The organism is Variovorax sp. 10N420 (assembly GCF_056394705.1).
Window position 1 is genome coordinate 167238 of record NZ_JBFTIJ010000008.1, and the last position, 56649, is coordinate 223886.

The 56649-nt window shown below is 62.7% G+C and carries 54 protein-coding genes (2 of these 54 running past the window's edge); 43 read left to right on the forward strand and 11 right to left on the reverse strand.

The window, feature by feature from the left end:
- The 4 genes in view from kynB to AC1DEK_RS21180 are tightly spaced (at most 22 nt apart) and all read left to right on the forward strand, a layout consistent with a single transcriptional unit that may run on beyond the window.
- Positions 1 to 542, forward strand: the 3' portion of a protein-coding gene (gene kynB, locus AC1DEK_RS21165) for an arylformamidase (RefSeq protein ID WP_478127246.1). It extends 100 nt beyond the left edge of the window; the window shows 542 of its 642 coding nt (coding positions 101-642); its start codon lies beyond the left edge, outside the window; it ends in the stop codon at positions 540 to 542.
- Positions 539 to 1846 (forward strand): kynureninase, encoded by a 1308-nt coding sequence (gene kynU / locus AC1DEK_RS21170; protein WP_478127247.1) that lies wholly within the window; start codon positions 539 to 541, stop codon positions 1844 to 1846. Before kynB ends, kynU begins: the two co-directional genes overlap by 4 nt.
- A 10-nt stretch (positions 1847 to 1856) precedes the next feature.
- Positions 1857 to 2693, forward strand: coding sequence for a tryptophan 2,3-dioxygenase (kynA, locus tag AC1DEK_RS21175; protein WP_478127248.1), 837 nt, complete (start codon positions 1857 to 1859; stop codon positions 2691 to 2693).
- Between the two features lie 22 nt (positions 2694 to 2715).
- Positions 2716 to 3954 (forward strand): SMI1/KNR4 family protein, encoded by a 1239-nt coding sequence (locus AC1DEK_RS21180; protein WP_478127249.1) that lies wholly within the window; start codon positions 2716 to 2718, stop codon positions 3952 to 3954.
- Position 3955: 1 nt separating this feature from the next.
- On the opposite strand, the gene AC1DEK_RS21185 is transcribed toward AC1DEK_RS21180, so the two are convergent.
- The 4 genes from AC1DEK_RS21185 to AC1DEK_RS21200 are packed head-to-tail and all read right to left on the reverse strand — an operon-like array spanning position 3956 to position 7590.
- Positions 3956 to 5134: an FAD-dependent monooxygenase gene (locus tag AC1DEK_RS21185; protein ID WP_478127250.1), complete on the reverse strand. Its 1179-nt coding sequence runs from the start codon at positions 5132 to 5134 to the stop codon at positions 3956 to 3958.
- Between the two features lie 6 nt (positions 5135 to 5140).
- On the reverse strand, positions 5141 to 5416 hold the full coding sequence (locus tag AC1DEK_RS21190; protein WP_478127251.1) for a DUF6587 family protein: 276 nt from the start codon (positions 5414 to 5416) through the stop codon (positions 5141 to 5143).
- A gap of 1 nt (position 5417) precedes the next feature.
- Positions 5418 to 7316, reverse strand: coding sequence for a ferrous iron transport protein B (gene feoB / locus AC1DEK_RS21195; protein ID WP_478127252.1), 1899 nt, complete (start codon positions 7314 to 7316; stop codon positions 5418 to 5420).
- Positions 7309 to 7590 carry a FeoA family protein gene (locus tag AC1DEK_RS21200; RefSeq protein ID WP_478127367.1) on the reverse strand — a complete coding sequence of 94 codons (282 nt, stop codon included), beginning with the start codon at positions 7588 to 7590 and terminating at the stop codon, positions 7309 to 7311. Before AC1DEK_RS21200 ends, feoB begins: the two co-directional genes overlap by 8 nt.
- A 353-nt stretch (positions 7591 to 7943) precedes the next feature.
- On the opposite strand from AC1DEK_RS21200, the gene AC1DEK_RS21205 reads away from it, so the two are divergent.
- From AC1DEK_RS21205 to AC1DEK_RS21285, 17 genes are all read left to right on the forward strand, one after another.
- Positions 7944 to 8435, forward strand: a complete 492-nt coding sequence (locus AC1DEK_RS21205; protein ID WP_478127253.1) for a hypothetical protein — start codon at positions 7944 to 7946, stop codon at positions 8433 to 8435.
- The gene (locus AC1DEK_RS21210; protein WP_478127254.1) at positions 8435 to 9292 is read left to right on the forward strand and encodes a VirB8 family type IV secretion system protein; all 858 of its coding nucleotides are present in this window, start codon (positions 8435 to 8437) and stop codon (positions 9290 to 9292) included. The genes AC1DEK_RS21205 and AC1DEK_RS21210 overlap by 1 nt, the downstream gene beginning before the upstream one ends.
- Positions 9289 to 10056 carry a TrbG/VirB9 family P-type conjugative transfer protein gene (locus AC1DEK_RS21215; protein WP_478127255.1) on the forward strand — a complete coding sequence of 256 codons (768 nt, stop codon included), beginning with the start codon at positions 9289 to 9291 and terminating at the stop codon, positions 10054 to 10056. The genes AC1DEK_RS21210 and AC1DEK_RS21215 overlap by 4 nt, the downstream gene beginning before the upstream one ends.
- Entirely contained in the window at positions 10053 to 11255 is a 1203-nt protein-coding gene (locus tag AC1DEK_RS21220; protein ID WP_478127256.1) for a TrbI/VirB10 family protein, read from the forward strand. Before AC1DEK_RS21215 ends, AC1DEK_RS21220 begins: the two co-directional genes overlap by 4 nt.
- Positions 11256 to 11264: 9 nt before the next feature.
- Positions 11265 to 12323, forward strand: a complete 1059-nt coding sequence (virB11, locus tag AC1DEK_RS21225; RefSeq protein WP_478127257.1) for a P-type DNA transfer ATPase VirB11 — start codon at positions 11265 to 11267, stop codon at positions 12321 to 12323.
- Positions 12324 to 12380: 57 nt separating this feature from the next.
- Complete coding sequence (locus AC1DEK_RS21230) at positions 12381 to 13085, forward strand: lytic transglycosylase domain-containing protein (protein ID WP_478127258.1); 705 nt, start codon at positions 12381 to 12383, stop codon at positions 13083 to 13085.
- 75 nt (positions 13086 to 13160) lie between these two features.
- A complete protein-coding gene (locus tag AC1DEK_RS21235) occupies positions 13161 to 13601 on the forward strand; it encodes a TrbC/VirB2 family protein (protein ID WP_478127259.1) in 441 nt (146 codons plus the stop codon).
- A gap of 7 nt (positions 13602 to 13608) precedes the next feature.
- Positions 13609 to 13902 carry a VirB3 family type IV secretion system protein gene (locus AC1DEK_RS21240; protein WP_478127368.1) on the forward strand — a complete coding sequence of 98 codons (294 nt, stop codon included), beginning with the start codon at positions 13609 to 13611 and terminating at the stop codon, positions 13900 to 13902.
- 2 nt (positions 13903 to 13904) lie between these two features.
- Positions 13905 to 16367 (forward strand): VirB4 family type IV secretion/conjugal transfer ATPase, encoded by a 2463-nt coding sequence (locus AC1DEK_RS21245; protein ID WP_478127260.1) that lies wholly within the window; start codon positions 13905 to 13907, stop codon positions 16365 to 16367.
- 18 nt (positions 16368 to 16385) lie between these two features.
- The gene (locus AC1DEK_RS21250) at positions 16386 to 17213 is read left to right on the forward strand and encodes a hypothetical protein (RefSeq protein ID WP_478127261.1); all 828 of its coding nucleotides are present in this window, start codon (positions 16386 to 16388) and stop codon (positions 17211 to 17213) included.
- 39 nt (positions 17214 to 17252) lie between these two features.
- Positions 17253 to 18380: a TrbL/VirB6 family protein gene (locus AC1DEK_RS21255; RefSeq protein WP_478127262.1), complete on the forward strand. Its 1128-nt coding sequence runs from the start codon at positions 17253 to 17255 to the stop codon at positions 18378 to 18380.
- Positions 18381 to 18475: 95 nt separating this feature from the next.
- On the forward strand, positions 18476 to 18880 hold the full coding sequence (locus tag AC1DEK_RS21260; RefSeq protein WP_478127369.1) for a DUF4189 domain-containing protein: 405 nt from the start codon (positions 18476 to 18478) through the stop codon (positions 18878 to 18880).
- A gap of 11 nt (positions 18881 to 18891) precedes the next feature.
- A complete protein-coding gene (locus tag AC1DEK_RS21265; RefSeq protein WP_478127263.1) occupies positions 18892 to 19476 on the forward strand; it encodes a hypothetical protein in 585 nt (194 codons plus the stop codon).
- On the forward strand, positions 19473 to 20894 hold the full coding sequence (locus AC1DEK_RS21270) for an XVIPCD domain-containing protein (protein ID WP_478127264.1): 1422 nt from the start codon (positions 19473 to 19475) through the stop codon (positions 20892 to 20894). The genes AC1DEK_RS21265 and AC1DEK_RS21270 overlap by 4 nt, the downstream gene beginning before the upstream one ends.
- Positions 20895 to 21338: 444 nt before the next feature.
- Positions 21339 to 21998 (forward strand): hypothetical protein, encoded by a 660-nt coding sequence (locus AC1DEK_RS21275; RefSeq protein WP_478127265.1) that lies wholly within the window; start codon positions 21339 to 21341, stop codon positions 21996 to 21998.
- A 67-nt stretch (positions 21999 to 22065) separates the two neighbouring features.
- Positions 22066 to 23361, forward strand: coding sequence for an XVIPCD domain-containing protein (locus AC1DEK_RS21280; RefSeq protein ID WP_478127266.1), 1296 nt, complete (start codon positions 22066 to 22068; stop codon positions 23359 to 23361).
- 3 nt (positions 23362 to 23364) lie between these two features.
- Entirely contained in the window at positions 23365 to 25038 is a 1674-nt protein-coding gene (locus tag AC1DEK_RS21285; protein WP_478127267.1) for a type IV secretory system conjugative DNA transfer family protein, read from the forward strand.
- Here the strand turns inward: AC1DEK_RS21285 and AC1DEK_RS21290 are convergent.
- Complete coding sequence (locus tag AC1DEK_RS21290) at positions 25035 to 27899, reverse strand: aconitate hydratase (protein ID WP_478127268.1); 2865 nt, start codon at positions 27897 to 27899, stop codon at positions 25035 to 25037. The two genes, AC1DEK_RS21285 and AC1DEK_RS21290, sit on opposite strands and share 4 nt — an antisense overlap.
- A gap of 146 nt (positions 27900 to 28045) precedes the next feature.
- Here AC1DEK_RS21290 and AC1DEK_RS21295 point away from each other — a divergent pair, with 146 nt between their 5' ends.
- Entirely contained in the window at positions 28046 to 28873 is an 828-nt protein-coding gene (locus tag AC1DEK_RS21295) for a helix-turn-helix domain-containing protein (RefSeq protein WP_478127269.1), read from the forward strand.
- A 22-nt stretch (positions 28874 to 28895) separates the two neighbouring features.
- Here the strand turns inward: AC1DEK_RS21295 and AC1DEK_RS21300 are convergent, their stop codons facing one another.
- The 5 genes from AC1DEK_RS21300 to AC1DEK_RS21320 form a co-directional block, all read right to left on the reverse strand.
- A complete protein-coding gene (locus AC1DEK_RS21300; RefSeq protein ID WP_478127270.1) occupies positions 28896 to 31481 on the reverse strand; it encodes a bifunctional aconitate hydratase 2/2-methylisocitrate dehydratase in 2586 nt (861 codons plus the stop codon).
- A 72-nt stretch (positions 31482 to 31553) separates the two neighbouring features.
- Positions 31554 to 32099, reverse strand: coding sequence for a hypothetical protein (locus AC1DEK_RS21305; RefSeq protein WP_478127271.1), 546 nt, complete (start codon positions 32097 to 32099; stop codon positions 31554 to 31556).
- 26 nt (positions 32100 to 32125) lie between these two features.
- Entirely contained in the window at positions 32126 to 33133 is a 1008-nt protein-coding gene (locus AC1DEK_RS21310; protein WP_478127272.1) for an HpcH/HpaI aldolase/citrate lyase family protein, read from the reverse strand.
- Positions 33134 to 33143: 10 nt separating this feature from the next.
- Positions 33144 to 33920, reverse strand: a complete 777-nt coding sequence (gene tam, locus AC1DEK_RS21315; protein WP_478127273.1) for a trans-aconitate 2-methyltransferase — start codon at positions 33918 to 33920, stop codon at positions 33144 to 33146.
- A gap of 15 nt (positions 33921 to 33935) precedes the next feature.
- On the reverse strand, positions 33936 to 34922 hold the full coding sequence (locus AC1DEK_RS21320) for a malate dehydrogenase (RefSeq protein WP_478127274.1): 987 nt from the start codon (positions 34920 to 34922) through the stop codon (positions 33936 to 33938).
- 189 nt (positions 34923 to 35111) lie between these two features.
- Between AC1DEK_RS21320 and AC1DEK_RS21325 the strand changes: the two genes are divergently transcribed.
- The 19 genes from AC1DEK_RS21325 to accD all read left to right on the forward strand — a co-directional run bounded on the left by AC1DEK_RS21325 (position 35112) and on the right by accD (position 54504).
- Positions 35112 to 35873 (forward strand): GntR family transcriptional regulator, encoded by a 762-nt coding sequence (locus tag AC1DEK_RS21325; RefSeq protein WP_478127275.1) that lies wholly within the window; start codon positions 35112 to 35114, stop codon positions 35871 to 35873.
- Positions 35874 to 35994: 121 nt separating this feature from the next.
- Positions 35995 to 36438, forward strand: coding sequence for a succinate dehydrogenase, cytochrome b556 subunit (gene sdhC, locus AC1DEK_RS21330; protein ID WP_478127276.1), 444 nt, complete (start codon positions 35995 to 35997; stop codon positions 36436 to 36438).
- Between the two features lie 13 nt (positions 36439 to 36451).
- Positions 36452 to 36817 (forward strand): succinate dehydrogenase, hydrophobic membrane anchor protein, encoded by a 366-nt coding sequence (gene sdhD, locus AC1DEK_RS21335; RefSeq protein ID WP_478127277.1) that lies wholly within the window; start codon positions 36452 to 36454, stop codon positions 36815 to 36817.
- An 87-nt stretch (positions 36818 to 36904) separates the two neighbouring features.
- Positions 36905 to 38713: a succinate dehydrogenase flavoprotein subunit gene (gene sdhA / locus AC1DEK_RS21340; protein WP_478127278.1), complete on the forward strand. Its 1809-nt coding sequence runs from the start codon at positions 36905 to 36907 to the stop codon at positions 38711 to 38713.
- Positions 38714 to 38759: 46 nt separating this feature from the next.
- Positions 38760 to 39461, forward strand: a complete 702-nt coding sequence (locus tag AC1DEK_RS21345) for a succinate dehydrogenase iron-sulfur subunit (RefSeq protein WP_478127279.1) — start codon at positions 38760 to 38762, stop codon at positions 39459 to 39461.
- Positions 39462 to 39477: 16 nt separating this feature from the next.
- Positions 39478 to 39780 carry an FAD assembly factor SdhE gene (locus AC1DEK_RS21350; protein WP_478127280.1) on the forward strand — a complete coding sequence of 101 codons (303 nt, stop codon included), beginning with the start codon at positions 39478 to 39480 and terminating at the stop codon, positions 39778 to 39780.
- A gap of 23 nt (positions 39781 to 39803) precedes the next feature.
- Complete coding sequence (gltA, locus tag AC1DEK_RS21355) at positions 39804 to 41114, forward strand: citrate synthase (RefSeq protein ID WP_478127281.1); 1311 nt, start codon at positions 39804 to 39806, stop codon at positions 41112 to 41114.
- Between the two features lie 143 nt (positions 41115 to 41257).
- Positions 41258 to 41398, forward strand: a complete 141-nt coding sequence (locus AC1DEK_RS21360) for an entericidin A/B family lipoprotein (RefSeq protein WP_478127282.1) — start codon at positions 41258 to 41260, stop codon at positions 41396 to 41398.
- A 147-nt stretch (positions 41399 to 41545) separates the two neighbouring features.
- Entirely contained in the window at positions 41546 to 42490 is a 945-nt protein-coding gene (locus AC1DEK_RS21365) for a LysR substrate-binding domain-containing protein (protein ID WP_478127283.1), read from the forward strand.
- 43 nt (positions 42491 to 42533) lie between these two features.
- Entirely contained in the window at positions 42534 to 43955 is a 1422-nt protein-coding gene (leuC, locus tag AC1DEK_RS21370; RefSeq protein WP_478127284.1) for a 3-isopropylmalate dehydratase large subunit, read from the forward strand.
- A gap of 16 nt (positions 43956 to 43971) precedes the next feature.
- A complete protein-coding gene (gene leuD / locus AC1DEK_RS21375) occupies positions 43972 to 44622 on the forward strand; it encodes a 3-isopropylmalate dehydratase small subunit (protein ID WP_478127285.1) in 651 nt (216 codons plus the stop codon).
- Between the two features lie 43 nt (positions 44623 to 44665).
- On the forward strand, positions 44666 to 45754 hold the full coding sequence (gene leuB / locus AC1DEK_RS21380) for a 3-isopropylmalate dehydrogenase (RefSeq protein ID WP_478127286.1): 1089 nt from the start codon (positions 44666 to 44668) through the stop codon (positions 45752 to 45754).
- A 90-nt stretch (positions 45755 to 45844) separates the two neighbouring features.
- Positions 45845 to 46987, forward strand: a complete 1143-nt coding sequence (gene asd / locus AC1DEK_RS21385; protein WP_478127287.1) for an aspartate-semialdehyde dehydrogenase — start codon at positions 45845 to 45847, stop codon at positions 46985 to 46987.
- Positions 46988 to 47151: 164 nt separating this feature from the next.
- Complete coding sequence (locus AC1DEK_RS21390; RefSeq protein ID WP_478127288.1) at positions 47152 to 49911, forward strand: motility hub landmark protein FimV; 2760 nt, start codon at positions 47152 to 47154, stop codon at positions 49909 to 49911.
- Positions 49912 to 49937: 26 nt separating this feature from the next.
- The gene (gene truA, locus AC1DEK_RS21395) at positions 49938 to 50750 is read left to right on the forward strand and encodes a tRNA pseudouridine(38-40) synthase TruA (protein WP_478127289.1); all 813 of its coding nucleotides are present in this window, start codon (positions 49938 to 49940) and stop codon (positions 50748 to 50750) included.
- Positions 50747 to 51433 (forward strand): phosphoribosylanthranilate isomerase, encoded by a 687-nt coding sequence (locus AC1DEK_RS21400; protein WP_478127290.1) that lies wholly within the window; start codon positions 50747 to 50749, stop codon positions 51431 to 51433. The genes truA and AC1DEK_RS21400 overlap by 4 nt, the downstream gene beginning before the upstream one ends.
- A 54-nt stretch (positions 51434 to 51487) precedes the next feature.
- On the forward strand, positions 51488 to 52765 hold the full coding sequence (gene trpB, locus AC1DEK_RS21405) for a tryptophan synthase subunit beta (protein WP_478127291.1): 1278 nt from the start codon (positions 51488 to 51490) through the stop codon (positions 52763 to 52765).
- Entirely contained in the window at positions 52762 to 53607 is an 846-nt protein-coding gene (gene trpA, locus AC1DEK_RS21410) for a tryptophan synthase subunit alpha (RefSeq protein ID WP_478127292.1), read from the forward strand. The genes trpB and trpA overlap by 4 nt, the downstream gene beginning before the upstream one ends.
- 24 nt (positions 53608 to 53631) lie before the next feature.
- Positions 53632 to 54504 (forward strand): acetyl-CoA carboxylase, carboxyltransferase subunit beta, encoded by an 873-nt coding sequence (accD, locus tag AC1DEK_RS21415; protein WP_478127293.1) that lies wholly within the window; start codon positions 53632 to 53634, stop codon positions 54502 to 54504.
- A gap of 21 nt (positions 54505 to 54525) precedes the next feature.
- Here the strand turns inward: accD and AC1DEK_RS21420 are convergent, their stop codons facing one another.
- Positions 54526 to 55086 (reverse strand): YggT family protein, encoded by a 561-nt coding sequence (locus tag AC1DEK_RS21420; protein WP_478127294.1) that lies wholly within the window; start codon positions 55084 to 55086, stop codon positions 54526 to 54528.
- A gap of 50 nt (positions 55087 to 55136) precedes the next feature.
- Here AC1DEK_RS21420 and AC1DEK_RS21425 point away from each other — a divergent pair, with 50 nt between their 5' ends.
- Together AC1DEK_RS21425 and lysS are read left to right on the forward strand one after the other, a co-directional pair.
- A complete protein-coding gene (locus AC1DEK_RS21425; RefSeq protein ID WP_478127295.1) occupies positions 55137 to 55784 on the forward strand; it encodes an LON peptidase substrate-binding domain-containing protein in 648 nt (215 codons plus the stop codon).
- Between the two features lie 125 nt (positions 55785 to 55909).
- Positions 55910 to 56649: the 5' portion of a lysine--tRNA ligase gene (gene lysS, locus AC1DEK_RS21430; protein ID WP_478127296.1), read on the forward strand. Its footprint extends 817 nt past the window's final position; 740 of the gene's 1557 nt are visible here — the first part of the coding sequence; the start codon lies at positions 55910 to 55912; the stop codon falls past the right edge of the window.

Below are 56649 nucleotides of genomic sequence, written 5' to 3' on the forward strand. Positions count from 1 at the left end.
CGCCGGGCTGCCCGGTCAACGTCAGCGAGATCACGCTGTCTCCGCACGTGGGTGCGCATGCCGACGCGCCGCTTCACTACGACCCTGCCGGGGAGACCATCGGCAACGTGGACCTCTCCACGTACCTGGGTCCCTGCCGCGTCATTCATGCAATCAACTGCGGGCCACTGATCGAATGGCGGCACCTCGTTCATTCGGTCGAAGGACTGCCCCCGCGCGTGCTGGTGCGCACCTACGAACGTTCACCCGCCGAGTGGGACGAGGGTCTTGCAGCGTACGACCCCGCCGCGATCGAACGCCTGGCCGCCATGGGCGTGAAACTGATCGGGATCGACACGGCCAGCATCGATCCTGCAGCCAGCAAGACACTTGAAAGCCATCAGGTCATCCGCCGGCTCGGCCTTCGCGTGCTCGAGAACCTGGTGCTCGACCATGTCCCCGAAGGGGACTATGAACTCATCGCCCTGCCGCTCAAGCTCGTGAGCGCAGATGCTTCTCCCGTTCGCGCCGTGTTGCGCGAACTTCAACGAAAACAACCATGACACTCGACGACTGCCGCCGACTCGATGCGCAGGACACGCTCGCGCCTTTGCGCAACCAGTTCATCCTCCCCGAAGGCGTGATCTACCTGGACGGCAATTCACTGGGCGTGCTGCCCAAGGCCGTGCCTGAGCGCATTGCGGCCGTGATCGCCCAGGAATGGGGCGAGGGGCTCATCCGGTCATGGAACAGCGCCGGCTGGTTCGATCTGCCGCAGCGGCTCGGCGACAAGGTGGCACGGCTGATTGGCGCCTCGCCAGGCGAAGTCGTCTGCACCGACAGCACATCGATCAACCTCTACAAAGTGCTTTTCGCCGCGCTCAGCCAAGTGCTTCAGGCTCGCGAGGCGGCAACTGGCGGGAACGACAAGCGACGCGTGGTGCTCAGCGAACGCAGCAATTTCCCGACCGATCTGTACATCGCCGAGTCGCTTTGCCGCGAGCGCGGCTTCTCGCTTCGGCTGGTCGATGTGAGCGAACTGTCCACGGCACTCACCGACGAGGTCGCGGTGCTGATGCTCACCCACGTCAACTACCGCACCGGCGCCATGCATGACATGGAGGCTGTCACGACCGCGGCTCATGCGGTCGGGGCACTCACCGTCTGGGACCTCGCGCACAGCGCCGGGGCAGTGCCAGTGGCATTGAACGACAGCAATGCGGACTACGCGATCGGCTGCGGCTACAAGTACCTGAACGGGGGCCCTGGCGCGCCCGCGTTCGTATGGGTTCATGCCCGGCATGCCAGCCAGTTTCAGCAGCCGCTGTCGGGCTGGTGGGGACACGCTGCGCCATTCGAGTTCACGCCGCACTACCGGCCCGCTGCAGGGGTGGCGCGCTATCTTTGCGGCACGCAGCCGATCATTGCGCTGGTGGCTCTGGAATGCGGCCTCGACACGGTCCTCGCCGCAGACTCTTTCTCGGGCGGTTTGGGAAGCATGGCCGTGCTGCGCCGAAAATCGCTGGCTCTCACCGACGCCTTCATTGCGCTGGTCGAAGCACGCTGCCCAGGCCGCTTCTCACTCATCACGCCGCGCGATCACCTGTTGCGCGGCTCGCAGGTGTGCCTCGCGCTCAGCGACGGCGGTCCCGGCGCCTACGCGATCGTCCAGGCGCTGATTGCGCGCGGCGTCATCGGTGACTTCCGGGCAGGAGATTCGCAGATGCCGGACATCCTCCGCTTTGGGTTCACGCCGCTTTACCTGGGCTTTGAAGACGTGTGGAATGCGGTGGAACACATCGTTCAGGTGGTCGAGCGCGAGGAATGGAAACGACCCGAGTTCAACCAGAAGCTCGCAGTGACCTGAGGACCTGCCAATGAGCACCGAAAAAATCGTCCATGATGAAAAGGCGCAGCTCGACTTCAGTGCGTCGATGAGCTACACCGACTATCTGAGCCTTGACGCGATTCTGACTGCGCAGCATCCGCGATCGCCGGCTCACGACGAGCTGCTTTTCATCGTGCAGCATCAGACCAGCGAGCTATGGATGAAGCTCATGCTGCACGAATTGCGCGCCGCCATTCGCCGGATCGCGGAGGACGATCTGTCGAGTGCCTTCAAGATGCTGGCGCGCGTGTCACGCATCATGGAGCAACTGGTGCATGCCTGGGACGTGCTGGCGACGATGACGCCGCCCGAGTACAGCGCGATGCGCCCTTACCTCGGGAACTCCAGCGGCTTCCAGAGCTGGCAGTATCGATGTATTGAATTTGCGCTCGGCAACAAGAATGCCGCCATGCTCAAGCCGCACGAGCATCGCGCGGACCTCCTGGCGGAAGTGGAGCACGCCTGGCGTTCGCCGTCTCTCTACGATGAGGCGCTGCGCCTATTGGCCCGCCGCGGCATCGAGGTACCGGCTGATCATCTCGAACGTGACTGGTCGCGTCCCTACGAAACCAGCGACGGTGTCGAACAGGCCTGGCTCACCATCTACCGCGATCCGAAGGATCACTGGGATCTCTACCAGCTCGGAGAAGAACTCACGGACCTCGAAGACGCCTTCCGGCTTTGGCGCTTCAGGCATGTGACCACGGTCGAGCGCGTGATCGGATTCAAACGTGGCACGGGCGGCACCGGCGGCGTAAGCTATCTGCGCAAGATGCTCGACGTGGTGCTCTTCCCCGAAATCTGGAAGCTGCGAACGGACCTGTGACACAAGAAAATGGAGGCTGCCCATGTTCAATGACGACGAACTCGCCCAGTTGCGATCGCATGGAATTGTTCTCTTCGCGAAGCGCGTGATCTTCGACGCGCAGCCGCCGATGTCGGCCGAGCAGATCGCTGCGGTGCAGGCGGTCTGCGCCGGCCCGCTTCCTCCAGAACTTCTTTCGCTCTGGCGAGCAACGGCCGGCGGGCGCCTCGACTACGACTTGCACCTGCGCATGAACGGCAACGAGGAGTCCTTCAACTGGAGCGAACTCTTCTGGAATGGCAGCGACACCTACCATGACCTGCAGGGGTGGATCGACCACGAACTCGAGGGCGCAAAGCAAGCCGCCGCTGAAAGCGACGACACGTGGGACGGAAAGCTGACCCTGCTGCCTTTCGGCGGCTTCGAATACTGTGACCGGGTCTATGCGGTCGTGGAGTCCGGACCGGACTATGGCCACGTCCTTGCCTGGAAGCAAGGGCTGCCTTCAGCCTGGGCGCACGAGATGCATGAAGACGGAATGACCACCGTCGCCCATGATCTGTCCGCGGCCTTCGAAGCATTGCATCTCGACGAAGATCCGCTCAAACCCGCAGGCGAATATTTCACCGGGCAGACACTCATCGAATACCTCGACGAAAGGCACGAGGACCACGCCCTGTCGATCGAATTGATGGACAAGCTGATTGATTTCTATCGGCAGGCGATGGTCGACTGGCAAGGCGCGCTCGCAGACGGTTCGCTGGCCCGGAATGGCGCCCTCTCCCGCATCGCGTTGCGCCATGCAGTTGCCACCGATGACGCATCTCTCGTCGAGAAACTGGTCGCCAACGGTGTGGCGCTCGACGGACCACTGGCGGGCAGCGCGATCGCCACGGACCTGGCGCTCAGTCACGGCGCCCACGCAGCGGCCGCGGCCCTGGTGCGCGCAGGCGCACCGGTGGCACACGATGCACTGGACTACATCGACAGCGCCGTCTCCCCTGAGCTCGTCGAACTGCTACTGTCACATGGCGCCGAGCCCACCCCCACGGCCATCGCCGAATGCGTGGCCTGCGGAGCACCTGCGGCCGCGCGTCTGATCGCCGAGGCGTACGGACGCCAGCATGACGATCTTCCTGCCGCGTACGCCACGGTCCGGGACGGCATGCTGGCCGAACTCGAATCCTCTCTGGTCGAGGTACAAGCAGGCAGATTGACTCACTATCTTGGTCCGATCGGTCTCGCCAAACGAGTCGACCATCTGCAGAGCTTCAGCCTCTGAATCAAGCGTCGTAGAGCCAGGGCACATCGAGCAGCTTTGCGCCGAGCAGACGCAATGCCGCATCCCGTCCGACGCGCATGAGGCCCGTCGCATGAAAGATCTCTCCATTGCGCCGAGCCCGTGCCTGGACGTTGGCGTTGCGTTCCCAACGCGCGCTGGCGTAGCGTGCGAAGGCCGCGGGCACTTCAGCAGCGGTGCCGCCGTCGAGGGCATCAGCGAGCGCGACCGCATCTTCGATCGCCATGCCAGCGCCCTGCGCCAGATAGGGCAGCATCGGGTGCGCGGCATCTCCGGCCAAGGCGATACGCTCAGCGGCCATCTGCTGAGGACTGGTGAGCGGAGGCCGATCGTTGAGCGTCCATGCCCGCCATGAAGGTACAGCTTCGAGCAAGGCCTGCAGCTCACTGCAGGTCCGTCCGGTCGCATGTTGCAGGGCAGAAAGGCTCGTGGCTTGATCCCAATCGCGTGCATCACCGACCGGGGCCGCTTCGGCGAGCACGACCACGTTGAGCGCCTCGCCCCGTCTGACCGGGTAAGCCACCGCGTGCAGACGAGGTCCGAGCCACACACTGACGTGCGTGCTGCGCAGCGCCGCGGGCAATGCCGACTGCGTGACCATTGCGCGCCAAGCGGTGTGACCGGTCGCACGCGGTGGCATGGCGTCCTCGAAGAGACAAGGGCGCACGGTGCTCCAGAGGCCATCGGCGCCGATCACCCCATCGCCTTCCCAAACCCGAGCGTCAGCGCTCACCATACAAACGGTATCGCCGCGCGCGATCACTTCCGTGACCCGTGCGCCGGTCGTCAGCGTAACGGCGCCACTTCCACGCACCGCGGCCAGCAGCACCGCGTGGAGATCGGCCCGGTGGGCACAGAGATAGGGCGCCGCATAGTTGTGCAGCATGGCATTGCCGAGTGGCAGTCGGGCGATCTCCTTGCCCGCGACGGCGCTCCGGACGACGAGAGCGTCGGGCCGCGCTGCGATACGCATCAGACCCTCGGACACGCCGAGCGCCTGAAGGCGGCGCGTCACGTTGGGACTGAGTTGGATCCCGGCACCGATTTCGCCGAACGCCACGGCTTGCTCGAGCAAATCGATCCGATGGCGCCGCCTCCCGAGCGCAAGCGCGCTCGCGAGTCCCGCGATGCCTCCTCCCGCGATGAGGATGTGAGCGGACATGCGCTCTCAGCGGGAGCGGGCCAGGTGCGATTCGCTTCCTTCGGGCGGCTTGGCGCCCGCTGCCGAACAACTGCCGCAGGTCTCGCAGGAGCCGCAGCCGGAAGTCTTGCCAAGCGAAGCCGCCAATTGCTGCGCACGATCGGCATCGACGAGCCCCGCCCGGTGTGAACCGGCAGCCACTTTGGCGGCGGCTGCCCGACGCCAGTTGGCGGGCATCCAGCGCCATACGGCGTAGACCGCGGCGAGCGCGACGATCAGCGCGACGATGATTTGCTGTGTCATCTCATCCTCCTGTGAGCGCCAAAGCGACCCGATAGGTGATCCAGCACGCGATGTAGGCGAGCCCGAAAAGGTAGCCGGCCATGATCCATACGTACCGCCAGGAACCCGTCTCCCGCTTGACCGCCGCCAGCGTCGAAATGCATTGGGGCGCAAAGACATACCAGACCAGCAGCGACAGTGCCGTCGCAAGCGACCAAGTCCCCGCGATCAGCGGAGCCAGTTGGCCCGCCACATCGTCGCCGGTCGCTGAAAGCGCATAGACCGTGCCCAGCGCACCCACGGCCACTTCGCGCGCTGCCATGCCCGGCACGAGCGCAATCGAGATCTGCCAGTTGAAGCCGATCGGCGCGAAGATGTGCTCGAGCGCGCGGCCGATCATCCCTGCCAGGCTGTACTGAATGGCCGGGCCCGTTGCGCCATCTGGCGGTGACGGAAAGGTCGACAGGAACCACAGCAGGATCGTGAGCGTCAGGATAATCGTCCCGACGCGCTGGACGAAGATCCAAGCGCGTTCGTAAAGCCCAAGCGCCAGATTCCGCAGATTGGGCCAGCGGTAGGCCGGAAGCTCCATCATGAGCGGCGAATGCTGCTTGTTCTCCCGAAAACGCTTCATGACCCAGGCCACGGCCATCGCCGAAACGATGCCGAAGAGGTACAGCGCAAACAGCACGACGCCCTGGAGGTTGAATACGCCTCCGACCGTGCGCGCCGGAATGAAAGCAGCAATCAGCAACGCATAGACCGGCAAACGCGCTGAACAGGTCATCAGCGGCGCGATCATGATCGTGGTGATTCGATCGCGCCAGTTGGTGATGGTGCGCGTGGCCATCACACCGGGGATGGCGCAGGCAAAGCTCGACAGCAGCGGGATGAAAGAGCGACCGGACAAGCCGACGGTGCCCATCACCCGGTCGAGCAGGAACGCAGCACGCGGCAAATAGCCGGAATCTTCCAGCGCGAGGATGAAGAGGAACAGGATCAGGATCTGCGGCAGGAACACGATCACGCCGCCAACGCCGGCGATGATGCCGTCGACCAGCAAACTCTGGAGCATCCCTTCAGGCACGTAGTGCTTGATGAATTCGCCCAATGCGGTGGTGCCATCCTTGATGGCGTCCATCGGCACCTCTGCCCAGCTGAACACGGCCTGGAACATCAGGAACATCGTGACGGCCAGCACCAGCATGCCCCACAGGGGATGCATCACGATGCGATCGATGCGGTCGCTGGTCGCCAAGCTGCCGACGGGTTCGCGCACGGCGACGGAGAGGATGCGCCTCACTTCGCGCTGCGTCGCGAGCACGTCGTCCAGTCCCGGAGCCTGCCAGGGCCGCGGCGCCGCAAAGGCCACCGGCCGGTCGAGCGCTTCAATGAGGTACTGCGCGCCTTTGCTATGCACGCCCACCGTCTCGACCACCGGCACACCGAGTTCGCGAGCGAGAGCGGCGCTGTCGATCACGATGCCCTGCTTCCTGGCCATGTCGGTCATGTTGAGCGCCACGACCATCGGCAGCCCCAGCCGTTTGGCCTCGAGCACGAGGCGCAGGTTGAGGCGCAGGTTCGTTGCGTCCGTCACGCACACCAGCAACTCGGGAGGCGCCTCTTTGCTTTTGCCGGTGACGACGTCCCGAGTGACCGCTTCGTCCGCTGACAGCGCGTTCAGGCTGTAGGCCCCCGGCAAATCAAGCACGAAAACGCGTCGGCCCGCCGCCGTCCGCAGAGTTCCTTCCTTGCGCTCGACGGTCACGCCGGCGTAATTGGCAACTTTCTGGCGGCTTCCCGTGAGCAGGTTGAACAACGCCGTCTTGCCGCAGTTCGGATTGCCCAGAAGCGCGATGCGCTCCGGCGGGCTGGTCGAAACGGCAGCACCGGGCTGGAATGTCAGAGTCGCCTCAACCATGGCCGATGGCTCCAGGTGTCACACGGATAAGCGAAGCCTCATGGCGGCGCAAGGCGAAGGTGGTGTGCCCGAGTCGCACCGCCAGCGGTTCGCGCCCAGGCACGCCGTTGGCAACGATGCACACCGCCTCGCCGGGAACGAACCCGATCTCGGTGAGCCGCAAAACCAGTTCGCGGTCTTCAGGCGAGTCAGGACGAAGCACGTCGAGCACCGTGGCCCATTGGCGGCTGGGAAGCTGATGGAGGCTGATTGCGGCCGAAGCCGCGCCGGTCATTGTGGTCACCCGCTAGTTCCGAATTCACAAAATGAGAATTATTCTCGAAAACGAAGCCGAGCGGGCAGAGAGCCCTACCAATGCCACATCCTTTGAAGAGGCAGACCCGCGAAGCGGAGGTCAAAGACCCTATACGACTTCCCTGTGCTGTTACCCCGCGATACACCCGTGGCTAGAATGCGCGCATAAAAATCGGTTCAGGGAGTTTCAGTGATTCATAGCAACGCTATCGGCCAGCGGCCTTTGGCGCGCCTGTCTATTGACGGGACGTCGCCGGCGAACTTCGTACTTCGCGGCCCACAGCGGCCTCGTTCTCTCCGCTTTTCACCACTCCAGCCGTGAGCGCGGCTGCGATGAAGCGTGCCCTGCGAGGCGGCGCAGCCCTGTCCGCCGTCTTTGCCATTGCTGCTTGTGCGACACCTCCGGCAACGGACTTCGGTGGCGATTGGAGACCGGTAAATCGGTTCCGCGAGACGCCAGCCGAGATTCCACTGTCTCCAACCTACACGTACTACGCAACGCCGATCGACGCCACCCTCAAAGCCATGCTCGAGCGGTGGGCAAGCGACACCGGGCTCAAGCTGTCCTACCGGCTCGGCTCGGATTTCACGCTCTTCACGCCTGTCGCTGGGATCCGAACGACCGAGATCCAGACGGCAGCAGCCGAACTGAGCGCGGTCTACGCATCGCAAGGCGTCTCCGTCACGGCCGACAGCAAGCAGATCGTCGTCCAGTCTGCTAGCGATACCCGAAGCGATCCGCAGCCGGAGGCAAGCACTTCGGCGCGCCCGGCGGTTCATCCAACCAACGACCGAGGCGCTGCGTGCCAGGGAGGAGCCTGCTGATGCCCAACAGGAAAATCGTTTCGCCGAAGATCGAGAAGGCTCTTTCAAAGGCCGTGGATTTCGAACTCACCATTGCCGATATCGCCCGGCGCAGCGAGCGGCGTGCATGGGGCGTCGCAATCGGCGCGATGGTGATGGCCCTGCTTCTCGCCGGCGGCTACTTCTACATGTTGCCGCTCAAGGAAAAGGTGCCGTTCCTCGTCATGGCCGACGCGTACACCGGCACCAGCACCGTCGCCCGGCTGACCGACGACATCGTCAACCAGCGCATCACGGCGAGCGAAGCCATCAATCGCAGCAATGTTGCGCACTTCGTTCTGGGGCGGGAGTCCTACGATCTGGCGCTGACGAACCTGCGCGACTGGACCACGGTCCTGACGATGTCGTCGCCTGGCGTCGCTGCCGCGTATACCAGCTTGCATTCGTCCCTCAATCCGGACAGCCCGTACAAGACCCACGGCAAGGATCGTGCGATACGCGTGAAGATCTTGAGCATCGTGCTGCTCAAGGCGGGCGCCGATGCCGTGCCCAAGGGCGCCACAGTGCGCTTCCAGCGCAGCCTTTTCGACAAGCAGACCGGCGCCAGCCGCCCCTTCGACAGCAAGGTCGCGACGATGGAGTTCATCTACAAGCCCAACTTGAAGATGGACGACCAGCACCGCATCGAGAACCCGCTTGGGTTCCAGGTCACCAGCTACCGGGTCGACAACGACTACGCGTCTGCACCGCCAATAGAAGCGCGAGTTTCGTCGCCCGTGACATTCGGTGCCGATGAAATCAGTCCTCCATCGGAACTGGTGGTTCCGCCCCCACCCGCTGGCTACGGCACGCCTGATGACGGAGTGCAGCGCCAATGAAACGCTCGAAGTCACCCGCCTTGCCGGTTCTTGCCTGCGTCATCGTCGCCTTTGCCACGCACCACGCCTGCGCGCAGCCCGTGCAGCTTTACCAATACGAGGCCGACCGCATCTATCCGGTGCGTGCGGGTCTGGGCATCACCACTCAGATCGAGCTCAGTCCCAGCGAGAAGGTCCTCGACTACAGCACTGGATTCAGCAGCGGCTGGGAATTGATGAGGCGCGACAACGTCTTCTATCTGAAGCCCAAGAACGTCGATGTCGACACCAACATGATGATCCGTACGGAGACCCACTCCTACATCTTCGAGTTGAAGGTCGTCGCCACCGATTGGACGACTCTGGAATCCGCGCGCGCCGCGGGTGTCCAGTACAAGATCAAGTTCGGCTATCCGTCGGATGCGAGCTTTTCGAACGAGGTCGTCAAAGCCGAAAAGGCGCCGGAGCTCAATACCTCGCTGGTGAAGAACCGCACCTACAACTTCGACTACGACTACGCGACCCGCAACAGCGCCGCGCCCTGGCTAATCCCCGCCAGCGTCCATGACGATGGTCGATTCACCTACGTGAAGATGAGCGACATGACCGAGTTCCCCACCGGGAACTTCCCTGCGATCTACATGCGGGAGGTCGAGCACGGAGACGACTCCGTCGTGAACACCACGGTCGAAGGCAACACCATCGTCGTCCACGGCACCTATCCGTTCCTGATCGTTCGCCACGAGCAGAACGTCGTCGGCCTCAGAAGGAACACCGCCAAGTGAACCACGACGAGACTCCGACGAGCGACAACGCCGCCCCCGCCAATCCCTATTTCCACCGCTTTGAGCAGCCCGTCCATCCCGACCTCGATGCTGCCGCGCCTGAACTGAAGAGCAGCGAGCTGCGTCGCATGAACCGGCGTGCGCTGGGGTTTTTGGCCGGCATCGTCGTGCTTCTTGCGACCGTGGCGCTGTGGATGTTCAACAGCGTGCTCCAGCGCAAGGACAGCCCGCAAAAACCGCGCGAAGAAACCGTCACCGTCCCTGCGGCTCCGCAACCAGCACTGCCACCGGTTTCCGTGGCGAGACGCCAGGCGGAAGCCATAGCACTGGCACCGCCACTTCCGGCGCTGCCTCCGCCATCACCGATGACCACGCCGGCGCAAGGAATGCATCCGCATCAACTCACGCTGATGGAGCGGCGCATCAAGTCGGCCGAGACCTCGAGCGCGGTGGACATCGGCGGCGATCATGCGCGGCCGCGTTCGTCGCCTGCGGCCCAGGCGATCGCCGGCCAGTTCGGTGGAACAGGCTCCGATCAAGGCGCGCCGACCAACAGCGCCTACCCGGCGAAGGCATTGGCACAGGCATCCACCGCCGAGCCGCTCGTCCGTCCCGACACGCTGATGCTGCGCGGAACCTACATCCGTTGCGTGCTCGAGACTCATGTCGTGACCGACATTCCTGGCTTCACTTCATGTGTCGTTACCGAACCCGTCTATTCCTTCAGCGGCAAACGGATGTTGCTGCCGAAGGGCTCCAAGGTGCTCGGCAAGTACGACACCGAGCCGAACGGTCCTCGCGTAGCCGTCATCTGGGACCGCATCGTGACCCCCACCGGCATTGACGTGAACATGGCGAGCCCGGGTGTCGACAGCCTCGGCGGCGCCGGCCATTCAGGCCACCTGGATGAGCATTGGGGAGCGCGCATCGGCTCCGCAATGCTGATCAGCCTCTTCAGCGACGCATTCAAGTACGCCGCCGCCCAATACGGTCCCACGACCACGACAGTGGCGAGCGGCGGCGTCGCAGTGCAGTCGCCCTTCGAAAGCAACACCGCGCAGACACTGCAAAGCATTGCGACGCAAGCCGTCCGGCGTGCGGCCAATCGCCCCGCAACAGTGACCATTCACCAGGGCACTGTCGTCAATGTCTATGTCGCCAAGAACGTGGACTTCAGCGGCGTGGTCGCTCGCTACTGAGACGCCGCCATGACCGGATCACAAGCCATGAGCGACGAACGCGTAGCCGCCGTTTCGAACGAATTCCTGAGCTATCAGTACGAGGTCCTTGGCATTCAGGACTACATGGCCTCGTCGGACGTCACTGAAATCTGCATCAACCGTCCAGGCGAGCTCTATCTCGAAAGCCGCGGAGGCTGGCATCGCAAGGAGGTGCCCGGCCTGACCCTGGCCCGCGCATTGCAGTTCTGCACTGCTGTCGTCAACGAGAGCAATACCGGCCAGCGAATCACCGACGCCAATCCGGTGGTGTCGCTGACATTTCCGACCGGCCAGCGTGCGCAATTCGTCATCCCGCCGGCATGCGAAGCGGGCACCATTTCGATCACCATCCGGCTGCCTTCCAGGCAAATGAAGACCTTGGCCCAGTACGAGGAAGACGGATTTTTCGATCAAATCCTCGAAGACCCGGACGGCATCCCGGACCAGGACCGCGACCTGCTCGAACTGCGAACGGCGCGCCGCTACGCCGACTTCTTCCGCCAGGCTGTTCTCGGCAAGAAGAACATCGTGGTCTCCGGTGCGACCGGGAGCGGCAAGACCACGTTCATGAAATCGCTGGTCCACCATATCCCGGCAGAAGAACGACTGGTGACCATCGAAGACGCCCGCGAGCTTTTCATCGACCAGCCCAACGCCGTGCACCTGCTCTACGCCAAGGGCGGGCAGAGCACCAGCAATGTGACGGCCAAGAGTTGCATGGAGGCCTGCCTGCGCATGAAGCCCGACCGCATCATCCTGGCGGAACTGCGCGGCGACGAATCCTTCTACTTCATCCGCAATTGCGCTTCCGGGCACCCCGGCTCCATCACCAGTTGCCATGCGGGCAGTACCGACCAGACTTGGGACCAGCTCGCCCTGATGGTCAAGGCCTCGGCCGAAGGCTCCGGCCTGGAGTTCGCCACCATCAAGCGCCTTCTCATGATGACCATCGACATCGTCGTGCACATCAAGGCACACGCCGGGCGGCGGTACATCACCGGGATCGATTTCAGCCCGGATCGAATGTCACCACCCCACACAGCTTAGCCACCGCGTTGCAACGAACAAAAAAAGGGAGAACGCGCTGTGCTGACCGGAATTGAAATGATGAGTTGCCAGGACCTTGCGGTTCCGGCAAGCGTGATGCGCCACGTCGTCGAGGTCGAATCGGGCGCCAACCCTTTCGCGATCGGCGTCGTCGGCGGACGGCTCGCACGGCAACCGAAGAACCTTGACGAAGCGGTGGCCACGGCGCGCATGCTGGAGGCCAAGGGGTACAACTTCTCCGTCGGCATCGCGCAAGTCAATCGCGCGAACCTCGACAAGCAAGGACTCGATACGCACGAGAAGGCCTTCGATCCGTGCTCCAACCTTGCGGCCGGCGCTCGCATCCTCGCCGACTGCCACGCAAGCGCTGGTGGCGATTGGGGCAAGGCATTCAGTTGCTACTACTCCGGCAATTTCGTGACGGGATTCGAGCACGGCTACGTGCGCAAGGTCTATGACTCGATCAGTCGCGGCAGTACGGTCCGCGACAACGAAACGTCGCCGGCAGCGATTCCGGTGCGACCGACCGCTCGTCCCGCAGCGCCCTCTTCTTCCAGCGGCAAAACAGACATGGCGCTTCGCGCTTCAGTCGCGTCCGACCGAATCGCGATCCGCAGCCTAGCCCCTGACAGCCCTGCGAGCGCCTCGGACATCTTCGTGCCGAACGTGCGCGGACTGGGCGATGGGCCCGCGAATTCGGCGCCTCGCCACGAACGATCCGACCCAGGCACCGGCGCCAAGGATGGCGCATTTGTCTTTTGATCGGCTCGCCGACAGCAGCCACAACCCGCAAGCGGCGCAGACCGCCTTTTGATTCAACCAGAGAGGAAACCTGAAATGCAAGTTCAACACATCACCGGCCGCACTGCCCTTTCATCCTACAGGGCCAAGCTGCGTACGCTCATCGATACGACGCTGGTCGCAGCGTTGCTTGTCCCTGGGCTCGCGGCAGCACAGGTCGGCGGCACCGACGCACTCAGCACGACCTGCGGCTTCCTCGGGAGCATTCTGAGTTTGCTGAACGCAGCGTCAGTCGTCGTCGTCACGATTGCGGTCATCTTCTCGGGCTACCAGATCGCCTTCGCGCACAAGCGCATTTCGGATGTCGCCCCGGTGATGATCGGCGCGATCCTGATCGGCGCGGCGAGCCAGATCGCGAAGATGTTCCTTTCGACCAGCTCTGGGAGCAACGCCTGTTCCACCGGCACATCCAGCATCTGGACGCCTGCGTTGGACCACTTGGCCTCAGCCGTGCAATTGCTGGCCCGGCATGCTTGAGAACCCGATGTTTCGCGGCTGCACGAGGCCGCCCATGTTCCTGGGTGTGCCCTACGTGCCCTTCTTCTTGGGCGCAGGTGGGTGCATGTTGCTGGCCATGTACTTCAATCTCTTCTATCTGCTGTTGATCCCGCCGGTGATCCTCGTCATGCGCCAGATGGCGAGGCGCGACGAAATGATCTTCCGGCTGCTGGGACTCCGGCTGCAGTTTCGGCTCCGGGCGCGGAACATCCAGCATCACGGCGGCATGTGGGTCTTCACGCCCAACAGCTATCGCGGCCAGTCAAGGGACGACAGCTGACCATGTCGAAGCCCCCCTTCAGCCCAGACACTGCCATCGGCGAGTTCATTTCGCTGTCCACCCATGTCTCGCCAACAGTCGTCAAGACCACCGGCGGCGATTTCCTCCTGACCTGGCGCCTTGAAGGGCTGCCATTCGTCGGGCGCGAAGAGTGGGAACTCGAACACCGTCACAACACATTCAACCGAATGCTGCAGACGCTGCGCGCGCCCGACTTCGTCAACGTCGCTTTCTGGGTTCACGACTTGCGCCGACGCCGGGCCATCACGGATGCGAGCCGCTTCGAGCACACGTTCAACCAGTCGCTGTCCGATGCGTACTACGGCGCGCTCTCGGCGCAGAAGCTCATGCAGAACGAGCTCTACCTCACGATGATCTACCGCCCGATAGTGGGTGGAAAGCGCCTCGCGGAGAAGTCGAGCGACCTGCCGCGGCTGGAGTCCGAACAGCAGCAGGCCATCGGCAAGGTGCACGAGCTGGCCGGCAATGTCGAAGCGGTCCTCAAGGACTACGCACCCATGCGCCTTGGCATGTACGAAGCCACGAACGGCGGGGTGTTCTCCGAAACGCTGGAGTTCTTCGGGTACTTGCTCAACCACATCGATGAATCTGTGCCCGTGCTTCAGGCGCCGGTCTATCGCTATCTGGCCGTCAGCCGACAACGTTTCTCCGCCAAGACCGGCGATTTCGTTCTCACCACACCGGACAGCGCCAATCACTTCGGGGCCATTCTCAACATCAAGGAGTACCCGAACGGCACCTACCCGGGCATCCTCAACGGGCTGAAGTATCTCGATTTCGAGTACGTCATCACGCACTCTTTCAGTCCCATGGGGCGGCACGACGCGCTCAAGTCGCTCGAGCGAACCAAGGGAATGATGATTTCCTCCGGTGACAAAGCTGTCAGCCAGATTGTGGAGATGGACCAGGCGATGGACCAACTCTCATCCGGCAACTTCGTGCTTGGCGAGTACCACTTCACCATTGCGATCTTCGCGCGGGACCAATCCGCGCTGACCCAGCACATCGCCACCGCGCGGGCTGAACTCTCCAATGCGGGCTTCGTTTCGGTGAAGGAAGACCTCGCCGTCACGGCCGCGTTCTATGCGCAGTTTCCGGGCAACTGGAAGTTCCGTACCCGCCTTGCGAACGTCAGCTCGTTGAACTTTCTCGGGCTCTCGCCGCTGCACAACTTCTCGTCCGGCAAAAAGAGCCGAAACCCGTGGGACGACTGCGTCACCACATTGCAGACGACGAACGGACAGCCCTACTACTTCAACTTTCATGCCACGCACCCCGGCGAGAACTCGCTGGGCGAGAAGGCCATCGCCAACACGATGGTGATCGGCAAATCAGGTACCGGCAAGACGGCGCTGATCAACTTCCTGCTGAGCCAGGTGCAGAAGCTCAAACCGTCGCCGACCATCTTCTTCTTCGACAAGGACCGGGGCGCGGAGATCTTCGTTCGCGCATGCGGGGGCAACTACCTCGCGCTCGAAAACGGAATGCCGACTGGCTTCAACCCCTTCCATTGCGAACCCACCGAGGCCAACCTTCATTTCCTGTCGGACCTCATCAAGGTGCTGGCTGGCAAATCGGTCTACAGCTCACGCGAAGAAGAAGACATCTTTCGTGCGGTCGAGAACATGCTCGACACGCCCCTGCACCTGCGCAACATGAGCAACTTCCAGAAGAGCCTTCCCAACATGGGCGACGACGGCATCTTCATGCGCCTGCGCAAGTGGACCGCAGGCAATTCGCTGGGCTGGGTTTTCGACAACCCGGTGGACAGCGTCGACCTGGATCGGGCCAACATCATCGGCTTTGACTACACCGATGTCATCGACAACCCTGAAGTCCGGGTTCCCGTCATCAACTATCTGCTGCATCGGCTCGAAGCGCTGATCGACGGTCGTCGGCTGATTTATGTGATGGACGAGTTCTGGAAGATCCTCGCTGGCGAGGGCGGTCTGAAGGAGTTCGCGAAGAACAAGCAGAAGACCATCCGCAAGCAGAACGGTCTCGGCATCTTTGCGACGCAAAGCCCTGAAGACGCGCTGGCGAGCGACATCGCGGCTTCGCTGATCGAGCAGACGGCCACCATGATCCTGCTCCCGAACCCCAATGCAAGCCGCAAAGACTACATCGATGGGTTGAAGCTCACTGAGGCCGAATACCAGGTCGTCGTGAGCCTTGACGAGCGCTCGCGCCGGTTCCTGGTCAAGCAGGGGCACACGTCTTCCGTGTGCCAACTCGATCTGCGCGGGATGGACGATGCGCTGGCAGTCATCTCGGCGTCTACGGACAACATCGAAATCATGCACAGCGTGCTGCGCGAGCGTGCCGCTGCCGAAGGCGTGGCCGTGAACGACTTGAGGCCGGAGCAGTGGCTGCAGACATTCAACCGCAGGCGCAAGGGCAGCGGCGTGGCCCAGCCCGACTTGCATCGGGAGGATGGTCGCTGACCATCAAGGAACGCTGACATGTTCTCTCGAATCTTTAACCGCGTGCTGGCGCGATGCCCTGGCTTTCATGCGCTGCTGATCCTCTCCTTCGCCTGGTTCGTACCCAGTGCTAATGCGCAGTGGTCCGTCGTCGACAGGGAGGCCAACGGCACGCTCGGAGAAGCAAAGAAGAAGCTTGACGACATCGACCGCAACCTCGAGAGCACCAACGAGCAACTGGGCAGCCGGGCCGAAGGCGGCGGCGCGAGCATCAACAAGAACCTCGACAGTCTCAACAAGCGTCTTGAACTCGGCGCACCCAATGCAGCGGCTTCGCCGGGCCTGCGCGTAGAGGATCCGAAGCAACCCTGGGTGATGTTGTCACTGGATCTGGGCGCGGAGCAATGCGACCAGATCGCGGCTTCCCAGCAGGCCTTCTGCACCGAGCTGGTCAGGACGAGGAACGCCCATTACATGTACATGAAGGTCATGTTCGACAACAGCGCGACTCGAAATCAGCGCTTGAAGGATCTGGTCGACGCACGCCTTTCCTTTCAAGCCACCGACTTCGGCAGGCTGCAGGACAACACCAACCAGATGATTGCTCTGCAGACACTCATTGCGCTGGACCAGCAGCAGATGGAGTCCGTGAATCACGCCTATCGGTCGCGCATCGATTACCTCAATCGACAGATCACCAACGAGGCACATGCCGCCACGAGCGGTAAATCCGTCAACAGCGGCCTCGACGGAATGATCGGCTCGATCGTCAGCGGGATTGCCGGCGGCGCCGCGCTCAAGGCGGCCTTGAATCTCTCCCGGCATGCCAGCGAGCCTGGGCAGCGAACTCTGAGCATCGAGCGGTAGCACGCAAGCACGCAATTCCCAGGCACAGCACGAAACCCCATGCCCACTCCAGATATCAGCAATTTCGTCTTCTTCCAACTGATCAACGACTACCTCCGTGACGAGATCAATACCTTTCAGTGGAATCTGCTGACGAGCACGGCGCGGCTCGTGGGCGGGATGGGGTTGGTGCTGCTCACGGTGTGGATCATGCTCCAGGGCTTTCGCATCGTCACGGGGCGAACGCGGCAGCCGATGATGGCGTTGGTGGGGGATGCGCTCAAGGCCACGCTCGTGATCGGCATTGCCACAAGCGCGGCGAGTCTCTCGTCTTCGCTGTACTGGACGCTCACCGACGGCACTTCCAGCGCCATCACCTTGCTGGTCTCGAACGACTCAAAGAGTCCTTACCAGAGCATCGACAAGAACCTCGCTTACATGCAGGGGATGCTTTCCACGATCGACGCACTCGCCAGCGGCGGCGACCCCTCCGTGGACAGCGCCAAGGACCGCGCGAAGTGGTTCTCCGGAATCGGCATTGCCGGACCTGCCCTCGTTGGCGGCTCGATCCTGCTGCTCAACAAGATCGCGATCGCGCTGTTCGTGGGCTTCGGGCCGCTGTTCATCGTGTGCTTGCTGTTCGAGCAGACGAAGTCGCTGTTCAGCAAGTGGCTGTTCTATGGCATCGGCACCGTGTTCTCACTGGCTGTGCTCAGCTTCATGGTGGGGCTGGCGAACAACGTGGTCCAGTCCGTCGCGCTGGCGTTCCTCACGAAGCAGGCGGCAATGCTGGCGGACATCGGCGGCTTCGGAGGGGCGTCGGCCGCGAGCGAGGGGATCACCTCGATGGCACTGCAGCAAGGGGGACTGGGCTTGATTCTCACCACCTTGATCGTGAGTGCCCCTCCGATGGCAGCGGCGTTTTTTCAGGGGACGCTGGGGAGCTTCATGTCGTATTCGGCCTTCGGCAGCGTGGGTGCTGGCGGGGCTGCTCGCGGCGCGCAGGCCATGGCGCAAGGGCGACTTCCGCAGGGCGGTGCGCTGCCTGCTCAAAGCGTAACAGACGACGGCGATCGTTCGCCCCCTTCCAAGGTGTCGCCAACACGACCGATGGCCCCAGTCTCCCCTCAACCCGATGCCATCAAGCAAGGGGCCAGCCGGCTTGGAAACGCAAGAGAACTCATATGAAAAAACTACTAAGGAATTTCACCCTGCTAGCCCTCTTGGGCGCAACTTGCATCCCCATGGCCTGGGCGGAGGGCCCGTGCCCCCCAGGCCAGCGGATGGTGGGGCAACAGAGCGTCCCTGGCGCCGTCTTCCCCATTTGCCAAGCCATTCCCGGCTACGGCGATTCCCAACCGCAGCCGCGTGTCGCGTGGGCGTCCCGCTACGGCGCGATCGCCACAGACGCAGTGACGAGATCGGGAGCCGCTTCCGTTGATGAGGAGTCCGAATCCAAAGCGGAGCAAATGGCGTTAATGGAATGCGCGAGGGATGGTTCCCAGGACTGCAAGATCGTCATGTCCTACCGCGATCAATGCGTTGCCGCCGCAACGAGCACAGAGCGAGCTGGCTATGCACGCGCGCCGGCCTTGCAAACAGCAGAAGCCAACGCCATTGCCAAATGCGGAGAAGCCTCCTGCAAAGTCCTCTACAGCGCTTGCAGCCTCGCAGTGCGCCTGCAATAGATCCAAGAAAAATGAAATCACGTCTTGCTGGAGCCTTCGTACTCCTCGCGCTCTTCACCTCGGCCTGCAATTCATCCATGAAGAAACCCGATATCAAGCACAACCCGAATCCGAAGATGGGTTACGAGATCACGCTGATCATTGACGACGCGCCCGGGCCGTTCGAATCCGTGACAGGGCTCATGCAGTACGAAGTTGCAAATGAGCGGTGCGCACCGGAGCACCCCATCTCCGGCTCCAGGCACCCACCCTTGGCTCCTGTCCCGTTCTCTCTATCCCGCGTTGGCGACAACACTTACACAGGCACGCTGTATCTGGATCTGCTGCTGAGCGAAGACTACTTCGGGCTTGGAATGTGTCACTGGACGATGAAGTACGCGAGCATCGGAATGAGAGCCGGCGGAGTGACATTCAGCGCTGGCATTTCCGGGGAAAAGATATCTGCGCAAGCATCGGAGCTCACATATTTTCCCAAAGACATTTATGGGAGAGATGGAGATATCCCCATGGGCGGCACACCGCGGTCTCGCTGGATCACCGATGACGCAAGCAAGTTCTTCACCGCCATGTTGAGTGCAAAGGAGATCCTTGAATGACCACCGGCACTCATGAGCATGCAGCGCTGGCGAATGACGCCTACCAAGATCGTTCCGCCCTCCTAAGTGAAACAGTTTCGATAGATGATGTCTCCTACGAGATCATCGCTGCCGCTGATCGCCCCTCCGGCTACCAAGGCACGGCTTATCAGCGCGTGGACACTGGCGTCGTGGTGATCGCGCATCGTGGCTCCGAATCGATCAAGGATGGGGTTACCGACGCTGGCATGGCCGTTCTGGGGCACAACAATCAGCTTGACGATGCAATGGCGTTTACCCAGCATGCGATCGACACCGCCAAGAGGACGCAAGCCGCCAGTCTTGACCATTTCGCAATTACCGTCACGGGTCACTCGCTAGGCGGCACCTTGGCCCAGATCACCGCCGCCAAGCACGGCCTGCGAGCCGAGACGTTCAATGCTTATGGTCCCGCGAGCCTAACGAATCTCCACGACCACGGCGTTGACGTGAACGGCCAGTATCCCGGCATCGTGAACCACGTGCGCGCCACCGACGTCGTCGGGGCGGGCAGTCCACATTTCGGCGAGGTCCGCATCTATGCCACGCCGCAAGACGTCGAGAGCCTGAAACGGGGGCGCTACCTTGAAACCGGGTTGCATCTGCCGACCAATCCATTCCTCGCCACTGATTTGTCAGCGCACAAGATGAGCAACTTTCTGCCCGGGAACGACGTCACGGGCAGTTCCATCATCAATCCAGTGAACGAAGCGCGGGCCCGTGCCCATCAAGGTGCGATCGGGCACTTTCACAAGGACGTGGGGCAGAGCCGCGTCGACGTGGCCATGGTGTCCAATCGGGCCCACTCCCCGTTACACGCGCTGAATCCCTTCGACCCTGCGGTCAAGCTCAGGGCGCAGGCCATCGATGCCGGACTGGCAGTGACAGGGCAGCTCGTGGTTGACGGGCTGACACAGCATGTGCGTGTCGCCCAACGAGTAGGGCAGCAAACCGTACAGCTGGTGAGCGATGGCGCTTCCGGCTTGTATGACGCGATGACCGGAGCACCGAGCGCTCGACTGGATCAGCAAGCTCACCCCGATCATTCGTTGTTCAAGCAAGCACAAGCCGGAGTGCATCAGATGGACGCAAAAGTCGGCCGAACGCCAGACGGGCGCAGCGACAATCTGGCTGCCTCGCTCGCGGCGGCCGCGCGCAACGATGGCTTGAAGCGAATCGATCACGTGGTGCTGAGCACCGACGGCTCGAAAGTGTTCGCTGTGCAGGGCGCATTGGATTCGCCGCTCAAGAAGATCTCGAATGTGCCGACGATCGAAGCACTCGACATGCCCATTGCACAGAGCACCGCGTCACTGGGAAGCGCCCTGCGCCAGCAAGACCGTCTCATCGAAGCGCGCTCGCAAGACCAGCAACGTTCCGGCGCTGCGCTCGCGATGTAGGGCATTGCATGAGGAGAGAAACGAACGACACCTCTCGAGGACTCATCGGCGGCATGAGGCCGAAGCGAAGGACGAAACATCAAATCGGCTTGCTGGCGCTGAGCCTGACCTTTTCCGCCTTCCCCGCCTTTCCCGCCTTCGGCGAGTTCTATGAGCCACTTCAATTTCGCGCGAATGATCCGTTTGTGTTTTGTCAGCACGGGTACGAACCGATCATTGCGAACGCGTGCTGGATACCCCTTTCCCCAGCGACGGGTACCTCGCTTCCAACTGGGATGTGCGACCCGCCGAACACATACGGACGCCCCTGGACGGCACGGGACTACCAGGCCCTTCAGCAATACATCCGTGTATGCCCGCAAGCGATCTCCAGCGGCGAGTGGCAGGGCAGCGGCGATTCTCAATCCACTCCTTTCCAACATTGATCAGTCAACAAATTTCAGCATGAAGAAAATCACTCACGTCACGACGCTTGCATTCTGTATGGCGCTCGCGGGCTGCAGCGGCAGCAGCTCCAACGCCGCTACACCTCACCCTGGCACATCCGACGCCGAAAAGGCGATCTCTTCGGCCATTGCGCCGGCCAAGCAGTCCACAAAGGACGAGTTGCAGGTCTTCGAAGTGGACGGGATGCGCATTCTGGATTCGCAGGTGGGCGACCTGAACGGCGATGGTCGGCTCGACGCCCTGATCGTCCTTGATCCACCAAGTACCGACGAAATGGCTGGGCAAGGGCCGTCAAGAACGGTGCTGCTGGCGATCCGCAATGCCCAAGGCCACCTGCAAGTTGCAGCTCGCAACGACAAGATTGTTCTTTGCCACCGATGCGGCGGCCTTGCGGGCGATCCCTTCGGCTATGCGCGCATCGACAAGGGCGGATTTACGTTGGTCACGGAAGGCGGATCGCGCGGCCACTGGTGGAACAGATACACATTCAAGTACACCGCAGCGCAAGGCAATTGGTTGATCGAGGAAGTCCAACGCGGCGTCAAGGACTCGATCGATGGCAGCGCCATTGAACTCACTCTGACAGACGAGAAATTGGGGATCGTGCGCTTCGCCGACTTCGATTCGTCGACTCTGCCGCAGGTGACGCTGCCATGAATTGCCCTCCTCGGTTTCGAGGAGGCGCGCGCATAGCTCGATAGAAGTAGAAGAAAAGAGGGAGTGAATGACGACTAATCGAGAAACCCAGTTGATGCTCGATGCCGTAGCTGCCGGCATCAAGGTGCCCAAGGAATTGGCCAACTTCATGGCTCAGGTGACCTTCGAATCCAGCGACCTCAAGCGCCTTGAGGAAGGCTTTCGCTACACGAAGAACATTGCGCAAATAACCGTTCTCTCCGCGTTGCGAAAGGGACCAGAAGCACTGGAAACCGCCCGCCAGGAGGCTTTGCAAGGCAGTCCCGAAAAACTGGCGGAGCTCATGTACAGCGGTCGCATGGGCAACAACGATCCCGGGGATGGATTCAAGTACAGGGGCCGCGGGTACATACAGCTGACCGGCAAGGACAATTACCGTGAAGCGGGTCAGGCGCTGAATCTCGACCTTGTCGAGAAGCCCCAACTGGCTGCCGAGCCGGAAAACGCTTCGAAGATCGCCGTCTGGTATTGGAATCGGTACGTGCACCGCGTCGCACCAGAAGACGTCACCAACGCCACGCATGTGATCAACAACGGCGAAACCGGACTGGCGGAACGCAAGGCGCGCTTTGCGGAGTGGCAAAACAAGCTCACTCCCGAGTTGATGGCAAGCCTCACCGGCGGTGAAGTGCTCATTTCTGCCTCAACCGTCGCGCATTCACAAGCCACCGTACAACTCGGCGCTCGCGGAGAAGCCGTCCACGAACTCCAGTGCCGACTCAGTTCGCTCGGCTACACCGACGCGCACGGAAATGCACTCAAGCCCGACGGCCACTTTGGCGCAAACACTCGCCACGCGGTCAAGGCCTTTCAGCACGATCATGGACTGAGGGCAGACGGCGTTGTCGGCCCTCAAACGTTCGCCGAGCTGGATGCATCGCTCCAGGACAAAAGGCAAGCGCACGTGGCCCCCTCTCCTGCCGTCGCTCAACTCGACAGCGCCACGCATTCCGATCACGGACTGTTCAAGCAGGCGCTCAGCGGCGTCCACAAGCTCGACGCCAGTGTCGGCCGCGCGCCCGATTCGCGCAGCGACAACCTGGCGGCTGCCTTGGTGGTCACCGCACGCGAGCACGGAATGAGCCGTATCGACCACGTGGTGCTCAGCACTGACACCTCTAAGGTGTTCGTGGTGCAGGGCGCTTTGGATTCGGCACTCAAACGCGTCGCCAGCGTGCCGACGGTCGAGGCACTCAACACATCAGTCGCTCAAAGCACGCAAGCGTTGGATCGGACGACAGAGCATCAGCAACTCGCAGCGATCACGCAGTCCCAAGTGGCGCAACAGCCCGCTCGCGAGCATTGCGCTTCGCGCGCGCTCTAAGCCGTGAGCAAAACCAAATGGTGCTGGGCCATCGGCCTGACCTTGGCAGTTGCCGTGGCCGCCAGCTACTTGTCCGGCTTCATCGTGCTGATGTTGCTCCAACTCGGCACCGACGCGCTCCAGTGGAACACCTACCTCAGCTACGTCCGCGCGCTCGACCTTCCGGAGATGCGACCCTATGTCGACCGCGTCAGATGGGCCGGCTACGCGGGCTTCGGAATTCCGCTTGTTGCGTGGCTTGGCGCTTTGCTTCTGCTCGCCAGGAAAAAGCCGCCGTCCATTCACGGCGATGCGCGTTTCGCGGAAGCGGGCGACCTGAACAAAGCCGGCATGTTCAAACCGTCGAGCAACGGCATTCTTGTCGGCAAGTTCAAGGAAAGGCTGATCCGGCTCGGCGGGCAGCAGTTCGTGATCCTGGCCGCGCCGACGCGGTCGGGCAAGGGCGTCGGGGTCGTGATTCCGAATCTTCTTGACTACCAGGAGTCGGTGGTGGTCCTGGACATCAAGCAGGAAAACTTCGAGCTCACAAGCGGCTGGCGAGCCAGTCAGGGCCAGGAAGTTTTTCTGTTCAACCCGTTTGCGGAAGATCGGCGCACACATCGGTGGAACCCGCTGAGCTACGTTTCGAATGACCCAGCCTTCCGTGTGTCGGACCTGATGAGCATCGCAGCGATGCTCTATCCAGACGGCTCCGACGACCAGAAGTTCTGGGTCAGCCAGTCTCGCAATGCCTTCATGGCTTTCACTTTGTACCTGGTCGAGAAACTGGCCCTCGAGGCGATGCATGGATTGCCGCAGCAAGCAAATGCGACGCTAGGCTCCGTGTACCGGCTTTCCTCGGGCGACGGCACCGACCTGCGCAAGTACTACGAGTCGCTGTCGAATGAAGCCTTTCTCAGCGAGAACGCCAGGGCTGCGTTTTCAAATCTGCTGTCACAAGCCGATGAGACTTTCGCTTCGATCCTCGGCTCATTCAAGGAGCCACTCAACGCGTGGATCAATCCGGTATTGGATGCGGCGACCAGCACCAATGATTTTCTGCTGACCGATTTGCGCCGCAAGAAGATGACCATCTACATCGGCATCCAACCGAACAAGCTGGCGGAAAGCCGGCTCATCGTGAATCTCTTCTTCAGCCAGCTCATCAATCTCAACACGAGGGAGTTGCCGCAGAACAATCCGAGCCTGAAGCACCAATGCCTGCTGCTGATGGACGAGTTCACTTCGATCGGAAAGGTGGACATCATCGCCAACGCCGTCTCATACATGGCGGGCTACAACATCCGCCTTTTGCCGATCATCCAGAGCGTGGCTCAACTCGACGCCACCTATGGCAAGGAAGTCGCCCGCACCTTGATCACCAACCACGCCCTGCAGATCGTGTATGCGCCACGCGAGCAACAGGACGCCAACGACTATTCGGAAATGCTCGGCTACACCACTGTGCGCAAGGAAAACCTCACGCGAAGCCGCGGCGATGTTTCACGCGGTCAATCCGAGGAACGGCGCGCACTCATGCTTCCGCAGGAGCTGAAAGCGATGGGCCGGGACAAGGAAGTCTTCCTCTATGAAGGCATTCCTCATCCGGTGATGTGCGAGAAGATCCGCTACTACAAGGATCCACACTTCACGGCACGTCTGCTGCCGAAAGCGCCCGTCCCCGCTCTGGCGATCTAGGCCGCGAGCAGTTGCCGGAGCACGAATGGCAGGATGCCACCGTGCTTGTAGTAGTCCACCTCGATCGGCGTGTCGATGCGCAGGCGCACGGTCACCTCCTGGTGGCTGCCGTCCGAGCGATGCACGACAAGCTTGACGTCCATCTGCGGCTTGAGTTCGCCACCAATCACCACGTCGATCTTTTCTTCGCCAGTGAGTCCAAGGCTCTCCCAGGAATCAGCGCCGCGGAACTGCAACGGCAGTACGCCCATGCCGACCAGGTTGGCACGGTGGATGCGCTCGAAACTGCGAGCCACCACCGCCTTGATGCCGAGCAGTTGCGTGCCCTTGGCCGCCCAATCACGCGAAGAGCCGGTGCCGTATTCCTCGCCACCAAAGATGATCGTCGGCACGCCTTGCGCGATGTACTTCATGGCGGCGTCATAGATGAACATCTTCTCGCCGCCCGGCTGGAAGAGCGTCACCCCGCCCTCTTCACGCGAGCCGTCGGGCCCGGCCGGGATCATGAGGTTCTTGATGCGCACGTTCGCGAAGGTGCCGCGCATCATCACGTCATGATTGCCCCGGCGTGAACCGTAGCTGTTGAAGTCCGCCTTCGACACGCCGTGCGCCTTGAGCCAGATCCCGGCCGGCGAGCTTTCCTTGATGGAACCCGCCGGCGAAATATGGTCGGTAGTGATCGAGTCACCGAAGAGCGCCATGATGCGCGCGCCCGTAAAGCCGGCGTCGGTCGCGTGCGGCTCCATCTTGAAACCCTCGAAGAACGGCGGCTCCGCGATGTAGGTGGATTCTGGCCAGTCGTAGACCTGCCCGGTCGTGCCCTTGATGCTGCTCCACAGCTTGCCGGGGTTCTCCTTGATCTGCTCGTAGTTCTTGCGGAAGGCCTTGGCGTTCATCGCGTAGGCCAGGTTCTCGTCGATCTCCCTCGCACTCGGCCAGATGTCGCCCAGATAGACGTCCTTCCCCTTGTGGCCCTTGCCGACCGGCTGCGTCATGAGGTCGACCATCACGTTGCCTGCAATCGCATAGGCCACCACCAATGGCGGCGACGCCAGGAAGTTGGCCTTGATGTTGGGATGGATGCGTGCCTCGAAATTGCGATTTCCGGACAGCACCGCGGCGCCGACAAGGTTGTTCTTGGTGATGACCTCGTTGATCTCCGGCGCCAGGTCACCCGCATTGCCGATGCAGGTCGTGCATCCGTAGCCCGCAAGATAGAAGCCCAGTTTCTCGAGGTACTGCAGCAGCCCTGCTTTTTCCAGATACTCGGTGACGATGCGCGAGCCGGGTGCCAACGAAGTCTTGACGTGGGGCTCGACGGTAAGACCGGCCTCCACCGCCTTCTTGGCGAGCAGTCCGGCAGCGAGCAGCACGCTCGGATTGGACGTGTTGGTGCAAGACGTGATCGCAGCGATGAGGACGTCGCCGTTGCCGATCGTGACCTTGCCCACAGGGTTCGTCGGCGCCGAGTCGCCAATGTGTGCAGCTTCCCGCGTGGTCCGGTTTGCCACCATTTCGAGATTCTGCCGAGGCGAGCCCGGCGTGGGGTCGACGTCCTGTTCGCCTGCTTCGCCATTCGTGGTCAGGGGATAGCGCACGTTCAGCGTATCGGCCGGCAGGTTGAATCCGTTGGCCTCGTTGGGCTTGCTGTAGAGCTCGGAGAACTTGGTGGCGAGGTGCCCGAGATCGATGCGGTCCTGCGGGCGTTTCGGGCCGGCGAGGCTGGGCGTCACAGTGCCGAGATCGAGCTTCACCACCTTGGTGTAGTTGAGCGCGCCAGGCGCGGGCATTCCGAAAAGCCCTTGCGCCTTGTAGTAGGCCTCGAAGCGCTCGACTTCTTCGTCGGTGCGGCCGGTGCCCTTGAAATAGGCCACCGTCATCTCGTCGACGGGAAAGAAGCCCATGGTCGCGCCGTATTCTGGCGCCATGTTGCCGATCGTCGCGCGGTCCGGCACCCCTATCGATGCAGCACCCGGGCCAAAGAACTCGACGAACTTGCCCACCACCTTCTCGCCACGCAGGATGGAAGTGACGTAGAGCACCAGATCGGTAGCGGTCACGCCCTCGCGCAACTTCCCGGTGAGCTCAAAGCCGACGACGTCCGGCGTCAGCATGTAGACCGGCTGGCCGAGCATCGCAGCCTCGGCCTCGATGCCGCCCACGCCCCAACCGACCACGCCGATACCGTTGATCATCGTCGTGTGGCTGTCGGTGCCGACCAGGGAATCAGGGTAGTACACGGGGGGATCGCCGTGGTCGCTGGCACTCTTGTAGACGCCGCGCGCAAAGTACTCGAGGTTGACCTGGTGGACGATGCCGAAGCCCGGCGGCACCACGCCGAAGGTGTCGAAGGCCTGCATCCCCCACTTCATGAACTGGTAGCGCTCGTTGTTGCGCTGGAACTCGAGCTTCATGTTGAGGTCGAGCGCCTTCGGCGTACCGTAGTAGTCCACCATGACCGAGTGGTCGACCACGAGATCCACCGGCACCAGCGGCTCGATGGTCTTGGGCGACTTGCCCAGCGTTTTTGCCACGCTGCGCATGGCCGCAAGATCGGCCAGGAGCGGCACGCCAGTGAAATCCTGCAGAACCACCCGCGTCACGACAAAGGGAATTTCCTCGGTGCGCTCCGCGTTGGGCGCCCAGTTGGCGAGCTGACTGACGTGTTCCGCCGTCACTTTCTGGCCGTCGCAGTTGCGCAGGACCGATTCGAGCACGATGCGGATCGAGACCGGCAGCTTTTCGACATTCGGGTACTGCTTGGCCAGTTCCTTGAGAGACCAGTACTTCCCGGCCTTGCCCGACGCGGTCTTGAAGGTTTTCAACATGGGGGCAAAGGCGTGAGCCAGTTCTTTGGCCATAGGGAAACTCCTGTGAATTCGTGGAAGCTCTCCAAAGATAGCAGGGTTCCATGACGTCGGCAGTAGTCCCAGGGCGCCAATCGCGCGGCTTTGCGATGACGTGAGAGGTCATGGCCGTTGCGCGCAGCTTCACTAGGATGGTGGCCATGAGCATCCACCACGCCTCCCCGACAGCGGCCGACCCGTTCGGCACTCATTTGCGCCATTGGCGCCAGCACCGTCGCCTGAGCCAGCTCGATCTGGCGAACGAGGCGCAGATTTCGACCCGCCACCTCAGTTATGTCGAAACCGGCCGTGCGGAGCCCAGCCGCGAAATGGTCCTGCGCCTGGCCGAACGGCTCGAAGTGCCGCTGCGAGAACGCAACGCGCTGCTGGTCGCCGCCGGTTACGCACCGATGTACCGGCAGCGCTCGCTGGACGACCCGGCGCTGGCCTCAGCCAAGCGGGCCGTCGAACTGGTCCTCAAAGGGCACGAACCGTTTCCCGCGCTGGCAATCGACCGGCACTGGAATCTCGTCGCGCACAACGCACTGGTGCCCTTCCTGATGGCAGGCGCTGCGCCGGAACTGCTCCAGGCCCCCATCAATGTCCTTCGACTCAGCCTTCACCCGGACGGCCTCGCCCCCCGGATCGCCAACCTGCGCCAGTGGCGAGCGCATCTGCTGGAGCGCCTTCAGCAGCAGATTGCCGCCACAGGCGACACCGCGCTATCGGCACTTCACGATGAGCTGGCCGGCTTTCCGCAACCTGAGGTCAGCCACGATGCCCCGGCGACCGGCGGCGAACTGGCAAACGTGGTGGTGCCCTTTCAGCTGGTGACGCCTGACGGCTTGCTGAGCTTTATCAGCACCACGACCATCTTCGGCACGCCGGTCGACGTGACGCTGCAGGAACTTGCCGTCGAATCGTTCTTTCCAGCGGATGCGCAGACTGCAAATGCCCTGGCTGCGCTCGCGGCGCAGCGGCCGGGCTGAATCGGCCCGGGCCGCCCGTCGATCAGGCTGCGACCGTCGCGGCGACTTCCTTGTAGTCGTCGATCTTGTCGAAGTTCAGGTACTGATAGATCTGCTTGCTGGAAGCATCGAGCACGCCGACATCGGTCATGTATTCCTCACGCGTAGGGATACGGCCCAGGCGCGAGCAGATCGCGGCGAGCTCTGCGCTGCCGAGATAGACATTGGTGTTCTTGCCCAGGCGGTTCGGGAAATTCCGCGTGCTGGTCGACATCACCGTCGCGCCTTCGCGCACCTGAGCCTGGTTGCCCATGCACAGCGAGCAGCCCGGCATTTCGGTGCGAGCACCGGCATTGCCGAACACGCCGTAGTGGCCTTCCTCGGTGAGCTGGTGCGCATCCATCTTGGTGGGCGGCGCGATCCACAGCTTGACCGGGATGTCGCGCTTGCCTTCGAGCAGCTTGGACGCAGCGCGGAAGTGGCCGATGTTCGTCATGCACGAGCCGATGAACACTTCGTCGATCTTTGCGCCGGCGACGTCGGACAGCGTCTTCACATCGTCCGGATCGTTCGGGCAGGCCACGATGGGTTCGTGGATGTCGGCCAGATCGATCTCGATCACGGCGGCGTAGTCGGCGTCGGCATCACCCTTGAGCAATTGCGGGTCCTTGAGCCATGCCTCTTGCGCGGCAATTCGGCGGCCCAGCGTGCGGGCGTCGGCATAGCCTTCGGCGATCATCCACTTCATCAGCGTGATGTTGCTGTTGATGTATTCGATGATCGGTTCCTTGTTCAGGTGCACCGTGCAACCGGCGGCCGAACGCTCCGCCGAGGCGTCACTCAGCTCGAACGCCTGCTCGACCTTGAGATCCGGCAAGCCCTCGATCTCGAGAATGCGGCCCGAGAAGATGTTCTTCTTGCCCTTCTTCTCGACCGTCAGCAGCCCTGACTTGATGGCGTAAAGCGGAATGGCATTGACGAGGTCGCGCAGCGTCACGCCCGGCTGCATCTTGCCCTTGAAGCGCACCAGCACCGATTCGGGCATGTCGAGCGGCATCACGCCCGTGGCGGCGGCAAAGGCCACGAGGCCCGAGCCGGCCGGAAAGCTGATGCCGATCGGAAAGCGCGTGTGGCTGTCGCCGCCCGTCCCCACCGTGTCCGGCGTCAGCAGGCGGTTGAGCCAGCTGTGGATCACGCCGTCGCCCGGACGCAGAGACACACCGCCGCGCGTAGAGATGAAGTCGGGCAGTTCGTGGTGCATCTTCACGTCCACCTTCTTGGGATAGGCAGCCGTGTGGCAGAACGATTGCATCACCAGGTCGGCGCTGAAGCCCAGGCACGCCAGGTCCTTCAGCTCGTCGCGGGTCATTGGGCCCGTGGTGTCCTGGCTGCCGACCGAGGTCATCTTCGGCTCGCAATAAGTGCCCGGGCGCACGCCCTGCCCCTCGGGCAGACCGCATGCACGCCCGACCATCTTCTGCGCGAGCGAAAAGCCCTTCTTGGTGTCCACCGGGCTGACCGGCAGGCGGAACAACGTGGAAACAGGCAGACCCAGCGCTTCGCGCGCCTTGGCCGTGAGGCCGCGGCCGATGATCAGCGGGATGCGCCCACCGGCACGCACTTCATCGAAGAGCACATCGCTCTTGACCTTGAATTCAGAGATGACCACGCCATTCTTCAGCGCCTTGCCTTCGTAGGGACGCAGCTCGACCACATCGCCCATTTCCATCTGGCTCACGTCCAGCTCGATCGGGAGTGCGCCGGCGTCTTCCATGGTGTTGTAGAAGATCGGCGCAATCTTGGTGCCCAGGCACACGCCGCCGAAGCGCTTGTTCGGGATGTAGGGAATGTCCTCGCCCGTAAACCACAGCACCGAATTGGTGGCGCTCTTGCGCGACGAACCCGTACCAACGACGTCGCCGACGTACGCGACCAGATGGCCCTTTTCCTTCAGCGATTCGATGAATTTGACGGGGCCGCGCTTGCCGTCTTCCTCGGGCTGGATGCCGGGACGCGCGTTCTTGAGCATCGCCAATGCGTGCATCGGGATGTCGGGACGGGTCGTGGCGTCCGGGGCGGGCGACAGATCGTCGGTGTTCGTTTCGCCGCTCACCTTGAAGACCGTCACGGTAAGGCTCTGGGGGACTTCGGGGCGGCTGGTGAACCATTCGGCATCGGCCCAGCTCTGGAGCACGGCCTTGGCATTGGCGTTGCCCTTGTCGGCCTTTTCCTGGACGTCATGGAATTGATCGAACATCAGGAGCGTCTTCTTGAGCCCCTCAGCGGCGACAGAACCCACTTCCGCATCGTCCAGCAGGTCGACCAATGGTCCGATGTTGTAGCCGCCGAGCATGGTGCCCAGCAGTTCCGTGGCGCGAGCGCGCGACAACAGCTTGCTCTTCTCAGTCCCATGTGCAACGGCAGCGAGATAGCTCGCCTTGACTTTGGCCGCGTCGTCCACGCCGGCAGGTACGCGATACGTCAGCAGATTGAGCAGGAACTCGGCTTCGGCGACGATCGGTGCCTTCATGAGCTCGATGAGTTCGGCGGTCTGCTTGGCGGTCAGCGGCAGCGGCGGGATGCCGAGCGCAGCGCGCTCGGCGACATGGTCAACGTAGGCTTGCAACATCTTTTCTTCTCCGGATACACAAATGGGTGGGCGGCTCCCGCTCGGGAAGCAAGAGCCGCGCCTTGGGGACTGCTACTTCTTCACGGGAGTCGCCGAATCAGCGCCTTCGAAGAGGCTCTTCGGCGGGTTCTTCTTCATGTCCTCAGCGACCTCGACCTGCTTGGCCGCCTGGCATTCGTCAGCCAGGCGCAAGCCCAGCTTCTGGCTCATCAGCATCGACTTGTTGCCAAGCTGCAGCCACATCGCTTCGGCACGCGGATCCTCCAGGCGGATTGCACCGGTGCGGCTTTCGACGGGGTGGAGGCGATAGCGCTTGCCGTCATGCGTCAGCGTGAAGAAGCCCGGCTTTTTCTCGTCGGCCTGGATGTTCACGCTGGCGCCGAGTTCGCACTTGATGGCGCCCGTGAAGACGCGTTCGGCGACCTTCAGGTCCTCGGGCGACAACGTCACGTCGGTTTCTTCGCTGATGGGCTGCTTTTCTTCCATCTTCTTGACGATCTTCTTCGGCAGCACCTTGTGGGTGATCTTCGACTTGGGTTTGGCCGGGGCGGTGGTCTGAGCCATAGCTGCCAGCGGCATTGCGAAGGCGGCAGCGGCAATCAGCGCGATTGTCTTCATGGTGTGATTCTTTCGGGGGTTGGGTTTCAGGGTGACGACGGGGCAAACCATGCCCGCGCCTCGCTTGGCAAGGTGCGGCCTGTGGCGTGCGCCCGTTCCAAGACCTGCCAGAAATGGCGGTAACTGGCGCGGTCATGCAATGTGCCATCGATGCTGACCGGCGCCCAAGCGGCATCGCTTGCGGCCGCGATTATTTTTGTAGCGATTTGAATCTGCCGATCATCGGGCGAAAACGCTTCGAGGATCGGGCGGATCTGGCTGGGGTGAATGCTCCACATGCGAGTGAAGCCGTACTCGTTGGCTGCTTTTTTGGCTGCTCCACGCATGGCTTCGATGTCGTTGAATTCGGTGACGACGCAATGCGAGGGCACTTTGCCGTGCGCGTGGGCGGCGGAAGCGATTTCAAGCTTGGCGCGCACCACCAGTGGATGAGTGAACTGGCCGGCAGCCCCCATGCCATCGGCCGGAATCGCACCGCCATGAGCGGACACGAAATCCATCAAGCCAAAGCTGAGCGACTGCACCCGCGAATGGGCTGCGATCTCGAATGAATGGTGAACGGCGAGCGGCGATTCGATCAACACGTGCAAAGGCAGTGCTTCGGCGCCGGCGGCATCGAGTGCTTCAACCGCCACGTGCACGTCTTCGATCGATTCGACCTTCGGCACCATCAGGTGGCTGAGCCGGTGGCCGGCGAGCCCCGCGATGGTGATCACGTCACCCGCAAAAGCCGGGTGATTGACCGGATGCACACGGACCCCGACTCGCATGGCCGGATCGGCAGCGAGCGCGAGTTCAGTGACCAGCGCCGCATGTTCCGCCTCGCCGCCAACAGGAGCGCCGTCCTCGCAATCCAGCGTGACGTCGAAGACGCAGGCGCCGAACTCCGCGGCCATCTCCGCCTGCAAGGCAAGGCTCTTGCGCATGCGCGCCTCGACTCCGCTGTAGTGATCGCAAACGGGCAGCACGACCGCGCCGGCCTGGGCGCCGAGGAGAACCTGGCGCGGATGAACAACTGACGAATCCGCGCTCATTCGTGCAACCTCATGCCTTTCGCCGCGCGACGATGAACATGCGCGGGAATGCAAGCAGCAAGCGGCCGTCGGCTCGCGGTGGGTATGAAGTCGCAATCCGGCGCTCGTATTCAGCCAGGTAACTGGCCTGCAGCTCCGGGGTCAGGCGGTCGACGAAAGGCTTGAGGCCGGTGCCGCGAACCCATTCGACGATGGACGCCGCGGAAGCCATCGGATGTTGATAGGCGGTACGCCAGACATCCACGTTTTCCGCGTCTGCGGCGAGGAGGTCGTAGTAGCCCTCAATGCCCAGCAGTTCCGTGCGCACCCTGTCCGCATCGCCGATGGCCTGCGCCCACGGCGCTTCGCCCGCGACCTCGCGCATCACGCGATGCGTAGGCTCCTGCCGGTTGTCGGGCATCTGGATCGCCAGAACGCCGCCTGGCGCCAACGCAGCGAAGAGCCTCGGAATGAGCGTCCCGTGATCAGGCACCCATTGAAGAGCCGCGTTCGCGTAGATGAGGTCGGGTGGCGACTCCGGCTGCCACGCGGAGATGTCGCTGAGCTCGAAGCGCGCCTGCGGCAGACGCTCGCGCGCACTCTTCAGCATGGCTTCGGAGTTGTCGGTCCCAACGACTTGCGCCGCCGGAAACCGATGCACCAGCAGCTCGGTGGAATTGCCCGGGCCGCAGCCGAGGTCGTATATGCGAGCGGCCTCTGTCAGAGGCACCCGCGCAAGCAGTTCCTGCGCGGGGCGCGTGCGCTCATCCTCGTATCGACGATAGAGCGCGGGGTTCCAGTCGAGCATGGCTGGCGTGCGTACTCAGAGCAGATGGGCGACGCCAGCCTGTTCGTCTTGCAGTTCCTTGAGCGTCTTGTTGATGCGCTCCTGGCTGAAAGCGTCGATCTCGAGTCCTTCGACCAGCTTGTATTCGCCGTTCTCGGTGGTGACCGGGAAACCGAAGATCACGTCCTTGGGGATGCCGTATTGGCCGTCGGACGGGATGCCCATCGTGACCCACTTGCCCTTCGAGCCCAAAGCCCAGTCGCGCATGTGGTCGATGGCGGCATTGGCCGCCGACGCAGCCGACGACAGGCCGCGCGCTTCGATGATCGCGGCGCCGCGCTTGCCGACGGTCGGCAGGAACACGTCGGCGTTCCAGACCTGGTCGTTGATCAGGTCCTTGACGCTCTTGCCGCCGACGGTGGCAAAGCGGTAGTCGGCGTACATCGTGGGCGAGTGGTTGCCCCAGACTGTGAGCTTCTCGATGTCGCCCACGGCCGTGCCGGTCTTGGCGGCGATCTGGCTGGCTGCGCGGTTGTGGTCGAGGCGCAGCATGGCGGTGAAATTCTTGCGCGGCAGGCTCGGTGCGCTCTTCATGGCGATGTACGCATTGGTGTTGGCAGGGTTGCCGACCACGAGCACCTTGACGTTGCGGCTCGCGACCTGGTCGAGCGCCTTGCCCTGGGCGGTAAAGATCTGGGCGTTGGCGGCCAGCAGGTCGGCGCGCTCCATGCCGGGTCCGCGTGGGCGAGCGCCTACCAGCAACGCGTAGTCGGCGTCCTTGAAGGCGACCAGCGGGTCACCCGTAGGGACCACGCCCGCGAGCAGCGGAAACGCGCAATCTTCCAGTTCCATGATGACGCCCTTGAGCGCCTTCTGGGCCTTCTCGTCGGGGATCTCGAGCAGTTGCAGGATGACCGGCTGGTCCTTGCCGAGCATTTCGCCGGAGGCGATGCGGAACAGCAGGGCGTAACCGATTTGGCCAGCGGCGCCGGTGACGGCAACGCGAACAGGCTTTTTGCTCATGGGAAAACTCCAGGAAATGGTGAAAACGGTGCATGGCCGCGGAGTGCGGCCGCGAGGTCGGCCCGGACGATGGCGCCCTGGCTTCAGGCCGTCTGCGATTTTATGCCGATTTGAAGTAGCGATGGCGCCTGTCTTATGTCTTATATAAGATGTCGACCGCGCGGCGCCCCAGCCCTGCGATCGACTCTCATGACCACCACCCCCACTGCCATCGCGGATCTCTCGGCACCGTCGTTCAGCCCGCTCTATCAGCAGATCAAATCCTTGATCCTGCAGAGCCTGCACGCCGGCGAGTGGAAACCGGGGGAGCCGATCCCGAGCGAAATCGACCTTGCCGCGCGCTTCCGCGTCAGCCAAGGCACGGTGCGCAAGGCGATCGACGAGTTGGCTGCCGAAAACCTCGTTGTGCGTCGCCAGGGCAAGGGCACCTTCGTCGCGACCCATGCCGAACAACATGTCCAATACCGCTTCCTGAAGCTGGTGCCCGACAGCGGCGACGTCGACAGCGAAGGCCCCGCCCAGCGCGAAATCGTCGACTGCCGGCGTCAGCGCGCCACCGCCGACGTTGCACGCCTGCTGGCGCTTCGCACCGGCGATGCCGTGCTGCAAGTGCGGCGCGTGCTGGCCTACCGCGGTACGCCCACCATCCTCGAAGACCTCTGGCTACCCGGCGCGCCTTTCAAGGGACTCACGGCAGAGCGCCTCGCTGCATGGCACGGACCGATGTATTCATTGTTCGAGACCGAGTTCGGCGTTCGCATGGTCCGCGCCGAAGAAAAGATTCGCGCAGTGTTGCCCGACGCCGCGCAGGCCGCGCTACTCGCGGTGCCGGCTGCGACCCCGCTGCTCAGCGTCGAACGGGTCGCCCACACTTACCACGACACCCCGATGGAATTGCGCCGCGGCCTCTACAGGACCGACTCCCATCATTACCGCAACCAGCTCGGGTGATGTACCGTCCTACCCTCTCGCAAGCCGCGAGCAACACGCTTGTTGCATTGCAATAGAATTTTGAGTTGTTTGCATTTCTGCTACAGAGCAAGCCGCCCCTCGAAAAATTCCGAAAGTCCCCATGACAGAGCTGGCCACACCACCCCGACCGCGACGTGAATTCCGCAACATCAACGCCATCACCGACTTGACCACCTACCGGCTCCCTCCGGCCGGCGTGGTGTCGATCCTTCACCGCGTGAGCGGCGTGCTGTTGTTCCTGCTGATGCCTTTCATCATCTGGATGTTCGACACCTCCGTGTCTTCCGAGATCTCGTTCGCCCGCTTCAAAGCCGCCTTCAGCAGCGGCCTTGGTTTCGTGCCGGGCTGGTTCATCAAGCTCGTTGTGCTCGCGATGATCTGGGCTTACCTGCATCACTTCACCGCCGGCCTGCGCCATCTGTGGATGGATGTGAGCCACAAGGCCGTGAACAAGGATTTCGGCAAGAGCTCTGCCGTCGCCACGCTGGCGATCAGCATTCTGCTGACCATCGTCCTCGGCGCCAAGCTGTTCGGCCTCTACTGACAAGGAACATTCGATGTCTGTGAACTACGGCTCCAAGCGCACTGTTGTCGGTGCGCATTACGGTTTGTTCGATTGGCTCAGCCAGCGCATCACGGGCGCGCTGATGGCGATCTTCACCATCATCCTGCTGGCGCAGGTGATCTTCTCGCGAGGCCCGATCGGCTACGACCTTTGGGCTGGCATCTTTGCCGCGCAATGGATGAAGGTGCTTACCTTCGTCGTGATTGCATCGCTGCTCTATCACGTGTGGGTCGGCATGCGCGACGTCTGGATGGACTACGTCCGACCTGTCGGCATTCGCCTCTTGCTGCAAGTCTTCACGATGGTCTGGCTTCTGGCCTGCGCGGGCTGGGCCATTCAAGTGCTTTGGAGGCTGTGATGCCTCCAAGCTTTTCGTTTCACGTAACCGTTGTCCCCCGAGAGGGCGAGGCCTCCCTTCGGACGGCCCGGCAGGAGTCCTGACCCCATGACCTATACAAAAGAACAAATCACGAAGCGCAGGTTCGACGTCGTCATCATCGGCGCCGGCGGTTCCGGCATGCGCGCCTCGCTGCAATTGGCGCGTGCCGGCCTCAACGTGGCCGTGCTGTCCAAGGTATTTCCGACGCGCTCGCACACCGTCGCCGCGCAGGGCGGGGTCGGCGCCTCGCTCGGCAACATGAGCGAAGACAACTGGCACTATCACTTCTACGACACGATCAAGGGTTCCGACTGGCTCGGCGACCAGGACGCGATCGAATTCATGTGCCGTGAAGCTCCGAAGGTCGTCTACGAACTCGAACACTTCGGCATGCCGTTCGACCGCAATCCGGACGGCACGATCTACCAGCGCCCCTTCGGCGGGCACACGGCCAACTACGGCGAGAAACCTGTGCAGCGTGCCTGCGCGGCGGCTGACCGCACCGGCCATGCGATGCTGCATACGCTCTATCAAAAGAACGTCGAAGCTCGCACCCAGTTCTTCGTCGAATGGATGGCGCTGGACCTGATCCGTGACGCCGACGGCGACGTGGTCGGCGTCACCGCCCTCGAAATGGAAACCGGCGACCTGCACATCCTGCAGGCCAAGACGGTGCTGCTGGCCACCGGCGGCGCGGGACGCATCTTCGCGGCATCGACCAACGCATTCATCAACACCGGCGACGGACTGGGCATGGCCGCACGCGCTGGCATTCCCTTGCAGGACATGGAGTTCTGGCAGTTCCACCCGACCGGTGTGGCCGGCGCCGGCGTGCTGCTGACCGAAGGCTGCCGCGGCGAGGGCGCGATCCTGCTGAACAGCAACGGTGAGCGCTTCATGGAGCGCTACGCGCCAACCCTGAAGGACCTCGCACCCCGTGACTTCGTCTCGCGTTCGATGGACCAGGAGATCAAGGAAGGCCGAGGCTGCGGTCCCAACAAGGACTACGTGCTGCTGAAGCTCGATCACCTCGGCGCAGAAACGATCCACAAGCGCCTGCCCTCGGTGTATGAGATCGGCGTCAATTTCGCCAACGTCGACATCACCAAGGAGCCGATCCCGGTCGTGCCGACGATTCACTATCAGATGGGCGGCATTCCCACCAACATCAACGGCCAGGTCGTCGTCCAGCAAGGCGAGGACAACAGTGCCGTGGTCAATGGGCTCTATGCCGTCGGCGAATGCTCATGCGTGAGCGTGCACGGTGCCAACCGCCTGGGCACGAATTCGCTGCTCGACCTGCTGGTTTTCGGCCGCGCGGCCGGCAACCACATTGTCGAATTCAACGACAAGCTGAAGGAACACAAGCCGCTGCCGGCCGACGCCGCCGACCGCACCTTGGAGCGCCTCAACCAACTCGAACAATCCACCAGCGGCGAATACGCGCAGGACGTGGCCAACGAGATCCGCGCGGTCATGCAGCAGCACGCTGCGGTGTTTCGCAAGCAGGCGTCCATGGATGAAGGCGTCCAGAAGATCGCCGCGGTGCGCGAACGCGTTGCCGCCGTCACCCTCAAGGACAAGTCGCGGGTTTTCAACACGGCACGCATCGAGGCACTGGAAGTCGACAACCTGATCGAAGTCGCGCAGGCAACAATGGTTTCGGCCGCCGCACGCAAGGAATGCCGCGGCGCTCATACGGTCGAAGACTACGAGCGCCCGGCGGACGATCCCGTCGCGCCGCTCGGCCGGGACGACGTCAACTGGATGAAGCACACGCTTTGGTACAGCCAGGACAACCGCCTCTCGTACAAGCCCGTCAAGCTGCAGCCACTGACTGTCGACTCCGTGCCGCCCAAGGTCCGCACGTTCTGATATTCGACGATCAGCCTTTCCACGTCACAAGATCACAAGGCCCACGATGAAGCGCACATTTCAAATTTATCGCTACGACCCGGACAAGGACGCCAAGCCCTACATGCAAACCGTCGAGATCGAACTCGACGGTCACGAACGCATGCTGCTCGATGCGCTGATGAAGCTCAAGGCGCAGGACCCGAGCCTGTCATTCCGGCGCTCATGCCGCGAGGGCGTTTGCGGCTCGGACGCCATGAACATCAATGGCAAGAACGGCTTGGCCTGTCTCACCAACATGCTGACGCTCAAGGGCACGATCGTGCTGAAGCCTCTGCCCGGCCTGCCCGTCATCCGCGATCTGATCGTCGACATGACGCAGTTCTTCAAGCAGTACAACTCGATCAAACCGTATCTTCAGAACGACACGGTTCCGCCCGAAAAGGAACGCCTCCAGTCGCCGGAAGAGCGCGACGAGCTCAACGGGCTCTATGAGTGCATCCTCTGCGCGAGTTGCTCGACCAGTTGCCCCAGCTTCTGGTGGAATCCAGACAAGTTCGTCGGCCCGGCGGGACTGCTTCAGGCCTACCGCTTCATCGCGGACAGCCGAGACGAAGCCACTGGCGAGCGCCTCGACAACCTCGAAGACCCGTACCGCCTGTTCCGTTGCCACACGATCATGAATTGCGTGGACGTGTGCCCGAAGGGCCTGAACCCCACGAAGGCCATCGGCAAGATCAAGGAATTGATGGTGCGCCGCGCCATCTAAGCCAAGCCTGGACATCATGCAAGCCACGGACGACCTCAACCAGCCGATCAGCGAGCGAGCGCTGAGCAAGCTGAAATGGCGTTGTCGGCGCGGCTTGCTCGAAAACGACCTGTTCATTGCCCGCTTTTTCGAGCGGCACGAGGCAAGCCTGACCGTTGGGCAGGCGCAGGCACTGGAGACATTGATGGACCTGTCAGACAACGATCTGCTCGACCTTTTGCTTCGCCGAAAGGAGCCTGAGCCCGAACGGGCCGGGGCCGGAGTGATCGAACTGCTGCAGTTGATGCGCACTGATGGCGCGCAATTCCTATCTTCCTGAACATATCCATTGAAAGACCCGAAATGAAAGCATCCGAGACCAAGGCCACACTGTCATTCAGCAACGGCGGCCAAAACGTCGATCTACCCATCTACAAGGGAACGATGGGCCCCGACGTGATTGACATCCGCAAGCTGTACGCGCAGACGGGCATGTTCACCTACGACCCGGGCTTCATGTCGACGGCCTCGTGCGAATCCGCCATCACCTACATCGACGGCGACAAGGGCGAACTGCTCTATCGCGGCTATCCCATCGAGCAACTCGCGACCAACTGCGACTTCCTCGAAACCTGCCACCTGCTGCTGTACGGTGAGCTGCCCAACGCCGATCAAAAGGTGGGCTTCACGAAACTCGTGACCAACCACACGATGGTCAACGAGCAGATGCAGTTCTTCCTGCGAGGCTTCCGCCGTGATGCGCACCCAATGGCGATCATGACGGGCCTGGTGGGCGCGTTGTCGGCCTTCTATCACGACAGCACGGACATCAACAATCCGAAGCATCGCGAAATCGCCGCGATCCGCCTGATCGCCAAGATGCCGACCCTGGTCGCCATGGCTTACAAGTACACCGTGGGCCAGCCCTACATGTACCCGAAGAACGAACTCAGCTACGCGGGCAACTTCCTGCACATGATGTTCGCGACCCCCTGCGAAGAGTACAAGGTCAGCCCCGTGCTCGAGCGCGCGCTCGACCGCATCTTCATCCTGCATGCAGACCACGAGCAGAACGCCTCGACCTCGACGGTGCGCCTGTGCGGCTCGTCGGGCACCAACCCGTTCGCGGCCATCGCAGCGGGCGTCGCCTGCCTCTGGGGCCCGGCGCATGGTGGCGCGAATGAAGCGGCACTCAATATGCTCTACGACATCCAGAAGGCTGGCGGCGTCGAAAAGATCGGCGAGTTCATCAAGCAGGTCAAGGACAAGAACTCCAACGTCAAGCTGATGGGCTTCGGGCATCGTGTCTACAAGAACTACGATCCGCGCGCCAAGCTGATGCAGGAAACCTGCAAGGAAGTCCTCGGCGAGTTGGGCCTTGAGAACGACCCATTGTTCAAACTGGCCATGGCGCTTGAAAAGATCGCTTTGGAAGACGAATACTTCGTGTCGCGCAAGCTCTACCCGAACGTGGACTTCTACTCGGGCATCGTGCAGCGCGCCATCGGCATTCCGGTGCCGCTCTTCACCGCCGTCTTTGCGCTGGCACGCACGGTCGGTTGGATTGCCCAGCTGAACGAAATGATCGGTGACCCGGACTACAAGATTGGCCGTCCGCGCCAGTTGTTCGAAGGCTCGCCCAAGCGCGACGTCAAGCCGATCACCCAACGCTGATTCCGGTTGGCCCTCAGCCAGGAAAGCTGCCTTCGGGCAGCTTTTTTGCGTTTCGGCTTACAGGATCGAATTCACCGGATCGGTAGCTTCGCGATCGGAGGGTCACTCCTTCATCCGTCAATTCGAATCCTAAGGAGTTCATCATGAAAAAGATCGCTGCACTGGTCGCCGTCACCTTCGCCTTCGTCTTTCCGCTCGCCGGCTGCAACACCATGAAGGGCGCGGGCCAAGATATACAGAAGGGTGGGCAAAAGATGGAAGACGCGGCGCAGAAGAAGCAATAGCGCAAAAGCAAACGCGAAGGCAATGCAAACAGATGCTGCGGCGCTCATCGCGCCGCGGCAATAAAGTCATCGCAGATCACGATGACCACGCATTGAAAACAGAGAGAAAATAGGGCTCACCATCTCTGAACGAGATGCCACAGCCCCATGAACTCCTCCGAACGCAGCTTCGCCCGCCGCATCGACCTGACGTCGCTGCAATTGTTCGTGGCCGTCTGCGAATTGGGCAGCATCGGACGGGCGGCAGAGCGCGAGTTCATCGCGGCCTCCGCCATCAGCAAGCGCCTGTCGGACCTCGAGGCCACCCTCGGCACTCCTCTCCTCTATCGGCATGCGCGCGGCGTCGACCTGACTCCCGCGGGCGAAAGCCTGCTCCATCACGCCAGATCGGTCCTCTACAGCCTTGAGAAGATGCAGGGCGAACTGAGCGAATACGCGGATGGCGTGCGCGGCCACGTGCGGGTTCACGCCAATATTTCCGCAATCGTCCAGTTTTTGCCGGAAGACCTCGGGGCCTTCGCGCGCGAGCACGACGCCATCAAGATCGACCTTGAAGAGCATCTCAGCAGCGAGGTGGTCCGGGCCGTGCACGAAGGCGCCGCCGACGTGGGCGTTTGCCATCTGCCAGAGGGCACGGGCGAACTGCAGAGTCTGCTCTATCGCAAGGACTCGCTGGTCTTGGTCGTCCCGGCGGGGCATCCGCTTGGCGTGAATCAAGCCGTTGATTTCGCGGACTCCCTGGATTTCGACCACGTCGGGCTGCACACCAACAGTTCCATCTACGTTGCCATGCACCAGGCCGCGCTTGCCGAAAATCGCACCATCAAGCTGCGCATTCACGTCACAGGACTCGATGCCATGTGCCGAATGATCGACAACGGGTTGGGCATTGGGGTCATGCCGTTTCGCGCTTTCGAACTCATGCAGGGCGGCATCGCCGGTGGCTTGAAAAGCATCGCGCTCAACGACGGATGGGCTGCACGCGAAATCCGCCTGATCGCGCGCGATTTCTCCACCTTGCCCGTAGCGGCCCGGACGCTCGTCAAACATCTGCATGCGCCTTCCGGGGCCTCTGACCAACTCACCGCGTAGGCACCTCCGCACGACACAATCATCACCCACGAAAGAGACCACCATGGCACGCACGCTCTACGACAAGCTTTGGGACGAACACGTCGTCCATACGGAAGAAGACGGCACCGCGATCCTCTACATCGACCGTCACCTCGTCCATGAAGTGACCAGCCCCCAGGCGTTCGAAGGACTGCGCGAAGCCGGGCGAAAGCTGTGGCGCATCAGCTCTGTCGTGGCCACGGCCGATCACAACACGCCGACCACTCATTGGGAGCGCGGCTATGACGGCATCGCCGATCCGATCAGCAAGGAGCAGATCACCACGCTCGACACCAACATCAAGGAATTCGGCGCGGCCGCGTTCTTTCCGTTCCTGAGCAAGCGCCAGGGCATCGTGCACGTGATCGGCCCCGAATCCGGTGCCACGCTGCCGGGCATGACGGTCGTATGCGGCGACTCGCACACCTCCACGCACGGCGCGTTCGGCGCGCTCGCGCATGGCATTGGCACGAGCGAAGTCGAGCACGTCATGGCCACTCAGACGCTGCTCGCCAAGAAGGCGAAGAACATGCTCGTGAAGGTCGAGGGCAAACTGCCGCTGGGCTGCACGGCCAAGGACATCGTGCTCGCGATCATCGGCAAGATCGGCACCGCGGGCGGCACGGGCTACACCATCGAATTTGCCGGGTCCGCGATTCGCGACCTGAGCATGGAAGGCCGCATGACGGTGTGCAACATGGCGATCGAAGCCGGCGCGCGCGCCGGGCTGGTCGCCGTGGACCAAAAGACGATCGACTACGTCAAGGGACGTCCGCTCTCGCCCAACGGCGTCGAGTGGGACCAGGCCGTGGCCTACTGGAGCACGCTGCACTCCGATGCCGGCGCGCATTTCGACACCGTGGTCGAACTCGACGCAACGCAGATCAAGCCGCAGGTGACGTGGGGTACTTCGCCCGAGATGGTTGTGCCGGTCGACGGCCGCGTGCCCGATCCGGACAAGGAAAAGGACGCGAACAAGCGCGGCGCGATCGAACGCGCCCTCACCTACATGGGGTTGGAACCGAACAAGCCCATGAACGACATCCTTATCGACAAGGTGTTCATCGGCTCCTGCACCAACAGCCGCATCGAGGACATGCGCGAAGCCGCCGCCATGGTCAAGAAGCTGGGGCAGAAGGTCGCGAAGAACGTCAAGCTCGCGATGGTGGTTCCCGGGTCCGGCCTCGTGAAGGAGCAGGCCGAGCGAGAAGGCCTCGACCAGATCTTCAAGGCCGCAGGTTTCGAGTGGCGCGAACCGGGCTGTTCGATGTGCCTCGCGATGAATGCCGACCGCCTGGAGCCGGGCGAGCGCTGCGCGTCGACCAGCAACCGCAATTTCGAAGGACGCCAAGGCGCGGGTGGTCGCACCCATCTTGTCAGCCCGGCCATGGCCGCGGCCGCTGCCGTGCACGGCCATTTTGTCGACGTGCGTCAATTCGCCTGAACCAGGAGCACACACCATGCAGAAATTCACCGTGCACAAGGGCCTCGTGGCGCCGATGGACCGCGAGAACGTCGACACTGACGCCATCATTCCCAAGCAATTCCTGAAGTCGATCCGCAAGACCGGCTTCGGCCCCAACCTGTTCGATGCCTGGCGCTACCTGGACCCGGGCGAGCCGGGCCAGGACCCGAAGTCCCGCAAGCCGAATCCGGCTTTCGTGCTGAACCAGCCGCGCTACGCGGGCGCTTCGGTGCTGCTTGCGCGCAAGAACTTCGGCTGTGGGTCGTCCCGCGAGCACGCGCCGTGGGCGCTCGATCAATACGGCTTTCGCGCCATCATCGCGCCGAGCTATGCCGACATCTTCTTCAACAACAGCTTCAAGAATGGCCTGCTGCCGATCGTGCTGAGCGAATCGCAGGTCGCGCAGCTCTTTGACGAGACCTTCGCGTTTCCAGGCTACAGCCTGACGATCGACCTTGAACGCCAGGTCGTGGTCAAGCCGGACGGCGCCGAGATTCCGTTCGAAGTCCAGGCTTTCCGCAAGTACTGCCTGATCAATGGTCTGGACGACATCGGCCTCACCTTGCGCCACAAGGACAAGATCAAGGCTTTCGAAACAGAACGCCTGACTACGAAGCCTTGGCTGACTCATCAGCTGATCGCCTGACCCCTCACCGCCCCAAAACACAACCTCCGGAAGACAGACCTTCATGAAAATCGCAGTACTCCCCGGCGACGGCATCGGCACCGAGATCGTGGCCGAGGCACTCCGCGTCCTCGAAGCGCTTGACCTCTCATTTGAGACCGAATCGGCGCTTGTTGGTGGCGCAGCCTACGAGGCGCATGGACACCCGCTGCCCGAATCCACGCTCAAGCTTGCCAAAGAAGCCGACGCGGTTCTCTTCGGGGCCGTGGGCGATTGGAAATACGACAAACTCGAGCGCTCCCTGCGGCCGGAGCAGGCCATTCTTGGCTTGCGCAAGAACCTTGGCCTGTTCGCGAATTTTCGACCGGCGATTTGCTATGAGCAGCTAGTGGATGCGTCCAGCCTCAAGCCCGAACTGATCGCGGGGCTCGACATCCTCATCATCCGGGAACTCACTGGCGACATCTATTTCGGCCAGCCGCGCGGCCGCCGCACCGCAACCGACGGCCACTTCCCCGGCACCGAAGAAGCCTTCGACACCATGCGCTACTCGCGCCCGGAAGTCGAGCGGATCGCCCACGTGGCATTCCAGGCGGCGCGCAAGCGCAGCAAGCGCGTGACCAGCGTGGACAAGGCCAATGTGCTGGAGACTTTCCAGTTCTGGAAGGACATCGTGACCGAGGTCGGCAAAGAATATCCGGACGTCGAGCTCGACCACATGTACGTCGACAACGCGGCCATGCAATTGGTCAAGGCGCCCAAGAAGTTCGACGTGGTGGTCACCGGCAACATGTTCGGCGACATTCTTTCCGACGAAGCCGCGATGCTCACCGGCTCGATCGGCATGCTGCCCTCGGCGTCGCTCAACTCGAGCAATCAGGGCCTTTACGAGCCCAGCCACGGAAGTGCGCCAGACATCGCGGGCAAAGGGGTTGCCAACCCTTTGGCTACAATCTTGTCCGCTGCCATGATGCTCCGCTTTTCCCTGAACCAACCCGAAGCTGCCGACCGAATCGAGTCGGCGGTCAAGTACGTGCTGGCTCAGGGTTTGCGTACGGCAGACATATGGTCCGCTGGTACCACCAAGGTCGGAACCCGCGAAATGGGCGATGCTGTGGTGGCTGCCATCACCAAAAAGACGATTACCGGCTAACCGCAGCCCGATTCGTCACGCCCCTCCCCGGCTCTGACGAGCCGGGCGCAAAGAGAAGACAACTTTCTTTTTTCACAAGGGCAAACTGAAATGGCGAACGCAAATCAACCTCTTGTCGGCCTCGTAGGCTGGCGCGGCATGGTCGGCTCGGTCCTGATGGATCGCATGCAGGCCGAAGGCGACTTCGGACTGATCGAGCCGGTTTTCTTCTCGACTTCCAATGCAGGCGGCAAGGCCCCGGCAATGGCGAAGAACGAGACTACGCTGAAGGATGCCCATGACATCGATGCACTCAAGAAGTGCGACATCGTCATCACGGCCCAGGGCGGCGACTACACCACCGAAGTTTTCCCGAAGCTGCGCGCGGCTGGATGGAAGGGGCATTGGATCGATGCGGCGTCCACGCTGCGCATGAACGATGACGCAATCATCGTGCTCGATCCGGTCAATCTGCCCGTCATCGAAAACGCTCTGGCCAAGGGCGGCAAGAACTGGATCGGCGGCAATTGCACCGTTAGTTGCATGCTCATGGGCGTCGGTGCGCTCTACAAGGCAGGCTTGGTCGAGTGGATGACCAGCATGACCTACCAGGCAGCTTCCGGCGGTGGCGCGCAGCACATGCGCGAGTTGCTCACCCAGTTCGGCACGATCAACGCCGAAGTCCGCGCGCTCCTCGACGATCCGAAGTCTGCCATCCTCGAAATCGACCGCAAGGTACTCGCCAAGCAACAATCCCTCTCCGCGGCTGAAACGGCGAACTTCGGTGCGCCTCTCGGCGGCAGCCTCATCCCTTGGATCGACAAGGATCTGGGCGACGGCATGAGCAAGGAAGAATGGAAGGGCGGCGCAGAGACCAACAAGATCCTGGGCCAAGGCGCGGGCTTCGGAACGGCCGAGACCCCCGTAGACGGCTTTTGCGTTCGGATCGGTGCGATGCGCTGCCACAGCCAGGCGCTCACCTTCAAGCTCAAGAAGAACGTGTCCGTGGCCGACGTCGAGGCATTGATTGCTGCCGACAACCCGTGGGTCAAGGTCGTTCCGAACAATCGCGAAGCCACGGTCAAGGACCTGACGCCGGTTGCAGTCACCGGAACGATGTCGATCCCGGTTGGGCGCCTTCGCAAGCTGGCGATGGGCCCCGAATATCTCGGCGCATTCACCATCGGAGATCAACTGCTTTGGGGCGCGGCCGAACCGCTGCGCCGCATGCTGCGCATCCTTCTGGAAGCCTGAGCCGGCGCCAGCGCGTCCTCCGGGACGCGCGCCGTTGCTGCGCCGCAACGGGCGATGCATGACGAAGTTTGCACGCACTGGGTAGATAAGGCCTGTTGCCTTGTCACTGGGGGGTGTTGATGTTAACGTCCCCTTACACTTTGGGCCGAGCTGCCCCTTACAGCATGACACGACAACCGTTGACCGCGGCCCGCCTCTCGGCCACACGTCCCGCTCCGACGACCATCGGTCGTGGGCAGCTTTCAGTACTAAGTGCAGCTGTCGCGGTGGCCTTGGGGGCGTTCAGCGCCGACACGAGCGCCGTCACGCTGGGGCGCCTCAACATCCAATCAGCCCTCGGCGAACCACTTCGCGCTGAAGTCGAAGTTGCGGACATCACTCCAGCCGAAGCGGACGGCCTCAAAGTCAGCATCGCTTCGTCGGAAGCCTTCAAGGCAGCGGGAGTGCCCTATAACTCAGCGCTTTCCGACGTCCGTGTCGGCGTCCAGCGGCGGACTGATGGGCGCTACGTGGTGCGACTCACCAGCAACCGGCTGGTCAGCGAACCATTCATCGATCTGCTGCTGGAAGCCAACTGGAGTTCCGGACGAATCGTCCGCGACTACACGGTACTGCTCGATCCTCCTACCAGCCGCCAGGCAGCCGCGCCCGTTGCGCCAACGGCGCCACAGATCAGCGCGCGACCGCAATCCGCGGCACCCGTCGCGGTTCAGGCACCGCCGGTTCGCTCGCAGCGGCCCGCTGCGGCGCCGATAGCACCTCCGGCGCCCGATGCGGTTCGCACGGGAACAGGCTCGGGATCCGGATCGGGAGACCAGCAGGTCACCGTGAAAGCAGGCGACACCGCGAGCAAGATTGCCGGCGCGTACAAGCCCGCCGACGTATCGCTCGACCAGATGCTGGTGGCGCTTCTACGCGCCAATCCCAATGCCTTCATCGGTGGGAACGTCAATCGGATCAAGGCGGGCGCGGTGCTGGAAGTGCCAGGTGCTTCACAAGCCGAAGCGATTCCGCCGGGTGACGCCAAGCGCACTGTCGTCGCACAGAGCCGTGATTTCGGCGATTACCGCCGACGTCTTGCGGAAAACGCACCGGCGTCCCAGGTGGCCGATGCCAGCCGCCAGGCGACCGGCAAGCTGCAAGCCAATGTCGAAGATCGCAATGCAGCGAACGCCTCCAGCGACAAGCTGAAGATTTCGCAGGGCATCGCGGCGGGCCACGCCAGCGACGAGCAGATTGCCCAAGCCCGACAGGCACAGGAAAGCAACGCCCGCGTTGCCGAGTTGTCGAAGAACATCAGCGATCTGAACAAGCTGCAAGCTGCCGGCACCAATGCTTCGCCTGCCGCTGCCGCGAGTTCTGCGTCTGGCGTTCCAGCCGCGGCCACTGCTCCTGCTCCTGCTCCTGCTCCTGCTCCTGCTCCTGCTCCTGCTCCTGCTCCTGCTCCTGCTCCTGCCTCTGCTCCCGCCGCCACTGCGGCGCCAAGCGCTACAGCCACGCCCGCATCTCCCGCAGTTCCACCACTCGTCGCACCGACCTCTCCCGCGGCCGCCGTAGCCAGCACTTCCGCAGCAACCGCTCCTGCGCCTGCGGCAGGCGCAACGCCGGGCGCAGATGCTCCCGCACCGGCACCTGCACCGGCCGCCGCGGCCATACCGGCGCCGAAGGCGGCAAAGCCGGCTGCGCCCCCACCTGCCGAGCCAAGTTTCATGACGGAGTTGCTCGACAACCCTCTCATGGTTGGAGCGGCGGCGCTGATCGCCTTGCTGATCGGATTCCTGCTCTACCGAGTGCTTGGCCGCAAGCGCCGCGACGCTGGCGACAGCGTGTTCATCGAAAGCCGGATTCCCAAGGACTCCTTCTTCGGCGCCAGCGGAGGCGAATCGGTCGACACGAAGAATCGTGGGAATTCGGTCGTTTCGTCGCTGTCTTACTCGCCGAGCCAACTCGATGCCGGCGATGTCGATCCTGTCGCGGAAGCCGATGTCTACCTGGCCTACGGTCGCGATCTGCAAGCCGAGGAAATCCTGCGCGAGGCACTGCGTGCCAATCCCGAGCGCACCGCGATTCACCTCAAGTTGCTCGAGATCCACGCCAAGCGCCGTGACCTGCGCGCCTACGAAGCGCTCGCCGCAGACGTCCACAAGTTGACCGGCGGAGCCGGCACCGAATGGAACCGCGTGGTCGAACTCGGCAAAGAGCTGGATCCTGGCAACCCGTTGTACGAGTCGGGCAGCCGCGGCGTCTCCGCAGCGGAAGCGGCAGCCTTCGCTGGAACGCTTGCAGCGGCCTCGACGGCGCCGGCCCCCTTGGCCGCAAGCACCGCAGAACCGGCGGCAGCGCCCCCACCTGCCTTCGTTCCCTCCGTCGCACCGCTGGACTTCGACCTCGACTTGAGCAAGCCGCCGGCACCCGCCGCAACGGCGCCGGCGCCCATCAGCGCCACGCTTCCGCCCGTGCCGCCCCAGCCCATCCGCGAGATCCCTCGTGCGGTCCCGACCAACGGCGGCATGAACGGGCATGCCGCTCCAACGCAGGCACCGAAGCTCGATCTCGAGAACGACTTCGATACCGCTCCCGGTGCACTGGAGCCGATCACGCGCGCACCTTCATCGTCCGATGACGAGCGCACGCTGCCGGCGCCGCTGCGCGCCGGTTTACCCGCCGACTCCGGTTTCATCGAATTCGACATGAGTTCGCTGGCGGGCCTTTCCAGCCGGACGACCGGCGACACCGAACGCGGTCGCCTCGAAACCGTGGAGGAAAACGGCGAAGGTCCGCACGCGATCAAGCTCTCCCTGGCGCGCGAGCTCAAGGCCCTCGGCGACGTCGAAGGCGCTCGCTCGCTGGTGGAGGAAGTTGCCGCCGAAAGCTCCGGCGACGTCAAGGCCGAGGCCAAGCAGTTGCTCGGTCAGCTGCGCTGAGCGGCCGTGCGGCCGCCGCTCCCGTCGTGAGACTGGCTCTGGGCATCCGCTACAACGGCCAGGCCTACGAAGGCTGGCAAAGCCAGCTTTCGGGCCGTACCGTCCAGGACAAGCTCGAAGCGGCGCTGGCCAAATTCGCAGCGCAGCCGATCTCCACGCTCTGCGCAGGCCGCACTGACACAGGCGTCCACGCGCTGATGCAGGTGGTGCATTTCGACACCTCTGTTGAACGAGCGCCCTTCTCGTGGATGCGCGGCACCAACCGCTATCTGCCCGACGACATTGCCGTGCAATGGGCACAGCCCGTCCCTGCTCAGTTTCACTGTCGCGCGAGCGCGTTGACTCGCCGCTACGTCTACATCCTTTCCCAATCGCCCGTTCGCCCCAGCCTTGATGCTGGACGCGTAGGCTGGTCGATGCATCCACTGGACGGAGACGCAATGCGTGCCGCTGCCGGGATGCTCGTGGGCCAGCACGATTTCAGTTCGTTTCGCGCTTCCGCCTGCCAGGCTCGTTCGCCGGTCAAGGACCTGCGCCGAATAGTCGTCACCCGGCATGGGGACACCGACCGTTGCCGTTGGCACTTTGAGTTCGAGGCCGACGCATTCCTTCATCACATGATCCGCAACATCATGGGCTGTCTGGTGCGCATCGGCCGGGGCGACGAGCGGCCCGAATGGATGCTCGAAGTGCTCGAAGCCCGCAGCCGCGTGGTTGCGGCGCCGACCTTCTCGCCCAACGGCCTCTACTTCCTTGGACCGTTGTACGCCGCGGAATGGGGTCTACCTGCGGAGGCCACGATCGACCGTGGTGGCGCTGCGTATGATGGCCCGCCATGAATGTCGCCGCCCCACTCGCTCGCACCCGAGTCAAGATCTGCGGGCTGACGCGCGAACAGGATGTTGAGGCCGCAGTGGAAGCCGGCGCGGACGCGGTCGGCTTTGTCCTCTATGCGGCCAGCCCGCGCGCGGTGACGACGGAGCGAGCTGCCGAATTGGCCGCACGCCTTCCGCCCTTCGTGACGCCCGTCCTGCTTTTCGTGAACGAGGCGCCCGCCAGAAGCATGCATGCCCTCTCCTCCGTAGCCGGCGCCACGGCCCAGTTTCACGGTGACGAATCACCTGAGCAATGTTGGCAAGGTTGCGGCCAGGGCACGCACCGTTACATGCGGGCAGCCCGCATTCCCCTGGGGGCTGCCGGCGCAGCCTTCGACCTCGTAAAATACGCGTCCGATTACTCCCACGCCCAAGCCATCCTGCTCGACGCCCATGTCGAAGCCTATGGCGGCGGCGGCAAGGCATTCGATTGGTCACTTCTTCCACCCGCCGTCGACGCTCACCTCGTCTTGAGTGGTGGGCTCACACCTGCAAACGTGGGCGATGGCATTCGCCAGCTACGGACTCGCTGCAAGTCGCTGTCCGTTGATGTGAGTTCCGGTGTCGAAGCCTCCAAGGGCATCAAGGACGCCGCAAGGATTCGCGAATTCGTCGCCGCAGTTCGTGCGGCCGACGCCTCCTCCTAGTTTGCAGTCGGCAGCCCGTCTCGACCGTCGGGTGCCGGCCCACTGATCGAGACCATGAAAACCTACCAGCAACCCGACGCCAGCGGCCACTTCGGCATCTACGGCGGCACCTTCGCCAGCGAAACGCTGACCCACGCCATCAACGAATTGCGCGATGCCTACGCGAAGTACAAGGACGATCCGGAGTTCCTTGCCGAGTTTCGATACGAGCTCGCGCACTTCGTCGGCCGGCCCTCGCCGATCTACCACGCAGCGCGCACCAGCCGAGAAATGGGCGGCGCACAGATCTACCTGAAGCGCGAAGACCTCAACCACACCGGCGCCCACAAGGTGAACAACACCATAGGCCAGGCCATGCTGGCCAAGCGAATGGGCAAGCCCAGGGTGATCGCCGAAACCGGGGCGGGCCAGCACGGGGTGGCAACCGCCACCATTTGCGCGCGCTACGGGCTCGAATGCGTGGTCTACATGGGCAGCCAGGATGTCAAGCGCCAGAGCCCCAATGTCTACCGGATGAACCTGCTGGGCGCGACCGTCGTGCCGGTGGAGTCCGGCAGCAAGACCTTGAAGGACGCCCTCAACGAGGCCATGCGCGACTGGGTCACAAACGTGGAGAACACGTTCTACATCATCGGCACGGTCGCCGGTCCGCACCCCTACCCCACCATGGTGCGCGACTTCCAGAGCGTGATCGGCAACGAATGCATCGAGCAGATGCCAGCGATGCTCGCAGCGCAGGGCACCGGCCACGCAGTTGAAGGCAGGCAGCCCGATGTGGTGGTCGCGTGCGTCGGCGGCGGCAGCAACGCGATGGGCATCTTTCATCCCTACATACCGTTCGAAGGCACGCGGCTGATCGGTGTCGAAGCGGCCGGCGAAGGCCTGGACAGCGGCAAGCATTCGGCTTCGATCCTGCGCGGCAGCCCCGGCGTGCTGCACGGCAATCGCACCTATCTCCTGCAAAACGAAGACGGCCAGGTGACGGAAACCCACAGCATCAGCGCCGGTCTGGACTATCCCGGCGTAGGACCTGAGCACGCCTATCTTGCGGACATCGGCCGCGCCGAGTACGTCGGCATCACGGATACCGAGGCTTTGGAGGCGTTTCACTATCTGTGCCGCACCGAAGGCATCATCCCCGCGCTGGAATCGAGCCATGCAGTGGCCTATGCCATGAAGCTGGCAAAGACAATGCGCCCGGACCAATCGATCCTGGTCAATCTCTCCGGCCGGGGCGACAAGGACATCGGCACCGTCGCCGACCTATCAGGTGTCGACTTCTATGACCGCCCTTCGATGCGCGGCCTCCATGTGAAGGGAGGCAAGGCATGAGCCGCATTGCAGCCACCTTCGAAGCCCTGCGGACCCTCGGTCGCAGGGCGCTGATTCCGTATGTGACGGCAGGCTTCCCGTACGCCGACGTCACGCCCGAACTCATGCATGGCATGGTCGAGGCGGGCGCCGATGTAATCGAACTCGGCGTCCCGTTTTCCGACCCGATGGCCGACGGTCCCGTGATCCAGCAGGCCGGCGAGGCCGCCCTTGCCTTGGGCATCGGCATGAAGCAGGTCCTCGCCATGGTCGCCGCCTTCCGCCAAATGGATGGCGCTACGCCGGTGGTGCTGATGGGGTATGCCAATCCGGTCGAGCGCTATGACGGCGTGCATGGCAAGGGCAGTTTCATCAGCGATGCCGCCGCGGCCGGCGTGGACGGCCTTCTGGTTGTCGACTATCCGCCCGAGGAGTGCGAGCAATTCGCCGCCGACCTCAAGGCGCACAACATCGACCTGATCTTCCTCCTCGCGCCCACAAGCACGGATGAACGCATGGCGCAAGTCGGACGCATCGCCTCTGGCTACGTCTACTACGTGTCGCTCAAAGGGGTGACTGGCGCCGGCAACCTCGACACCGAAGCCGTCGGCCAGATGATTCCCCGCATCCGCCAGCACGTCAAAGTGCCAGTTGGCGTGGGCTTCGGCATCCGCGACGCACGCACCGCGCAAGCCGTCGGCTCGGCGGCAGACGCTGTCGTCATCGGAAGCCGGATCATTCAATTGATCGACGGCCAGCCGCGCGACGCTGTCGTGCCCCTGGTGCGGGAATTCCTGACCGGAATCCGGCAAGCACTCGACGCCCTGCCCGCTGCAATCCCCAAGAACGCGGCTGGCCGATAATCGCCGCCAACACAAGGAGCCCCCATGAGCTGGCTTGAAAAACTGCTACCGCCAAAAATCGCGCCGTCGGACCCGAGCGAGCGTCGCCAGATGCCCGAAGGGCTCTGGATCAAGTGCCCGAGTTGCGAAACCGTGCTGTACAAGACCGACCTGGAACACAACCAGAACGTCTGCCCGAGCTGCGGCCATCATCACCGCATCGGCGCGCGCGCGCGTCTCGACGCCTTCCTCGACTCCGAAGGCCGTTACGAAGTGGGGCAGGAAGTCCTGCCGGTCGACGCCCTCAAGTTCAAGGACAGCCGCAAGTACCCCGAGCGTCTCAAGGAAGCGCTGGAAAACACCGGCGAAACCGACGCGCTCGTCGTCATGGGCGGCTCGGTGCACAGCATCAACGTAGTGGTTGCCTGCTTCGAGTTCGACTTCATGGGCGGCAGCATGGGCAGCGTCGTGGGCGAGCGTTTCGTACGCGGCGTCCAGACGGCAATCGAGCAGAAGGTGCCCTTCATCTGCTTCACCGCGACCGGCGGCGCGCGCATGCAGGAAGGCCTGCTCTCGCTGATGCAGATGGCAAAGACCAACGCGGCGCTGACCCACCTGGCGAAGAAGGGCCTGCCCTATATCAGCGTGCTGACCGATCCGACCATGGGCGGCGTGAGTGCAGGTTTTGCGTTCGTGGGTGACGTGGTGATTGCGGAGCCAAAGGCGCTGATCGGCTTTGCCGGCCCGCGCGTGATCGAATCCACCGTGCGCGTGACCTTGCCGGAAGGCTTTCAGCGGGCCGAATTCCTGCAGACCAAGGGCGCGATCGATTTGATCTGCGACCGGCGCGAACTGCGCAAGACCGTCGCCAGCACCTTGGCGATGCTGCTGCGTCAGCCTGCAGACGCGGTCATTTGACAGACGCCGGAAAGACCGGGCTCACCCTCCGAGGGTGAAGACCGACGCCATCACGCTGCCCAGCACGATGGCGCCGACCTGCAACAGCACGATCGCGACCATGGGCGACAAGTCGACGCCGCCGATGAGCGGAACGAACCGACGCAGCGGCCGCACCAGCGGATTGGCGAGGCGCGCGATCAAGTCCTGAAGCATGGAAGACGCGTTGGGCACCCAGGACAGCACCGCATAGACGATCAGTAGCGCAGTGAGTCCCGAGACTGCGAGTTGCAGCAGCCCGACGAGCGACACCAGCGGCAGGATCGCCCAGCGCCCCAGGCCGCCCATCAGCAACCAGAGAAGAACGAACTTCGCCATGACCAGCAGCCAGGCGGCGATCAGGCTGGCCAAGTCCCAGCGCTTGATCGGCGGCACGATGCGGCGCAGCGGCAGCACGATCCAATCGGTGATCGCGAACACGAAGCGCCCCAGCGGATTGCCGAAAGGCACCCGGTGATATTGCATGTACAGACGCAGCAGGCAAGCGCCGCCCAGAAGGCCGACGATCACGTCGAGCAGGAACGATGGAATCTGATAGAGCATGGCGCGAAGTCGTGAGCGGAATGCGATGATAGCCACGCCAAGGTTCACCGATGACGACACCTCTCGTTCTGCATTCCCTCCCCCTGTTTCCGCTAGGCATCGTGCTGTTTCCCGGCGGACTGCTGCCCTTGCGAATCTTCGAGGTGCGTTACCTGGACATGATCGGCAGATGCCACAAGAATGGGTCGCCCTTCGGCGTGGTCAGCCTCACGCAAGGCTCGGAGGTTCGCAGGGCCGGGGCCGAAGCCGAGAGCTTTGCCGCTGTCGGCACCTTCGCGGCGATCTGCGAATTCGCGTCACCGCAGGCCGGCCTCATGCAGATCGAATGCCTCGGCACGCAGCGCTTTCGCATCCGTTCGAGCGAAATGCAAAAGCACGGGTTGTGGACGGCCAATGTCGAATCCATTGCCGACGATCTGCCTCTCGAAGTCCCTGGCGACTTGCGGCCAGCTGCCGACGCGTTGCGCCGGCTGATCGACACGCTGGAAGAGCGCAGGCGCAACGAAGGTGACGCCACAGTTCGATTGCCGATTCCGGAACCCTACAAGTTCGAAGACTGCGGATGGGTTGCCAATCGCTGGTGCGAACTGCTGCCGGCGCAAACCGAACTCAAGCAGCGCCTGATGGAATTGGACAGTCCGTTGATGCGGCTCGAACTGGTCAGCGACGTCCTGACGCGCACCGGGATCATCGGGTAGCCTGCTACAAGTTCCATAGCGATGGCGCCAATGTCGGCGCCCCGTCGACATCGGCCTGCGGCATGCCCGCCAGAGATAAAATGGCCGGTTGCGCGCGCCTGTCGCGTGCGCCACCATCCTGCCTCATGTCCGACCACCTGATCCCCTCTGTTCCCGCTCCTGCCGCAACGCCGGCCGCGCCCATCGACGACAACCAACTGATTGCCGAACGGCGCGAAAAACTGAAGGCGCTGCGTCAAGCACAGTCAGAAGGCAAAGGGGTCGCTTTTCCGAATGACTTCAAGCCAGCCGACCGCGCAGCCGCGCTGATCGCCACCCACGGCGAGACGCCGCCTGAAGTGCTGGACGCGAAGCCCGTGCCGGTCAGCGTCGCCGGCCGGATGATGCTCAAGCGCGTGATGGGCAAGGCGAGTTTCGCGACGGTGCAGGATTCCACCGAACGCATCCAGCTCTACGTTACGCGCGATGCCGTCGGCGAAGAAGCCTACGCCGAGTTCAAGCGCTGGGACCTGGGTGACATCGTCGGCGCCGAAGGCACCGCCTTCAAGACCAAGACCGGCGAGCTGTCGGTCAAGGTCACCAAGCTGCGCCTCCTGACAAAGAGCCTGCGGCCACTGCCCGACAAGTTCCACGGGATGGCTGACCAGGAACAGAAGTACCGCCAACGCTACGTCGACCTCATCACCGATGCGGCCGCGCGCGAACGCTTCACCGCACGCAGCCGCGCCGTGAGCGCCCTGCGCGAATTCATGGTGGCAAACGACTTCCTCGAAGTCGAGACGCCGATGCTGCACCCCATTCCGGGCGGCGCCAACGCCAAGCCTTTCGTGACGCACCACAACGCGCTCGACCAGGAGATGTTCCT

Excerpts from the sequence above, each read along its gene's own strand:
- kynU (WP_478127247.1), top strand. The coding sequence starts at position 539 with ATGACACTCGACGACTGCCGCCGACTCGATGCGCAGGACACGCTCGCG.
- kynA (WP_478127248.1), top strand. The coding sequence starts at position 1,857 with ATGAGCACCGAAAAAATCGTCCATGATGAAAAGGCGCAGCTCGACTTC.
- AC1DEK_RS21180 (WP_478127249.1), top strand. The coding sequence starts at position 2,716 with ATGTTCAATGACGACGAACTCGCCCAGTTGCGATCGCATGGAATTGTT.
- AC1DEK_RS21185 (WP_478127250.1), bottom strand. The coding sequence starts at position 5,134 with ATGTCCGCTCACATCCTCATCGCGGGAGGAGGCATCGCGGGACTCGCG.
- AC1DEK_RS21190 (WP_478127251.1), bottom strand. The coding sequence starts at position 5,416 with ATGACACAGCAAATCATCGTCGCGCTGATCGTCGCGCTCGCCGCGGTC.
- feoB (WP_478127252.1), bottom strand. The coding sequence starts at position 7,316 with ATGGTTGAGGCGACTCTGACATTCCAGCCCGGTGCTGCCGTTTCGACC.
- AC1DEK_RS21200 (WP_478127367.1), bottom strand. The coding sequence starts at position 7,590 with ATGACCGGCGCGGCTTCGGCCGCAATCAGCCTCCATCAGCTTCCCAGC.
- AC1DEK_RS21205 (WP_478127253.1), top strand. The coding sequence starts at position 7,944 with ATGAAGCGTGCCCTGCGAGGCGGCGCAGCCCTGTCCGCCGTCTTTGCC.
- AC1DEK_RS21210 (WP_478127254.1), top strand. The coding sequence starts at position 8,435 with ATGCCCAACAGGAAAATCGTTTCGCCGAAGATCGAGAAGGCTCTTTCA.
- AC1DEK_RS21215 (WP_478127255.1), top strand. The coding sequence starts at position 9,289 with ATGAAACGCTCGAAGTCACCCGCCTTGCCGGTTCTTGCCTGCGTCATC.
- virB11 (WP_478127257.1), top strand. The coding sequence starts at position 11,265 with ATGACCGGATCACAAGCCATGAGCGACGAACGCGTAGCCGCCGTTTCG.
- AC1DEK_RS21230 (WP_478127258.1), top strand. The coding sequence starts at position 12,381 with ATGATGAGTTGCCAGGACCTTGCGGTTCCGGCAAGCGTGATGCGCCAC.
- AC1DEK_RS21235 (WP_478127259.1), top strand. The coding sequence starts at position 13,161 with ATGCAAGTTCAACACATCACCGGCCGCACTGCCCTTTCATCCTACAGG.
- AC1DEK_RS21240 (WP_478127368.1), top strand. The coding sequence starts at position 13,609 with ATGTTTCGCGGCTGCACGAGGCCGCCCATGTTCCTGGGTGTGCCCTAC.
- AC1DEK_RS21245 (WP_478127260.1), top strand. The coding sequence starts at position 13,905 with ATGTCGAAGCCCCCCTTCAGCCCAGACACTGCCATCGGCGAGTTCATT.
- AC1DEK_RS21250 (WP_478127261.1), top strand. The coding sequence starts at position 16,386 with ATGTTCTCTCGAATCTTTAACCGCGTGCTGGCGCGATGCCCTGGCTTT.
- AC1DEK_RS21255 (WP_478127262.1), top strand. The coding sequence starts at position 17,253 with ATGCCCACTCCAGATATCAGCAATTTCGTCTTCTTCCAACTGATCAAC.
- AC1DEK_RS21260 (WP_478127369.1), top strand. The coding sequence starts at position 18,476 with ATGGTGGGGCAACAGAGCGTCCCTGGCGCCGTCTTCCCCATTTGCCAA.
- AC1DEK_RS21265 (WP_478127263.1), top strand. The coding sequence starts at position 18,892 with ATGAAATCACGTCTTGCTGGAGCCTTCGTACTCCTCGCGCTCTTCACC.
- AC1DEK_RS21270 (WP_478127264.1), top strand. The coding sequence starts at position 19,473 with ATGACCACCGGCACTCATGAGCATGCAGCGCTGGCGAATGACGCCTAC.
- AC1DEK_RS21275 (WP_478127265.1), top strand. The coding sequence starts at position 21,339 with ATGAAGAAAATCACTCACGTCACGACGCTTGCATTCTGTATGGCGCTC.
- AC1DEK_RS21280 (WP_478127266.1), top strand. The coding sequence starts at position 22,066 with ATGACGACTAATCGAGAAACCCAGTTGATGCTCGATGCCGTAGCTGCC.
- AC1DEK_RS21290 (WP_478127268.1), bottom strand. The coding sequence starts at position 27,899 with ATGGCCAAAGAACTGGCTCACGCCTTTGCCCCCATGTTGAAAACCTTC.
- AC1DEK_RS21295 (WP_478127269.1), top strand. The coding sequence starts at position 28,046 with ATGAGCATCCACCACGCCTCCCCGACAGCGGCCGACCCGTTCGGCACT.
- AC1DEK_RS21300 (WP_478127270.1), bottom strand. The coding sequence starts at position 31,481 with ATGTTGCAAGCCTACGTTGACCATGTCGCCGAGCGCGCTGCGCTCGGC.
- AC1DEK_RS21305 (WP_478127271.1), bottom strand. The coding sequence starts at position 32,099 with ATGAAGACAATCGCGCTGATTGCCGCTGCCGCCTTCGCAATGCCGCTG.
- AC1DEK_RS21310 (WP_478127272.1), bottom strand. The coding sequence starts at position 33,133 with ATGAGCGCGGATTCGTCAGTTGTTCATCCGCGCCAGGTTCTCCTCGGC.
- tam (WP_478127273.1), bottom strand. The coding sequence starts at position 33,920 with ATGCTCGACTGGAACCCCGCGCTCTATCGTCGATACGAGGATGAGCGC.
- AC1DEK_RS21320 (WP_478127274.1), bottom strand. The coding sequence starts at position 34,922 with ATGAGCAAAAAGCCTGTTCGCGTTGCCGTCACCGGCGCCGCTGGCCAA.
- AC1DEK_RS21325 (WP_478127275.1), top strand. The coding sequence starts at position 35,112 with ATGACCACCACCCCCACTGCCATCGCGGATCTCTCGGCACCGTCGTTC.
- sdhC (WP_478127276.1), top strand. The coding sequence starts at position 35,995 with ATGACAGAGCTGGCCACACCACCCCGACCGCGACGTGAATTCCGCAAC.
- sdhD (WP_478127277.1), top strand. The coding sequence starts at position 36,452 with ATGTCTGTGAACTACGGCTCCAAGCGCACTGTTGTCGGTGCGCATTAC.
- sdhA (WP_478127278.1), top strand. The coding sequence starts at position 36,905 with ATGACCTATACAAAAGAACAAATCACGAAGCGCAGGTTCGACGTCGTC.
- AC1DEK_RS21345 (WP_478127279.1), top strand. The coding sequence starts at position 38,760 with ATGAAGCGCACATTTCAAATTTATCGCTACGACCCGGACAAGGACGCC.
- AC1DEK_RS21350 (WP_478127280.1), top strand. The coding sequence starts at position 39,478 with ATGCAAGCCACGGACGACCTCAACCAGCCGATCAGCGAGCGAGCGCTG.
- gltA (WP_478127281.1), top strand. The coding sequence starts at position 39,804 with ATGAAAGCATCCGAGACCAAGGCCACACTGTCATTCAGCAACGGCGGC.
- AC1DEK_RS21360 (WP_478127282.1), top strand. The coding sequence starts at position 41,258 with ATGAAAAAGATCGCTGCACTGGTCGCCGTCACCTTCGCCTTCGTCTTT.
- AC1DEK_RS21365 (WP_478127283.1), top strand. The coding sequence starts at position 41,546 with ATGAACTCCTCCGAACGCAGCTTCGCCCGCCGCATCGACCTGACGTCG.
- leuC (WP_478127284.1), top strand. The coding sequence starts at position 42,534 with ATGGCACGCACGCTCTACGACAAGCTTTGGGACGAACACGTCGTCCAT.
- leuD (WP_478127285.1), top strand. The coding sequence starts at position 43,972 with ATGCAGAAATTCACCGTGCACAAGGGCCTCGTGGCGCCGATGGACCGC.
- leuB (WP_478127286.1), top strand. The coding sequence starts at position 44,666 with ATGAAAATCGCAGTACTCCCCGGCGACGGCATCGGCACCGAGATCGTG.
- asd (WP_478127287.1), top strand. The coding sequence starts at position 45,845 with ATGGCGAACGCAAATCAACCTCTTGTCGGCCTCGTAGGCTGGCGCGGC.
- AC1DEK_RS21390 (WP_478127288.1), top strand. The coding sequence starts at position 47,152 with ATGACACGACAACCGTTGACCGCGGCCCGCCTCTCGGCCACACGTCCC.
- AC1DEK_RS21400 (WP_478127290.1), top strand. The coding sequence starts at position 50,747 with ATGAATGTCGCCGCCCCACTCGCTCGCACCCGAGTCAAGATCTGCGGG.
- trpB (WP_478127291.1), top strand. The coding sequence starts at position 51,488 with ATGAAAACCTACCAGCAACCCGACGCCAGCGGCCACTTCGGCATCTAC.
- trpA (WP_478127292.1), top strand. The coding sequence starts at position 52,762 with ATGAGCCGCATTGCAGCCACCTTCGAAGCCCTGCGGACCCTCGGTCGC.
- accD (WP_478127293.1), top strand. The coding sequence starts at position 53,632 with ATGAGCTGGCTTGAAAAACTGCTACCGCCAAAAATCGCGCCGTCGGAC.
- AC1DEK_RS21420 (WP_478127294.1), bottom strand. The coding sequence starts at position 55,086 with ATGCTCTATCAGATTCCATCGTTCCTGCTCGACGTGATCGTCGGCCTT.
- AC1DEK_RS21425 (WP_478127295.1), top strand. The coding sequence starts at position 55,137 with ATGACGACACCTCTCGTTCTGCATTCCCTCCCCCTGTTTCCGCTAGGC.